Origin of the sequence: Vibrio sp. 3-2(1), from assembly GCF_963887575.1 — a bacterium.
GTDB lineage: Bacteria > Pseudomonadota > Gammaproteobacteria > Enterobacterales > Vibrionaceae > Vibrio > Vibrio anguillarum.
The window spans coordinates 115120-172790 of the sequence record NZ_CAWPGB010000063.1; the positions used below are offsets into that span (position 1 = coordinate 115120).

At 45.3% G+C, this 57671-nt stretch carries 55 protein-coding genes and 9 tRNA genes (2 of these 64 only partly in view); 50 read left to right on the plus strand and 14 right to left on the minus strand.

Annotated features, from left to right (window positions below; genetic code table 11):
- The 6 genes from AACQ79_RS16095 to AACQ79_RS16120 form a co-directional block, all read left to right on the plus strand.
- Positions 1-147 carry the 3' portion of a DUF4123 domain-containing protein gene (locus AACQ79_RS16095; protein WP_094163458.1) on the plus strand. 660 nt of this gene lie to the left of the window's left edge, so 147 of the gene's 807 nt are visible here — the last part of the coding sequence; its start codon lies off the left edge, out of view; the stop codon is at positions 145-147.
- Positions 137-3667 (plus strand): toxin VasX, encoded by a 3531-nt coding sequence (locus tag AACQ79_RS16100; RefSeq protein WP_170899389.1) that lies wholly within the window; start codon positions 137-139, stop codon positions 3665-3667. The genes AACQ79_RS16095 and AACQ79_RS16100 overlap by 11 nt, the downstream gene beginning before the upstream one ends.
- A gap of 37 nt (positions 3668-3704) precedes the next feature.
- Positions 3705-4640: a hypothetical protein gene (locus tag AACQ79_RS16105; RefSeq protein ID WP_094165400.1), complete on the plus strand. Its 936-nt coding sequence runs from the start codon at positions 3705-3707 to the stop codon at positions 4638-4640.
- Between the two features lie 211 nt (positions 4641-4851).
- Positions 4852-5136 carry a type VI secretion system PAAR protein gene (locus AACQ79_RS16110; RefSeq protein ID WP_064624360.1) on the plus strand — a complete coding sequence of 95 codons (285 nt, stop codon included), beginning with the start codon at positions 4852-4854 and terminating at the stop codon, positions 5134-5136.
- Between the two features lie 144 nt (positions 5137-5280).
- Positions 5281-5577, plus strand: a complete 297-nt coding sequence (locus AACQ79_RS16115; protein WP_094123655.1) for a Dabb family protein — start codon at positions 5281-5283, stop codon at positions 5575-5577.
- A 312-nt stretch (positions 5578-5889) separates the two neighbouring features.
- Entirely contained in the window at positions 5890-7593 is a 1704-nt protein-coding gene (locus tag AACQ79_RS16120; protein WP_094165404.1) for a S8 family peptidase, read from the plus strand.
- A gap of 234 nt (positions 7594-7827) precedes the next feature.
- On the opposite strand, the gene AACQ79_RS16125 is transcribed toward AACQ79_RS16120, so the two are convergent.
- From AACQ79_RS16125 to rpsU, 5 genes are all read right to left on the minus strand, one after another.
- Positions 7828-7903: transfer RNA gene (locus AACQ79_RS16125), tRNA-Ile, on the minus strand.
- A 143-nt stretch (positions 7904-8046) separates the two neighbouring features.
- Positions 8047-9903: an RNA polymerase sigma factor RpoD gene (gene rpoD / locus AACQ79_RS16130; RefSeq protein ID WP_013857727.1), complete on the minus strand. Its 1857-nt coding sequence runs from the start codon at positions 9901-9903 to the stop codon at positions 8047-8049.
- A 98-nt stretch (positions 9904-10001) separates the two neighbouring features.
- Positions 10002-11744, minus strand: a complete 1743-nt coding sequence (gene dnaG, locus AACQ79_RS16135; protein WP_170899390.1) for a DNA primase — start codon at positions 11742-11744, stop codon at positions 10002-10004.
- A 95-nt stretch (positions 11745-11839) separates the two neighbouring features.
- Positions 11840-12283 carry a GatB/YqeY domain-containing protein gene (locus AACQ79_RS16140; RefSeq protein ID WP_010318215.1) on the minus strand — a complete coding sequence of 148 codons (444 nt, stop codon included), beginning with the start codon at positions 12281-12283 and terminating at the stop codon, positions 11840-11842.
- 29 nt (positions 12284-12312) lie between these two features.
- Positions 12313-12528, minus strand: a complete 216-nt coding sequence (rpsU, locus tag AACQ79_RS16145) for a 30S ribosomal protein S21 (RefSeq protein ID WP_004396009.1) — start codon at positions 12526-12528, stop codon at positions 12313-12315.
- Positions 12529-12768: 240 nt separating this feature from the next.
- Between rpsU and tsaD the strand changes: the two genes are divergently transcribed.
- Together tsaD and AACQ79_RS16155 are read left to right on the plus strand one after the other, a co-directional pair.
- Complete coding sequence (gene tsaD / locus AACQ79_RS16150) at positions 12769-13785, plus strand: tRNA (adenosine(37)-N6)-threonylcarbamoyltransferase complex transferase subunit TsaD (protein ID WP_017046706.1); 1017 nt, start codon at positions 12769-12771, stop codon at positions 13783-13785.
- Between the two features lie 135 nt (positions 13786-13920).
- On the plus strand, positions 13921-14769 hold the full coding sequence (locus AACQ79_RS16155) for an alpha/beta fold hydrolase (RefSeq protein WP_094129980.1): 849 nt from the start codon (positions 13921-13923) through the stop codon (positions 14767-14769).
- Positions 14770-14879: 110 nt separating this feature from the next.
- Here the strand turns inward: AACQ79_RS16155 and plsY are convergent, their stop codons facing one another.
- Entirely contained in the window at positions 14880-15482 is a 603-nt protein-coding gene (gene plsY / locus AACQ79_RS16160) for a glycerol-3-phosphate 1-O-acyltransferase PlsY (RefSeq protein ID WP_017047525.1), read from the minus strand.
- Between the two features lie 187 nt (positions 15483-15669).
- Between plsY and folB the strand changes: the two genes are divergently transcribed.
- The 11 genes from folB (at position 15670) to rpoS (ending at position 23599) form a co-directional block, all read left to right on the plus strand.
- The gene (folB, locus tag AACQ79_RS16165; RefSeq protein WP_013857722.1) at positions 15670-16023 is read left to right on the plus strand and encodes a bifunctional dihydroneopterin aldolase/7,8-dihydroneopterin epimerase; all 354 of its coding nucleotides are present in this window, start codon (positions 15670-15672) and stop codon (positions 16021-16023) included.
- The gene (folK, locus tag AACQ79_RS16170; RefSeq protein ID WP_170899391.1) at positions 16020-16511 is read left to right on the plus strand and encodes a 2-amino-4-hydroxy-6-hydroxymethyldihydropteridine diphosphokinase; all 492 of its coding nucleotides are present in this window, start codon (positions 16020-16022) and stop codon (positions 16509-16511) included. Before folB ends, folK begins: the two co-directional genes overlap by 4 nt.
- 12 nt (positions 16512-16523) lie before the next feature.
- Positions 16524-17327, plus strand: coding sequence for an undecaprenyl-diphosphate phosphatase (locus AACQ79_RS16175; protein WP_017046711.1), 804 nt, complete (start codon positions 16524-16526; stop codon positions 17325-17327).
- Between the two features lie 129 nt (positions 17328-17456).
- Positions 17457-17738: a cell division protein FtsB gene (ftsB, locus tag AACQ79_RS16180; protein WP_026027578.1), complete on the plus strand. Its 282-nt coding sequence runs from the start codon at positions 17457-17459 to the stop codon at positions 17736-17738.
- Complete coding sequence (ispD, locus tag AACQ79_RS16185) at positions 17739-18470, plus strand: 2-C-methyl-D-erythritol 4-phosphate cytidylyltransferase (RefSeq protein WP_170899392.1); 732 nt, start codon at positions 17739-17741, stop codon at positions 18468-18470.
- Complete coding sequence (gene ispF, locus AACQ79_RS16190) at positions 18463-18948, plus strand: 2-C-methyl-D-erythritol 2,4-cyclodiphosphate synthase (RefSeq protein ID WP_013857718.1); 486 nt, start codon at positions 18463-18465, stop codon at positions 18946-18948. Before ispD ends, ispF begins: the two co-directional genes overlap by 8 nt.
- 210 nt (positions 18949-19158) lie before the next feature.
- Complete coding sequence (gene truD, locus AACQ79_RS16195; RefSeq protein WP_445285858.1) at positions 19159-20202, plus strand: tRNA pseudouridine(13) synthase TruD; 1044 nt, start codon at positions 19159-19161, stop codon at positions 20200-20202.
- A gap of 12 nt (positions 20203-20214) precedes the next feature.
- The gene (surE, locus tag AACQ79_RS16200; RefSeq protein WP_010320454.1) at positions 20215-20961 is read left to right on the plus strand and encodes a 5'/3'-nucleotidase SurE; all 747 of its coding nucleotides are present in this window, start codon (positions 20215-20217) and stop codon (positions 20959-20961) included.
- On the plus strand, positions 20961-21587 hold the full coding sequence (locus AACQ79_RS16205; protein WP_013857716.1) for a protein-L-isoaspartate(D-aspartate) O-methyltransferase: 627 nt from the start codon (positions 20961-20963) through the stop codon (positions 21585-21587). Before surE ends, AACQ79_RS16205 begins: the two co-directional genes overlap by 1 nt.
- A 5-nt stretch (positions 21588-21592) precedes the next feature.
- Positions 21593-22525 (plus strand): murein hydrolase activator NlpD, encoded by a 933-nt coding sequence (gene nlpD / locus AACQ79_RS16210; RefSeq protein WP_047688264.1) that lies wholly within the window; start codon positions 21593-21595, stop codon positions 22523-22525.
- 72 nt (positions 22526-22597) lie between these two features.
- On the plus strand, positions 22598-23599 hold the full coding sequence (gene rpoS, locus AACQ79_RS16215) for an RNA polymerase sigma factor RpoS (RefSeq protein ID WP_017046716.1): 1002 nt from the start codon (positions 22598-22600) through the stop codon (positions 23597-23599).
- 139 nt (positions 23600-23738) lie between these two features.
- On the opposite strand, the gene mutS is transcribed toward rpoS, so the two are convergent.
- Positions 23739-26327, minus strand: coding sequence for a DNA mismatch repair protein MutS (gene mutS / locus AACQ79_RS16220; protein ID WP_170899394.1), 2589 nt, complete (start codon positions 26325-26327; stop codon positions 23739-23741).
- 243 nt (positions 26328-26570) lie between these two features.
- Positions 26571-27461, minus strand: a complete 891-nt coding sequence (gene cysM, locus AACQ79_RS16225) for a cysteine synthase CysM (RefSeq protein WP_047688250.1) — start codon at positions 27459-27461, stop codon at positions 26571-26573.
- A gap of 212 nt (positions 27462-27673) precedes the next feature.
- Here cysM and cysP point away from each other — a divergent pair, with 212 nt between their 5' ends.
- The 26 genes from cysP (at position 27674) to luxS (ending at position 49699) form a co-directional block, all read left to right on the plus strand.
- Positions 27674-28675, plus strand: a complete 1002-nt coding sequence (gene cysP / locus AACQ79_RS16230; protein WP_170899395.1) for a thiosulfate ABC transporter substrate-binding protein CysP — start codon at positions 27674-27676, stop codon at positions 28673-28675.
- Between the two features lie 66 nt (positions 28676-28741).
- Complete coding sequence (cysT, locus tag AACQ79_RS16235; RefSeq protein WP_017046719.1) at positions 28742-29599, plus strand: sulfate/thiosulfate ABC transporter permease CysT; 858 nt, start codon at positions 28742-28744, stop codon at positions 29597-29599.
- A gap of 10 nt (positions 29600-29609) precedes the next feature.
- Positions 29610-30473: a sulfate ABC transporter permease subunit CysW gene (gene cysW, locus AACQ79_RS16240; protein WP_017047535.1), complete on the plus strand. Its 864-nt coding sequence runs from the start codon at positions 29610-29612 to the stop codon at positions 30471-30473.
- Positions 30470-31597 carry a sulfate/molybdate ABC transporter ATP-binding protein gene (locus AACQ79_RS16245; RefSeq protein WP_017043744.1) on the plus strand — a complete coding sequence of 376 codons (1128 nt, stop codon included), beginning with the start codon at positions 30470-30472 and terminating at the stop codon, positions 31595-31597. Before cysW ends, AACQ79_RS16245 begins: the two co-directional genes overlap by 4 nt.
- Before the next feature lie 113 nt (positions 31598-31710).
- Positions 31711-32202: a nicotinamide-nucleotide amidase gene (gene pncC, locus AACQ79_RS16250; RefSeq protein ID WP_013857707.1), complete on the plus strand. Its 492-nt coding sequence runs from the start codon at positions 31711-31713 to the stop codon at positions 32200-32202.
- Positions 32203-32335: 133 nt separating this feature from the next.
- Positions 32336-33382, plus strand: a complete 1047-nt coding sequence (recA, locus tag AACQ79_RS16255) for a recombinase RecA (RefSeq protein ID WP_010320444.1) — start codon at positions 32336-32338, stop codon at positions 33380-33382.
- A 35-nt stretch (positions 33383-33417) separates the two neighbouring features.
- Positions 33418-33921 (plus strand): recombination regulator RecX, encoded by a 504-nt coding sequence (gene recX / locus AACQ79_RS16260; RefSeq protein WP_081989676.1) that lies wholly within the window; start codon positions 33418-33420, stop codon positions 33919-33921.
- Positions 33922-34042: 121 nt separating this feature from the next.
- Entirely contained in the window at positions 34043-36625 is a 2583-nt protein-coding gene (gene alaS / locus AACQ79_RS16265) for an alanine--tRNA ligase (RefSeq protein ID WP_094131719.1), read from the plus strand.
- A gap of 205 nt (positions 36626-36830) precedes the next feature.
- On the plus strand, positions 36831-38018 hold the full coding sequence (locus tag AACQ79_RS16270; protein WP_013857703.1) for an aspartate kinase: 1188 nt from the start codon (positions 36831-36833) through the stop codon (positions 38016-38018).
- A gap of 92 nt (positions 38019-38110) precedes the next feature.
- The gene (csrA, locus tag AACQ79_RS16275; RefSeq protein WP_010320440.1) at positions 38111-38308 is read left to right on the plus strand and encodes a carbon storage regulator CsrA; all 198 of its coding nucleotides are present in this window, start codon (positions 38111-38113) and stop codon (positions 38306-38308) included.
- Between the two features lie 186 nt (positions 38309-38494).
- Positions 38495-38587, plus strand: a tRNA-Ser gene (locus AACQ79_RS16280).
- A 41-nt stretch (positions 38588-38628) separates the two neighbouring features.
- A tRNA-Arg gene (locus AACQ79_RS16285) sits at positions 38629-38705 on the plus strand.
- A gap of 31 nt (positions 38706-38736) precedes the next feature.
- A tRNA-Ser gene (locus AACQ79_RS16290) sits at positions 38737-38829 on the plus strand.
- Between the two features lie 66 nt (positions 38830-38895).
- A tRNA-Arg gene (locus AACQ79_RS16295) sits at positions 38896-38972 on the plus strand.
- A gap of 36 nt (positions 38973-39008) precedes the next feature.
- Positions 39009-39085, plus strand: a tRNA-Arg gene (locus tag AACQ79_RS16300).
- 66 nt (positions 39086-39151) lie between these two features.
- A tRNA-Arg gene (locus AACQ79_RS16305) sits at positions 39152-39228 on the plus strand.
- 36 nt (positions 39229-39264) lie between these two features.
- Positions 39265-39341, plus strand: a tRNA-Arg gene (locus AACQ79_RS16310).
- Between the two features lie 66 nt (positions 39342-39407).
- Positions 39408-39484: transfer RNA gene (locus tag AACQ79_RS16315), tRNA-Arg, on the plus strand.
- 372 nt (positions 39485-39856) lie between these two features.
- Complete coding sequence (locus AACQ79_RS16320; RefSeq protein ID WP_026027802.1) at positions 39857-40111, plus strand: oxaloacetate decarboxylase subunit gamma; 255 nt, start codon at positions 39857-39859, stop codon at positions 40109-40111.
- Between the two features lie 30 nt (positions 40112-40141).
- A complete protein-coding gene (gene oadA, locus AACQ79_RS16325) occupies positions 40142-41920 on the plus strand; it encodes a sodium-extruding oxaloacetate decarboxylase subunit alpha (protein WP_088720877.1) in 1779 nt (592 codons plus the stop codon).
- Between the two features lie 9 nt (positions 41921-41929).
- The gene (locus AACQ79_RS16330; RefSeq protein WP_013857700.1) at positions 41930-43060 is read left to right on the plus strand and encodes a sodium ion-translocating decarboxylase subunit beta; all 1131 of its coding nucleotides are present in this window, start codon (positions 41930-41932) and stop codon (positions 43058-43060) included.
- Between the two features lie 117 nt (positions 43061-43177).
- Complete coding sequence (locus AACQ79_RS16335; RefSeq protein ID WP_017045772.1) at positions 43178-44128, plus strand: NADP-dependent oxidoreductase; 951 nt, start codon at positions 43178-43180, stop codon at positions 44126-44128.
- Positions 44122-44583 carry a YqaA family protein gene (locus AACQ79_RS16340; RefSeq protein WP_170899396.1) on the plus strand — a complete coding sequence of 154 codons (462 nt, stop codon included), beginning with the start codon at positions 44122-44124 and terminating at the stop codon, positions 44581-44583. Before AACQ79_RS16335 ends, AACQ79_RS16340 begins: the two co-directional genes overlap by 7 nt.
- 9 nt (positions 44584-44592) lie before the next feature.
- Entirely contained in the window at positions 44593-47448 is a 2856-nt protein-coding gene (locus tag AACQ79_RS16345; RefSeq protein WP_170899397.1) for a M16 family metallopeptidase, read from the plus strand.
- 102 nt (positions 47449-47550) lie between these two features.
- On the plus strand, positions 47551-49116 hold the full coding sequence (gene gshA, locus AACQ79_RS16350) for a glutamate--cysteine ligase (protein ID WP_170899406.1): 1566 nt from the start codon (positions 47551-47553) through the stop codon (positions 49114-49116).
- Positions 49117-49180: 64 nt separating this feature from the next.
- Positions 49181-49699, plus strand: a complete 519-nt coding sequence (gene luxS / locus AACQ79_RS16355; RefSeq protein ID WP_010319518.1) for an S-ribosylhomocysteine lyase — start codon at positions 49181-49183, stop codon at positions 49697-49699.
- A gap of 83 nt (positions 49700-49782) precedes the next feature.
- Here the strand turns inward: luxS and AACQ79_RS16360 are convergent, their stop codons facing one another.
- Together AACQ79_RS16360 and AACQ79_RS16365 are read right to left on the minus strand one after the other, a co-directional pair.
- Positions 49783-51057: an HlyC/CorC family transporter gene (locus AACQ79_RS16360; protein ID WP_017046996.1), complete on the minus strand. Its 1275-nt coding sequence runs from the start codon at positions 51055-51057 to the stop codon at positions 49783-49785.
- Between the two features lie 83 nt (positions 51058-51140).
- The gene (locus tag AACQ79_RS16365; protein WP_026027563.1) at positions 51141-51935 is read right to left on the minus strand and encodes a cytochrome C assembly family protein; all 795 of its coding nucleotides are present in this window, start codon (positions 51933-51935) and stop codon (positions 51141-51143) included.
- A 305-nt stretch (positions 51936-52240) separates the two neighbouring features.
- On the opposite strand from AACQ79_RS16365, the gene ffh reads away from it, so the two are divergent.
- From ffh to rplS, 5 genes are all read left to right on the plus strand, one after another.
- Entirely contained in the window at positions 52241-53623 is a 1383-nt protein-coding gene (gene ffh, locus AACQ79_RS16370; protein ID WP_019281904.1) for a signal recognition particle protein, read from the plus strand.
- A 214-nt stretch (positions 53624-53837) separates the two neighbouring features.
- Positions 53838-54086, plus strand: coding sequence for a 30S ribosomal protein S16 (gene rpsP, locus AACQ79_RS16375; RefSeq protein ID WP_010319522.1), 249 nt, complete (start codon positions 53838-53840; stop codon positions 54084-54086).
- Between the two features lie 29 nt (positions 54087-54115).
- A complete protein-coding gene (gene rimM, locus AACQ79_RS16380; protein ID WP_013857691.1) occupies positions 54116-54670 on the plus strand; it encodes a ribosome maturation factor RimM in 555 nt (184 codons plus the stop codon).
- A 27-nt stretch (positions 54671-54697) separates the two neighbouring features.
- Positions 54698-55444 (plus strand): tRNA (guanosine(37)-N1)-methyltransferase TrmD, encoded by a 747-nt coding sequence (gene trmD, locus AACQ79_RS16385; protein ID WP_010319524.1) that lies wholly within the window; start codon positions 54698-54700, stop codon positions 55442-55444.
- 41 nt (positions 55445-55485) lie between these two features.
- Positions 55486-55839, plus strand: coding sequence for a 50S ribosomal protein L19 (gene rplS, locus AACQ79_RS16390; RefSeq protein WP_010319525.1), 354 nt, complete (start codon positions 55486-55488; stop codon positions 55837-55839).
- A 69-nt stretch (positions 55840-55908) separates the two neighbouring features.
- On the opposite strand, the gene yacG is transcribed toward rplS, so the two are convergent.
- From yacG to AACQ79_RS16410, 4 genes are all read right to left on the minus strand, one after another.
- Positions 55909-56106 (minus strand): DNA gyrase inhibitor YacG, encoded by a 198-nt coding sequence (gene yacG, locus AACQ79_RS16395; protein WP_010319526.1) that lies wholly within the window; start codon positions 56104-56106, stop codon positions 55909-55911.
- A gap of 89 nt (positions 56107-56195) precedes the next feature.
- Positions 56196-56936, minus strand: a complete 741-nt coding sequence (zapD, locus tag AACQ79_RS16400) for a cell division protein ZapD (protein ID WP_013857689.1) — start codon at positions 56934-56936, stop codon at positions 56196-56198.
- A 32-nt stretch (positions 56937-56968) separates the two neighbouring features.
- Positions 56969-57577 (minus strand): dephospho-CoA kinase, encoded by a 609-nt coding sequence (coaE, locus tag AACQ79_RS16405; RefSeq protein ID WP_064624393.1) that lies wholly within the window; start codon positions 57575-57577, stop codon positions 56969-56971.
- Positions 57568-57671: the final stretch of a prepilin peptidase gene (locus AACQ79_RS16410; protein WP_170899398.1), read on the minus strand. It continues 778 nt past the right edge of the window; the window shows 104 of its 882 coding nt (coding positions 779-882); its start codon lies off the right edge, out of view; the stop codon is at positions 57568-57570. The genes coaE and AACQ79_RS16410 overlap by 10 nt, the downstream gene beginning before the upstream one ends.

Here is a 57671-nt window from a genome sequence, read left to right on the forward strand (position 1 = left end):
ATTTCTTCTCGATTACGCCATTTAATACAGCGCTATGATGTTGCCCTCAATGATCTTAATTTTCATTCGAAATCGCATCAAACATCAGAAAATATCGTCGAACACATAGAATACTTAATGTCTAGGGAGAATGCATATGTCTACTAAGTTTGCTTCAAGTCCGAGCTGTGATGGTAAAAAGTTTTTCATTGAAGTAACGGGTATACAACATGGCTCTGAACAAGACTTTGAGTTTTATGACTTAACTGATATGTCACAGCAGGCTGCTCTAGAAGCGAAAAAGAGTATTGATCCTGAACTTGATGAAAGTACGGTATACAGTTGGGATTGGTGTGATGAGAGTGCCAATCGAAATGTTTGGCTGAAAATTGAAGCGGAAGGTGAACCAATCAAATTACCGCTTTTTCAAAATGTGGCAGACATACCAAGAAAGAAAGACGAGCAAGGTTATTTGGTACATGCAGTTTTACCTTTAACGCTTTTACCTACTTATCAATCATCGTTAACTTATAAAGAGAGAATTGCTCCTGTTCGAGCCGGTTTTATTTATATCTTTTACAACCATAAAGTATGGCGTGAAATTCAAATTAGCCCAGAAGATAGCGGTGATTACTCTCTTAAAGATGTCAATCTTTACCAATATCGTACTGGTAGAGATAAACCGTTTAAAGATGAAGCTCGAATCGCAACTGGTGTGGCACTAAAAGAGATTTGGATACCGGCTAAAGAGAATAACAAGGGGGCACGGATCCATCTTGCCTTTTCAGAAGTTCAGTGGAGTGCACAATATCTTAATTATCTTGAGGCGAATCAAAACGAGTTAGTTCAACGAACTGTTGCATTTCATCAGTTGAATGTGGATAGCAATGTCGATGTATTGAAAGCTAGCTTACTGCCGCCAATGCGAATAAGAGCACCAGAGTTGGAGTTGTTTCTTGCTGAGCCAATTAATCTCAACCGTGATCTCTCTGGGGAGTGGGTAACACGCACTTACCAAACCATTAAAGAGGAAATCTTATCCGCGAATGAAGACGGTGATAAGGCGGTACAGGTTTTTAAATATGCTCAACCTCATCGATATGAATATGCTATTAAGCAAGCCGCACTGATTGAGATTATCAACTCAGATCCAAATCAAGCTAAGTTGTGGACTATTGGTGACTCGAAAGATTTTTTAGAAGATGCAAAAAAGCGTCATCTGAGAGCAATTGTATTGGACGATCCTCTTTTTGACTTAAGACATCACGCTTTTCTTACTCAATCTGCTGTTGGGTATTTACAGCAAGTCTATATCGATATGAGTCAACAAAAGTACTATCGCACTGCAGAGCTAGTGCAAAAATTGGTGGTTCCAGCCAAGTTCGGACAACAAGAAAATCCTTACTATCAATATCGTAATGATATAGACAATTACTATGGAGGCGTTTTCCATAGAACATTACGTACCACTGAACGACAGTTTTGTTGCCAAGATGTAAAGGTATTGCAAGAGAAACTCCAATTGCAGGTGAACCAGAAGAGATTGGCTCAAGTGCTGCGTGATATCAGTTCAATGAACGATATTAACGCATCGGCTGCGCATGTGATTGTTGGCTATGCGCTGAGCGCTCTGAGCGTGAATATTGATAAATTGGATCAAATGTCAAACCCTGAAAGTGACGTTCGTTCACCTTATTTAGAAACCGCTAGACAAATCCTCTCTCCAAAAGATAACCATCCTTTGCACCGAATATTATTTCCAGAAGAAGGTACGATAAATTTGGAGCAAGCTAGCTATAGCGCACCACCGCCATTTAACTCGGGATCTGGATTTGCAACGCTTGAATCGTTAGCTTTGTGGTCCAAAGAGGACATGCTCATTCAAGATGAGCAGTTACAAGTGATGGATCTGGCTTTTATGTCACCTTCCAATAGCAACCAGGAAAAGGCTTTTAACCTTGAACGGCGTATTGCCAGTATAATGAATGATATTTTAAAGGGTTACTTTGATACGTTACTGAACCTAAGCCAAGATCTCACCAGTGAAGCGAAAGTGATCCAATTTAATGCCGCTTATGCCCCTGTACTCGGTTTAATGAAAGCCACTAATGCCAAAATGTGGGGAGATATCACTTATGTGCCCGTCAGTGGCGCTGAGCTTAAAGGTACGGTGGTTGGCGTGCATGGTCATGGGTTGAGTTATGGATTGAGCGCCGCTGATCGTGAGTTTGTTGACTCGAAGAAGAAGTCAGCCTTTGGTCGTTTGTATGATCGTTCGGGTAAATTGGTGGCATCGAGCAATAAAAATGCTTTTAGCTCCAGCGATCTGATTTCAGAAAGTCGAGGTTCAGTCGGGGCTAAATCACCACTTAAAGTGGTGGTGATCTCTCAAGAAAGTCGCATGGCGGCGGCCCTAAATCAAGCGAATACGCAAAGAGCGCTACGGGATATGAATCGTACGGATCTCAACGTCAGTAATGCTTATGAAAAATTCAGAATTCCCTACTTTATTGCGGTAGTGGAATTGATTAACCTGAAACAGAGTCAGCATCATTTTGAGAAAGCGCTTCAGCGTACAGATACTCTTTACTCTTCTGCTAACGCGCTAAGTGCAGCTCTGGATCTTGGTATCGCCATTACCCATGCTTCAAATCTGTATACACAAAATGCCTCTCGTTTGGCGATAGCTTCACATAATGCCGCGGTTGTTATGCCTAAGGCATGGGTTGATCGGTTTACTTTTCAAGATGGGGCAGTTCAACTAGTAAAAAAAGTGAGCTTTTTAGGGCTTACAACGCTTGTTGCTGGTTTTTTAACTGCGGGTATTGCTGGTTGGGATGCTATGCGCCGTTGGCAAGAAAATGATCTTGATGCCAGCGTTGCGATGGGGATGGTGGCGATAGGAACGTTAACCACCACGGTTGCAACGGGGTTTTTTACTACCAGCGCTCCGGTGTTATTTGGTATGGGACCGGTGGCATGGTTAGGGATTGGGTTGTCTGTTGCAGGTTTCGCGCTCTACATGTTTTGGAAAGATACTCCAATAGAGGCGTGGCTGAAAAATGGCCCGTTTGGTCAGTCACCCTCGGCGACTTACGCACATTTGCAAGACCCGACGACGGCGTTTGAGCGGTTTATTGGGTTGATTTTCAATCTATCGGTTAAAGCGTACCGCTTAGGCGCACAAACCGAATTCTCCGAAGCGTTTACTCAGCAGATGCAAGCATTAGGTGCTACCCATGTGATTTATGTCAACACCAATTTAGCGGCATTGCTCAGTGCTCAATCGGTCAGGGTTGAGTTTTACGCTCGGCAAGCGATTGAAAAAAAGACCACGACAAGTAGCCGAACGGGTTCAAGGGAAAGCAGTGAACTGATTAACCTAAGCTCGCACAATGTTACGGTTATCCATCAAGAGCAGCGTAATGAAGGTACTGCCTATTTTGTTAAATATGATTTAACCGTCCCCGAATACAGTACCGATTTTAGCCTACTGATGATGCGCTCTTATCAGTATCGCTACCAGTCTGTTTTTGTGCTCAGAACCAAGCTGCACGTTGAGCAGGCCAGCTTTCCGACATTAGCATTAGAAGAGCGTGATGATTCTCGCACTGTGAATGTGGTTCCAACGTTTGCTTTAGATAACAACAGTGATCAAGATTGGGCGCAAAATACCGTATTAGCGTAAAGCGTAGAATCGATTATCGACAAAATTAGGAATGATAATGGCTTATAACTCAGAGCAATTAACCCTCCAACCACCTAAAGAGGCGCAAGGTTTTTTATGGCGTGTCTTAACCAAAGGACAGGTATTTCCTTTTACTAAAGCCAATGAAACTATTTCATTGGCTCTAGCAAGAGAGACTGAGCCATCCGCTATGCAAAGATATAATCAAAATAATTTATTTTGGGATGAAAAAGATTTAAATAGTGAGGCATTGTCTGGTTGGTCACAATTCTATTTTATGATTGTTGGGATGGTAAAAGTTTCACTGATTATTGTCTTACCGCTTCTCTATCTGATCATGATTTCTGCCATGATATTTGGACCGTATGGATGGAAGGATTGGGCTGGCGATTTTGGCACTGTTACTTTGTATACAACACTTCCTTGTTTACTTATTTATGGCCATTTTAAATTGGTGAGTGCTGGGCACCTTTTTCTGGCGCCCTTTTTAAAAAGTAAGCGAGTCTATAGCCTTAATCGCCAAACCGGCATGGTGACACTGTTTAAAAAAGGCAATAAAGAGCGTTTTAGCCATCCGTTTATTGAGTTTGATTGCGTGCTGATGTCCGCCCCTAGTCCACAAGGGCACTTAAATTACAACCTGATGTTGGTGCATCGCTATCATGATTATTCGGTTGGAGTACCGATTGGCAACCTGATCGGCAGTAATGAGATGGTGGCAGAGTATTATCGGTTGTGGAATATGATTCAACGTTATATGGATATCAGCCAACCGATGCCTGATATTTTAGTGCTTGAGCCTGCACGTGAAAGAGACCCAACCACCGCCGCCTATGATAAGCAAACTGGGCGCAATCCGCGATGCTGGCGTGATATGAGTGATGAAGAATATCAGCAAACTCTGAAAAGAATCGCAGAGCAGCAAAAAAATCAGCCAGATACGGGGCCAAAGTTGGATATTTTTGCACATTGATGCATTGAATCTGGCGATGGCCAAGTAAGATCTAGTGAGTTATTTAGTATTTACTCTGCAGTATGGTCGGAATTGTAAGGCTGAGCTTGATTGATGAATGTGTTTGGGACTTACTTAAGATTGCCGTGTTAGTAGAGATTCATTCGCGCACTAGTTTCGTTTGAAATTAAGTTTAAAGTAGAAAAAGTCACCTTTATTAAGGAGCAAATCAATGGCAAATGGTGCATTAGTAGGAGATATCGGATCCGATCATGATGGTTTTCCTCCTACGCCGATCACCGCTGGGTCACCGACGGTAAAAATTGATGGTAAAGCGGTGGCAAGGCAGGGGGACCCGCTAGAGCCTCATGATAAGCCGCAAAACCCAAGCCACCCGCGAGCAATTAAAGGGGGCTCGGGTAGCGTTATGATTGATGGCAAGCCCGCCGCGCGAGTCGGCGATGCCGTTGACTGCGGTGGCGTAATTATTGGTGGTTCATCAGTCAATATTGGTTAAGGTTGTAGCCCATTTAATCAATAAAGCGGCGCTTCAAACCTTGAGTGCCGCTTTATTGTTTTAAGCACAGCAGCTTTAGCACCAGTGAGCCAGCGTTATCCCTCTTTATGAAAAGAAATTCTACAGACAGAAACGGAGCGAACAATGATCCGCCATATCTTATTAATCAAATTCAAACCACAAGCTCAGCCTGCCGACATTCAACAGCTCAAGTCGCTGTTTGAAGCCATGCCAGAGAAAATCGAGGGGGTCGCTGCCGTTGAGTGGGGCGTGAACGACAGCCCTGAAGGCAAAAACCAAGGTTATACCCACAGCGTTTTAATGACATTTAGCGATGAGCAAGGGCGCCAAAATTATCTACCTCATCCAGAGCATAACGCGCTAAAGGATGTCTTTCGTCCTTTGCTCGAAGAGATCATCGTTTTCGATTATTCGATTTAGTTACAAGCCAGTAAAATCTAGACGGTGTTTATCTCTACTCCATCGCTAGGATTCAAGCCTGAAAGTTGAGATGCCGTCTATCGAATCTCACTTGTTAATGATCGTCCTTATGCCGTTAAAGTATAGATTTATCAATATCTTGTGAGTTTCTATTCACCATTGTATCAATGGTGCTTAGATCAAATTTTCAGCACAAAGCATTCACAATAGTGAGATGGATGTATAGTTTTATTGTTGTTGTGAATGATTTTCATTGTATTGCGTTTTATCTTTTTGGTCGCTTTCTAAGCGCATTAAATAGGATGTAATAAAATGAATAAAGGATACAAATATTCTGCTCTTGCTGCAGCAATACTCGTTTCAGCATCGGTTTCGGCAAACGTCAGTGTGGAACCCACCCCAATTAATTCGCCTTTTATTAAAGATATAAAAGGTAATATTGTTGAAGACTATACTCCACAAGCTACCCAGCCTCGTTTGTTTTTCATGCGTATGATTGGGAGTTCTGAACAGCGTGGGGATTGGTTTAATCTCTCGGCTAACTATTCCTCTATCCAAGGGGTTGGATCGGATTATGTGTATGAATCCTTGATGCCCCCTCTTAAACCTCAGCCTGTTATCGTGGCGGTGTTAGATTCGGGCGTGGACATTGAACACGAAGATCTAAAGAACAAGTTATGGGTTAATGCGGGAGAAATCCCAAACAATGGCATTGATGATGATGGTAATGGCTATATTGATGATGTGTATGGTTGGAATTTCTTAGGCAACTCGCTTGGTATCAATGTGGATTACGATACATTAGAGCTGACGCGTGAGTACAAAAAATACCTGGATTTATTAGAAGGCAATGATTGGATACCTGAGCAAAAACGTGCTTACTACCAAGCAATAGAAACGGAATATCTAGCCGAGGTTCAGAGTAACCAAACCCTGCTCGCGCAGGTCACTGATGCTATTGAGCAAGCGAATCAATATAAATCGCAAATCTCAGCCCTGACTCAGCATAAAGATTTTACGGCCGAAGGTTTGCTCATTTTACTGTCACATCCGAACCCTGAAGTCGTCTCCGCAGCTCAAGCTTTGTTGGCACTATTCGACGATTGGTATTCGTTTGACTACCTCGAGTCAAGACGAAGCCGATACCAAGATGCGTTGGATTACCACTACAACCTTGAGTTTGATCCTCGTGCTGATATCGTTTTAGATGACATCAGCAACCCTTGGGAAAAGGGGTATGGAAATAATGATGTAAAAGGGCCTGATGCATCACACGGTACGCATGTGGCGGGAATTATTGCGGCAGAGCGTCGCAATGGTATCGGAATTGACGGCTTATCTGAAGATGTGAAAGTCATGTCGTTGCGTATGGTGCCCAATGGTGATGAGCGCGATAAAGACATTGCTAATGCTGTGCGTTATGCGGTGGATAATGGCGCAAAAATCATCAACATGAGTTTTGGTAAAAGCTATTCACCACGTAAATTTGTAGTTGATCACGCGTTTCGTTATGCGGCCAGCAAAGGTGTGTTAATCATCCATTCTGCAGGCAATAGCCAAAGTGATAATGATAGTAAACCAAGCTTCCCTAATCGTTTTGCCGATACTTACGAATCGTCACCTATTGCAACTTGGATAGACGTAGGTGCATCAGCGAAATACGCGAATGAAGATTTTGTCGCCAGTTTTAGTAATTATGGCCAAAAATCGGTTGATATCTTTGCACCCGGTTATCGCATTCTCTCTTCTACGCCAGGCAATAACTACGCCACTTATAGTGGTACGAGTATGGCTGCACCTGTAGTATCAGGCGTTGCCGCTATGGTGTGGTCACGCTATCCAGAGCTCTCCGCAGTAGAACTCAAAGCTCTATTACTTGATAGCGCCCGTCGTTATCCTGAGCTGTTAGTGAAAAAACCATCATCACCTGAAACGCTTGTTCCATTCAGTGTGCTATCGATCTCGGGTGGAATGGTTGATGCTGAAGCCGCTTTTGAAACAATCGCGAGTAAGTAGTGTCGCAGTCGGTAATGGATCAACTTTGGCTTGTTGTGCAAGCACCGGTCTATTTACCGATGGCTTAATTTAACAGTGAGCGTAATAAAAGGCGTAGCTGATATCATCCAGCTGCGCCTTTTTGTATTCAGAGAAGAGTGCGTGATCGGGGCTTACCTGACCCATTACCTGACCCAAAATCGTCAGGTACAAAAAAAGGTCAGTAAACACTACGCTTACTAACCTTCTAGAATTTGGTGGCCCCTCCCAGACTTGAACTGGGGACCAATCGATTATGAGTCGACTGCTCTAACCACTGAGCTAAGGGGCCAAATTAGGTGTGTGATTATAGGGGATGCAGTTATGAGTGTCTACCCGCAAAATAGAGTAAATGCGCTTAGTTTTTATCCACTTAAACCATGAGATACAAAAAAGGTGAGCTTGTGCTCACCTTTTAGATTGGATAGGTTGCGATTACTCGTCTAGGAAGCTGCGCAATGTTTCAGAGCGGCTTGGGTGACGCAGTTTACGCAGTGCTTTCGCTTCAATTTGGCGGATACGCTCACGCGTTACGTCAAACTGCTTACCAACTTCTTCTAGCGTATGGTCTGTATTCATGTCAATACCGAAACGCATACGCAGTACTTTCGCTTCACGAGGGGTTAGGCCAGCAAGAACGTCACGAGTCGCTGCTCTTAGGCTGGTGGCCGTAGCAGAATCAAGTGGTAGTTCAAGGGTTGTATCCTCGATAAAGTCACCAAGATGCGAATCTTCGTCGTCACCGATAGGTGTCTCCATAGAGATTGGCTCTTTAGCAATTTTCAGTACTTTACGAATTTTATCTTCTGGCATTTGCATGCGTTCTGCCAATTCTTCTGGCAGAGGCTCACGGCCCATCTCTTGCAGCATCTGACGTGAGATTCGATTCAGTTTGTTGATCGTTTCGATCATGTGCACTGGAATACGAATAGTACGTGCTTGGTCTGCAATTGAACGTGTGATAGCTTGGCGAATCCACCAAGTGGCGTAAGTTGAGAACTTATAACCACGGCGGTATTCAAACTTATCTACCGCTTTCATCAGGCCGATATTACCTTCTTGGATAAGATCCAAGAACTGCAGGCCACGGTTGGTGTATTTCTTCGCGATAGAAATAACCAGACGCAAGTTTGCTTCAACCATCTCTTTTTTCGCTCGACGAGCTTTCGCTTCACCGATAGACATGCGACGGCTGATGTCTTTAATGTTTTGTACATTCAAAGACGTTTCTTCTTCGATCATTTTCAATTTATGAATTGAACGACGAATGTCTTCTTCTTGCTGTCTGATTTTTTCTGCATAAGGTTTTTCTGAAGCGAGTACTTCATCTAACCATGCATCGCTTGATTCATTGCCAGTGAATAAGGCAATGAATGATTTCTTAGGCATTTTACCGTATTCGACCGCAGCTCTCATGATCAGACGTTCTTGAGTACGAACACGATCCATAGAGGTGCGAAGCTTGTTGACTAGGTAGTCAAATTGCTTTGGCGTGAGTCGGAATTCACGGAAAATATCCAGCATCAACTCGGTAGCTTGGGCGGCTTTATTGCTGTCATAGCCATGCTCATTTTTCGCGAGTTGAAGATTTTGATACTTGTTGCGTAGTTCGGTGAATTTTTCTAGCGCAAGCTCAGGGTCGATTCCTGCATCTTCTTCAGAGTCAGTATCTTCGCTGTCGTCATCGTCGTCATCATCGAGGTCGTCTTCATCAGCAAGGTCAGCACTAGCAAGCTCTGAACCGATATGGGTCGCTGTTGGGGCGTTCGTTGCATCTGAGTCAGGATCAACAAAACCTGAGATCAGGTCTGTTAAACGAAGTTCTTCAGCAAGAACTTTGTCAAATTGCTCTAAGATGTATGGAATGGTGCCTGGATATTCAGCCACTGCGCGTTGAACTTGGTTAATACCATCTTCAATACGCTTAGCGATATCAATTTCACCTTCGCGAGTCAGCAGTTCTACGGTACCCATTTCGCGCATATACATGCGCACAGGGTCGGTAGTACGACCAATTTCGCTTTCTACACTGGATAATGCAGCGGCTGCAGCTTCGGCAGCATCCTCATCGGTGATTGCGTTGTCATCATTTAGAGCAAGATCATCGGCATCAGGGGCAGTTTCTACCACCTTAATGCCCATGTCATTGATCATCTGAATGATATCTTCTACCTGCTCGGAATCTACGATTTCTGCTGGTAGGTGGTCATTTACTTCGGCGTAGGTCAGATAGCCTTGCTCTTTGCCTTTAATGACAAGTAGTTTTAGCTGTGACTGCGGATTTTGATCCATAGACGGTATCCAACTTCATATCTGGTGAAGGAATTAGTATGCGAAATGCAAACCACATATACTAACAAATTTATTCATTGCTGACTATTTAAACTGGGTTACGCTTTCAAGTCTTTCATTAAGTCTTGAAGCTCCCGTCTCTCTTCGGCTGATAAACCGACGCTTCTTTCTTTTGCCTGCAGGTTTTCAATTTGCTTTTCGATGCATTGAGCCAATATTTTGTCCAATGAATCTAAAAATAGTTCTTCTTGGTTGTCTTCAACAAGTGGAATTTCCCAACTTGCGAGGCGAGACAGAAGGGTCTCGTTTTTATTACCGCGCCAGTGTTCAAGCAATTGGCCTGTAGTAATATTGGGGTACGCTTGACAATTCTCAAGTACCTCAATTAATAAACTTAAACCGGGTATGGGCAAGGATTGAACGCTGGAAATATCAGGCACCATTTCAGCATAGCTTGGATTTTGAATAAGCAAAGCGATCACTTCACGCATCGGTGTGCGTTTGAGCTCTTTGTGTGGCTGTGAGCGGTGTTTGTCTGATTCTGGCAGTGATGGCTTTTTATAAATCCCAGTTTTTTGCCCTAATATTTTGAGCAATTGCGCTTGTAGAGATGTGTCTGGCACTTTATTAATCAGTGGTAATGTCAGCGCCTCAAGCGCTGCTTTCCCTTCGTTATTACCGACATCAACTTGTGACAGTAGGTTGGTAAATAGGTATTTGGATAAGGGTTCAGCATCTTGCACTAACTGTTCAAAGGCCGCTTTTCCATGGGTTCTGATGTAGCTATCTGGGTCTTCACCATCAGGTAAAAACAGAAATTTAAGAATATTGCCACTTTTGAGATAACTCAACGCATTTTCCAGTGCGCGCCACGCCGCTTCTCGTCCTGCTCGGTCACCATCATAGCAACAGACCACCGTATTGGTTTGGCGAAAAAGCAGTTGCAGGTGATCGCCAGTAGTTGAGGTTCCTAGCGAAGCAACCGAGTAGTCCACTCCATATTGCGCCAGAGCCACCACATCCATATAACCTTCAACAACTAATATTTGCGGGGGTTCACGATAGGCTTGCATGACATCGTATAGGCCATACAGCTCTTTACCTTTATGGAAAATGGGAGTTTCTGGTGAGTTCAGGTATTTTGGCGTTCCATCACCAGTAACGCGTCCACCAAAGCCGATCACTCGTCCGCGGCGGTCGCGAATGGGAAACATAATACGTCCACGAAAACGATCGTAGCGGTTGCCTTTGTCATTTTCGATCAACATGCCGCCAGTGACGAGCATCTCTTGGCTTTCTTGTTGCTGACCGAAGTTTTTGCGCACTAAATCCCATTCGTCAGCGATATAGCCAATACCAAATTTCTGCACGATTTCGCCAGAAAGACCGCGATCTTTTAGGTACTCGATGGCATGACGATTACCCGGAACTTTGAGTTGGTTGCGGTAAAACTGCGCAATGCTGCCCATTAAGTCATAAAGGGTGCGTTTTTCTTCACTATTGGCTTTAGGGGCTGATGAGAAATGGCCACTAGAGCGTTGCTCTCGGGGAACTTCTAGCCCCACAAAAGAAGCCAATTCTTCGATGGCCTCGACGAATTCAAGGCGTTCATATTCCATCATGAAGTCGATGGCGTTGCCATGCACGCCACAACCAAAGCAGTGATAGAACTGTTTTTCTTGGCTTACACTAAATGAGGGCGTTTTTTCATTATGGAATGGGCAGCAAGCACCGTAGTTCTTACCTTTTTTCTTAAGTTTCACACGTGCGTCTATGATGTCGACAATATCAAGTCGAGCAAGGAGATCATCAATAAAACTGCGAGGGATGTGTCCTGCCATAAAACCTAAAAGAAAAGATTAAAACGAATGATTAGATACAAACAAGCCGTGCGCTCCAGAGGATAGCACGGCTTGATGCAATTTGATGCGGGCATTTAAGCGAGTTTAGTTCGAACTAATCCGCTGACTTTACCCATATCTGCACGCCCTTGAATTTGCGGTTTCAAGACAGCCATCACTTTCCCCATGTCTTGCATGCCAGCAGCAGCGGACTGGGTGATCGCATCATCAATTAATGCGCTCACTTCATCATCGCTCAACGGCTGAGGCATAAATGCCTCAAGGATAGTGATTTCTGCTTGCTCTGCATCTGCGAGATCTTGACGATTGGCAGCTTCATATTGAGCGACAGAGTCGCGACGCTGTTTAACCATTTTTACCATCACAGCAAGAATATCGTCGTCGTTCAGAGTGATCTGCTCGTCGACTTCTCGTTGTTTGATCGCGGATAAGGCTAAACGAATAGTGCCAAGGCGTACTTTATCCTTGGCTTTCATCGCTAATTTTTGCTCTTCTTTGAGGATATCAATTAGAGCCATAACTCTCGTTCCTTAATGGAAAAAGGTTATTAGTACAGGCGAACGCGACGTGCGTTTTCGCGAGCTAGCTTCTTAGCGTGACGCTTTTGAGCTGCTGCTTTAGCGCGTTTGCGAACGGTAGTTGGTTTTTCATAGTGCTCACGACGACGCACTTCAGAAAGGATACCTGCTTTTTCGCAAGAGCGCTTGAAACGACGTAATGCAACATCGAACGGTTCGTTTTCACGTACTTTAACTATTGGCATATGCCTTTCACCTCAGGGGTTATTCGTTAACGCTGATATTTTGAGGCTTAAACCACAAGATTTCTTGTCTGTTTGCTCGGTTATCAGCTTGATCAAAAATGGTGCGGAATTTTAATCCGATCGCAATAGCTTTGTAAAGCACTTTGTCGATTATAGTCTGTACAAAATTTGTTTACGGAGCCAAGGCGGGGTAACATGGCGGCCATTTCCAATTGTTGATGAAAGCGTGCTGAGAAAATTATGCGCATTATTGGTATTGAAACCTCGTGTGACGAGACTGGCATCGCCATTTATGACGAAGAGAAAGGCTTACTTTCTCATCAATTGTACAGCCAAGTAAAACTGCACGCCGATTACGGCGGTGTGGTGCCGGAGCTTGCTTCTAGAGACCATGTTAAAAAGACCATTCCACTGATAAAAGCAGCGATGGCTGAAGCGAATTTGACGCCTGCGGATATTGATGGCGTGGCTTACACCGCAGGTCCTGGTTTAGTGGGTGCGCTGCTTGTTGGCGCGACGATTGGCCGTAGTTTGGCTTATGCGTGGAATGTGCCTGCGGTGCCTGTTCACCATATGGAAGGGCACCTTTTAGCTCCGATGCTTGAAGATAATCCGCCTCCGTTTCCGTTTGTGGCCGTACTGGTTTCCGGTGGTCATTCCATGATGGTAGAGGTGAAAGGGATTGGTGAATATAAGATCCTCGGAGAGTCTATTGATGATGCGGCCGGTGAGGCGTTTGATAAAACCGCGAAGCTGATGGGGCTTGATTATCCTGGGGGGCCATTGTTGGCTCGTTTGGCAGAAAAAGGAACGCCAGGGCGTTTTAAGTTTCCGCGTCCGATGACGGATCGACCAGGGTTAGACATGAGTTTCTCTGGTTTAAAAACATTTACAGCCAATACGATTGCAGCTAATGAGAATGATGATCAGACCCGAGCAGATATTGCGTATGCCTTTCAAGAGGCGGTGTGTGGCACTTTAGTGATTAAGTGCAAGCGAGCCCTTGAGCAAACTGGCATGAAACGTATTGTTATTGCCGGTGGCGTGAGTGCCAATAAACAGTTACGCGCAGAGCTTGGCGCACTGGCGAAAAAAATTGGTGGCGAAGTGTATTACCCACGTACTGAGTTTTGTACCGACAACGGTGCAATGATTGCTTATGCGGGTATGCAGCGTTTAAAAAATGGTGAAACAGTCGATTTAGCGGTGCAGGCAACACCTCGCTGGCCGATTGATCAACTTAAACCCATTATTTAGCGGGTGTCACAACGGTCTCTTTTTAGAGGCCGTTTTGTTCTTTGGTACTTCCGTTTCTGTGGCGTTCTGTATTGATTTTAATTAGCCATTGCTTACATTCTGCTCTGAGCTGTTATCGCTCATATCAATGCTACAATGCCAACCTACTTTACTAATATTGGATTCACAATGAAGACATTTGTTATTGATGATTGCCAGATGCGTTATTTGGATCAAGGGCAAGGTGAAGTGCTTGTTTTCGGTCACAGCTATCTGTGGGATAGCGCAATGTGGGCACCTCAGGTGGAAGCGTTGAGTCAACACTACCGCTGTATCGTGCCTGATTTATGGGCGCATGGTCAGTCAGATTTCGCACCGTCATCCATGAACACACTGAAAGATTATGCTCAGCATATTTTGGCTTTGATGGACCACTTATCGATTGAGCAGTTTTCTATCATTGGTCTTTCTGTAGGTGGAATGTGGGGGGCTGAGTTAGCCGTTCTTGCGCCTGCGCGCGTGAAATCATTAGTGATGATGGATACCTTTGTTGGTCTAGAGCCTGAAGTCAGCCATGCAAAATATTTTGCCATGCTCGATGCGATTGCGGCGATGCAGCAAGTGCCATCACCGATTGTTGATGCAGTTGTACCGATGTTTTTTGCAAAAGATGGCGAGCAGCAATCTCCGACATTAGTGGCTGGATTCAAGCAACATTTATCGGCGCTTACTGGTCAACAAGCGGTGGAAGTGGCTCGGTTGGGGAAAATGATCTTCGGTCGTCGTGACATGATTGAAGAGGTGGAGCAATTGAGGTTGCCAGTGCTGATTGCAGCTGGCGCTGAAGATATGCCTCGTCCGCCTCTTGAGGCTTACTTAATGAATGATGCCATTCACGGCAGTGAGTTAGAGGTTATTGCTAATGCTGGACATATCAGTAACTTAGAACAACCTGAATACGTTACCGCCATGTTGACCCGTTTCTTGAAAAAAGCGCTTAGCTAGTCTTCTCTAATTACCGGGTCATGCTTAATCAAAAAGGCTTCGTAAGAGGCCTTTTGCTTATTCGTCATTGACGTTATTTGCAAGCGGGTTTATCCATCATCCAAGCTAGCTCAAGAACCAAGCGTTTTTTTCTCACCCACTTTCGGCTCTGTGCCAGCCAATAACCGTTTAATATTTTGGTGATGACGAAACACGATAAGGCAGCACAGCATTGCTACCGGTAAGGTATATTGCGGTTTGATCAACCAAGTGTAGAACGGAGCGAGCAGCACGGTAACCAAAGCCGCTAAGGATGAATAGCGAAATAAAAATGCAACGCTGACCCAAGTCAATATGATAAGTGCGGTGAGATCTAAACCGATCGGTGCGATTGCTCCCAGTGCTGTTGCAACACCTTTTCCGCCTTTAAAATGAAAGAAAATAGGATACATATGGCCAAGGCAAGCGGCGATGGCGACTAGGCCTAACAAAATGGGGTCAATCCCCAAATAGTAGCTGCCCCATACGGGAATAGTACCTTTGAGCATGTCACACAGCAGTACCGCGATGGCGGCTTTTTTTCCACCAATGCGTAATACGTTAGTTGCACCGGGGTTATTTGAGCCCATATTGCGAGGATCGGGCAGGCGTAATAAACGGCAGATCAACACCGCACTTGAGATCGAACCCAGTAAATAGGCAGAAATGATCATTATCAGTGCGAGTGGTGTCATAAGTACCTCTGCAGTGGAAATACCCTAAAGCAAGTTCACAAGCCATTGTTAACCATGATGAAAAGCAAAAAAATGTTTTGGATTTCGCATCTCGACTCAGTTTGGGTATATGATATCGCGATTAGGCAAAATAGTACGATTTTTTACGTAATTAGGGTATCCGACCTCTAGAGGAAGAGACGCAAAAATGGACAAAGTCTTTATTGAACAGCTGACGGTAATTACGACCATTGGCGTGTATGATTGGGAACAAGAGATTAAGCAGAAGTTGGTGCTCGACATCGAAATGGCGCACGACAATCAACCCGCAGGTAAAAGTGATGATGTGAGCGATGCATTAGACTACGCACAAGTGAGTCAAGCGGTGATCGCACATATTGAAAATGGTCGCTTTTTATTGGTAGAGCGTGTTGCAGAAGAAGTAGCAGAGCTTCTGATGCAGCGTTTTTCCGTTCCTTGGGTTAAAATTCGCTTAGCAAAGCCCGGCGCGGTAGCACAGGCATCCAGTGTTGGCGTTATTATTGAGCGAGGCGATGCATGACTACGGTCTATGTTGGCGTCGGTTCTAATATTGAAAGACGCAAACATATCGAAGCGGCCATCGAGGAATTGTCGACCATCGGAAATCATCTACAGATCTCGACCATTTACGAATGTGCATCGGTTGGGTTCAATAGTGCGGCCTTTTATAATTTAGTCGTTGCGCTGGAAACAAGGCTTTCGTTGAGTGATTTCGTGGCGCAACTTCGAGCGATTGAATCTCGATGGGGGCGCGACCCGCAGGCGGAAAAATTTCAAGATCGCACCTTAGATCTCGATATCATCTTGTTTGGTGAAGACATTTCAGCGCAAGATCCTGAACTGCCACGCAGTGATATCTTTAAATATCCATTTGTCATACAACCACTTTACGATTTGTCACCGGAACGGATCGTTCCCAATGATGGTCGTAGTGTGCGTCAAATATGGCAACAGGCGATCAACTTAGAATCGCTCACCCCTGTCAAACTTTGGTTTGACATTAATTAATAAGAGTCAGTAATGAGTTATTTAGAAGCGTTTTTTTTGGCTTTGATTCAAGGCTTAACCGAATTTTTACCCATCTCCAGCTCCGCCCATTTGATTTTGCCTTCAGCTATTTTAGGCTGGGAGGATCAAGGTCTTGCCTTTGATGTGGCGGTGCATGTCGGCACATTAGCTGCCGTGGTTATCTATTTTAGGAAAGAAGTCGTGACTTTACTGCGCGCTTTTTTTGCCTCGATTTTTAAAGGCGAGCGCAGTAAAGAATCGAAACTGGCATGGATGATCGTACTAGCCACCATCCCTGCCTGTATTTTCGGCTTTTTTATGAAAGATATTGTTGAACTCTACCTACGCAGTGCTTGGGTGATAGCAACCACCACTATTATTTTTGGTCTATTACTGTGGTATGTCGATAAAAACGCTCCATTAGCGGATGATGAATACCAAGCCGATTGGAAAAAATCGCTGATGATTGGTTTGGCACAAGCAGTTGCGGTTATCCCCGGTACCTCTCGCTCAGGAGCGACCATCACTGCGGCGTTGTATCTTGGTTTTACTCGTGAAGCGGCCGCGCGTTTTTCTTTCTTGATGTCGATTCCCATCATTGTTTTGGCGGGTGGTTATTTAGGGTTAAAGCTGGTGACCAGTGGCGAACCTGTGCATTTTGGTTTCTTAATGACGGGTATCCTTACCTCCTTTATCAGTGCTTATATTTGTATCCATTTCTTCTTAAAACTGATTTCTAAAATGGGTATGACTCCGTTTGTCATTTACCGTTTAATTCTCGGTGGCGGCTTATTTGCGTTCCTAATGATGAGTTAAATAAAGGCTTGTGGTATAAATAGCCATCATTTTCGTGCTGTGTTAGAGCGTCACTTTTTTTAAACAGCACGCTTTGTTTATCGTTTACGTTCTCTTTCATAGTGAACGTTTTGAATGGTTATAGATGTGATGCGACTTTTTGCGGTGACATTGGCGTTATTATTCGGTTTATTACAGTACGATTTGTGGCTCGGTAAAAATGGCATTGCTGATTATCGAACCATTGTCGATGAAATTGACGTGCAGCAACAAGTAAACGAAAACCTAACGCTACGAAATTCGGAAATGTTCGTCGAAATTGATGATTTACGACAAGGATTGGACGCGATTGAAGAGCGAGCGCGTCATGAATTAGGAATGATAAAAGAAGGTGAAACTTTCTATCGATTGGTCGGTGAGGATAGTCAATAAATGCCGCACAGTACGCTTTCTCTTACCGCGATTGTACCGGCTGCTGGTGTTGGCAGCCGAATGCAAGCAGATCGTCCGAAACAGTATTTAACCATACACAACAAAACCGTTCTCGAACACACAATAGCGACGCTGCTCGCGCACCCTAATATTGATCGCGTTGTTGTCGCCGTCAGTGACGATGATCCTTACTATTTTGCTCTGCCATTAGCCACTAACCCCAATGTTATTCGCGTCAGCGGTGGTCAAGAGCGAGCCGACTCGGTGCTCTCGGCGCTGCAATATGTTTTAGCTAATTCCCTAGGTGAATGGGTTCTCGTGCATGATGCAGCGCGGCCTTGTCTTACTTTTGCAGATATTGACCGATTGATTAAGACGGCTAAAGAGCATCCGGTAGGTGCGATTTTAGCTGCACCCGTTCGAGACACAATGAAGCGTGCTGATGGCGAAAGCAACATTGATCATACCGTTGATCGCGTCGCATTATGGCATGCACTCACCCCCCAGATGTTTAGAGCCAAGCCGCTTTTTGAGGCTTTGTCGGACGCGTTAGATCAGCAAGTCATCATCACCGATGAAGCATCCGCAATGGAGTGGCAAGGGTTACATCCAGCGTTGGTCGCTGGGCGGGCGGATAATCTCAAAATTACGCAACCCGAAGATCTCGCTTTAGCTGAGTTTTATTTAGGTCGTACTTCTTCACTAGCCGCAATAGGAAATAACCATGATTAGAATTGGCCACGGTTTTGATGTTCATAAATTTGGCGGTGAAGGCCCAGTCATCATTGGGGGAATTGCCGTTCCTTATGAGCAAGGCTTAATTGCTCATTCCGATGGTGATGTCGCCTTGCATGCTTTAAGTGATGCGCTGCTTGGCGCGATTGCCGCAGGTGATATTGGCCGCCATTTCCCCGATACCGATGATAAATGGAAAGGGGCAGATAGCCGTGAATTATTGAAAGATGTCTATCGCCGTGTGAAAGCGCAAGGCTACCGTTTAGGAAATGCCGACGTCACCATTATCGCGCAAGCGCCGAAGATGGCGCCGTATATTGAAGCGATGTGCGCTGCCATTGCGCAAGATCTTGAAACGACGCTAGATAATATTAACGTCAAAGCAACCACAACCGAACGCCTTGGTTTCACTGGGCGCAAAGAGGGTATTGCTTGCGAAGCGGTTGTCTTATTGATCAAATGTACTACAGATTAAATGCTCGGTTGATCAAAGCATAATATCGCCTTAATAAAAAACGACCCAAATTGAAGAGGTAATGGCAATTCACGTGCCTCTCCTTCTATGTAAAAACACGTTATTGATGGACTACCGCCAACGAATGGCACGCTCAGTAACGCGCAATAGCGGCTCATGCGTCGCTGTTTTTATTATTACCGCCAACTCGCGTCAGCGACGGATGAAAACATGTCAGATATATTATCTTCATTGGCTTACCTCTGTGGTAAACCAGCCGCTAAAGCCAAAATAAAAGCCAAGCCAGAGCACTTTAAAGTGATTGAAGACTTAGGATTCGAACTGGCAGGAAGTGGTGAACACTTAATGGTTCATATTCGTAAAACTGGTGAGAATACCAGTTTTGTGGTCAATGAATTGGCCAAAGCATGCGGTGTGAAATCAAAAGATGTGAGTTGGGCTGGTCTGAAAGATCGTCATGCGGTTACGCAGCAGTGGCTCAGTGTACATTTACCAAAAGGTGAGACGCCAGATTTCACCGAGTTTTTGGCTCAATATCCGAGCATCGAAATTCTGGAAACTACGCGTCACAATAAAAAGTTGCGCCCCGGAGATTTAGTCGGCAATCATTTTGAAATCACGCTTTCTGAAGTCACCGACACCGCCGAAGTAGTGACGCGATTAGAGCACATCGCCACGCACGGTATGCCTAATTATTTTGGTAGCCAACGTTTTGGCAATCACGGCAATAACCTCAGTGAAGCGCGTCGCTGGGGAAAAGAGAACGTGCGTTCACGTAACCAAAATCAGCGCAGTTTGTATCTTTCGGCGGCCCGTTCGTGGATTTTCAACCAAATTGTCTCTGCCCGTATCGAGCAAGATAAGTTACACCAATTTATCGAAGGAGATATCGCACTTGAGGGAGAGAAAACGACCTTAGCCACCTTGGTGAATCTTACCGATCTCAATAACAAGCTGGCATTGAATGAAGTGCAAATAAGTGCTGCTTTGGCGGGCGATAACGCACTACCGACGCAAGGCGAGGCTTTAGATTTAGAACAAGTTCACCTTGATGCTGAACCTGACTTGATGGCACTGATCCGCAGCAATCGTATGCGTCATGAGCGCCGGGCGGTGATGCTTAAGCCTCAGAATCTTTCTTGGACAGTTGAACAAGACAATGTGACGTTACGTTTTGATTTAGATGCAGGAAGTTTTGCTACCTCAGTCATTCGCGAATTGGTTGAAGAGATAGCGGTTGAACGCGAGTTCTAAGGAAAAAACTCGATGAAGATTTTATTAAGCAATGATGATGGTGTATACGCGCAAGGTTTAAATACCCTAGCACGCGCGCTGGCTGATCTCGCCGAGATCGTGATTGTCGCGCCGGATCGTAATCGGTCAGGAGCCTCCAATTCGCTGACATTAGAGCAGCCGCTTCGTGTGGATCTCATTGCACCCAATACCTATTCAGTGCAAGGCACACCAACCGATTGTGTGCATTTTGCACTCAATGAACTGCTCAAAGATGATCTGCCTGATTTGGTGCTGACAGGCATCAATCATGGTGCGAATTTGGGCGATGACGTGCTCTATTCGGGCACGGTTGCGGCGGCGATGGAAGGGCACTTTCTTGGGGTGCAAGCGATCGCGTTTTCATTGGTCGGGACGGCTAATTTTACTACGGCAGCGCAGATAGCACGCCAGTTGGTCGAACAGCATCTCAATGCCCCGATCCCAACCAATCGATTATTGAATGTGAACGTACCAGATCGTCCATTTGAGGAGTTAGCGGGTATTCAAGTGACGCGTTTAGGTGCTCGCCATCACGCAGAAAGTATGATTAAGCAGAAAGATCCTCGTGGGCATGATATTTATTGGTTAGGTCCTCCGGGTAAAGAGCAAGATGCAGGGCAAGGGACTGATTTCTATGCGATTGAGCATGGCTATGTCTCCTTGACGCCGTTGCAAGTTGATCTCACGGCTCATGAGTCACTGCCAAGTATGGATAACTGGTTGAAGGAAAAAGGGTAATGGCCAATCCACATGCCGACAGATTAATTGAATTTCTGATCGCGAATGGTATCCAAGATCAAACCGTTTTGGATGCCATTCATTGTTTGCCAAGAGAAAGCTTTGTTTCTCAGGCGATGATGCATCAAGCCTATGACAACAATGCCTTGCCGATAGGCCAAGGACAAACGATTTCACAACCTTACATTGTGGCAAAAATGACGCAGCTTTTAGAACTTGAGCCGCAGAGTAAGGTCTTAGAAATTGGCACAGGATCGGGTTATCAAACCGCTGTGCTTGCCCAGTTGGTTGAGCACGTGTATTCGATTGAACGGATCAAGTCATTACAGTGGGACGCGAAGCGTCGTTTAAAGCAACTTGATATTTATAACGTCTCCACTAAGCATGGTGATGGCTGGTTGGGCTGGGATGCTAAAGCTCCTTTTGATGCGATCATTGTTACGGCAGCGGCCGAATTTGTCCCAAATGCGCTGCTTGATCAGCTTGCGGAAGGTGGCCGTTTAGTGATCCCTGTCGGCAGTAGTGAGCAACAGTTATTGAAAATAGTTCGCCAAGGTGATGATTTTATTTCTAACACCATTGAGATGGTGCGTTTTGTTCCTTTAGTTGCCGGTGATTTAGCTTAGTGATGATGAGTAACCTAAGAAACAGAGTAATAATGGTGCTAATTAGTAGCGTCCTTATCGGATGTGCTGCTCATACTCCTGCACCCGTTTCTGGGCTCAATAAAGACTATAATGCCATTCCTCGTGGTAGTTATCGCGGCAGTTTTTACGAAGTGCAAAAAGGCGATACGCTCTATTTTATATCTTATGTCACAGATAAAAATGTAAACGACTTGATCCGTTTCAATAATTTAAAAAAACCTTACACCATTCATCCCGGTCAAAAACTCAAATTATGGATCCCCAATTACACGCCTCCTGCTTACGGTGGTAGTGGTGTAACAGAAGTCATTGTGGCTGCAACCCCTTCGAGCACAATGGCTGGCTTAGTTTCCCCCCCAATGGTTGTAGACGGAGTGAGTAAAAACTCTAATCAAAATAGTGGATCTAATGCCGCAAGTTCTTCGACCAAAGTCGCAAAGAAAGATCCTCCTAAGGTAGTTGAACAATCGAAATCAAAAGAGTATGTTGATTCAAAAGGTAAGCAAAATGTTAATGCTAATGTAACCTTTGCTAAACCAAAAGATGATAAAGTTTCAAAATGGTTATGGCCGACACAAGGGAGAATAATTAAAAACTTTTCAGCAGGCGATCAAGGAAATAAAGGGATCGATATCGCAGGACAGCGTGGTCAATCCATTTTATCAACTGCTGCAGGAACCGTTGTCTATTCGGGAAATGCATTAAGAGGTTACGGCAATCTTGTGATTGTTAAACATAACGATAACTACCTCAGTGCTTATGCTCATAACGATCGGTTACTGGTAAAAGAAGGACAAAGTGTTAAAGCTGGCCAAAAAATAGCAACCATGGGCAGCTCAGGAACCAGCAGTGTTCGTTTACACTTTGAAATTCGTTATCAAGGTAAGTCGGTGAATCCAAAACGCTACTTACCGTAAACATACTTGAAAGAGTCATGTAGCGACATTAGAAAGTAGTAATGTCTTGCTAGCTCGCCAGGGGGAGGCGCTATGAGTATCAGCAATGCAGTAACGAAAGTCGAAGAGTTTGAAGACCAAGAGATCATGGATTCGATTGAGGTTGATGAAGAACTCACCACCACTAAAAGCCAAAGCGATGACGATGTTCAAATCGAAGATGCCAAAGAAGGATTTGATGCGTCAACAAAAAGCTTAGATGCAACACAGATGTATCTTAGCGAGATTGGTTTTTCTCCATTATTAACAGCTCAAGAAGAAGTACTTTATGCTCGTCGTTCACTGAGAGGCGATGAAGCTGCTCGTAAACGCATGATCGAAAGTAACTTACGTTTGGTCGTTAAAATTTCTCGCCGTTATGGTAATCGTGGCTTAGCTTTACTCGATCTAATTGAAGAGGGTAATTTAGGCTTGATCCGCGCGGTAGAAAAATTTGATCCAGAACGTGGCTTTAGATTCTCAACCTATGCTACTTGGTGGATCCGTCAAACCATTGAACGTGCATTAATGAACCAAACGCGCACTATCCGTTTGCCAATTCATGTCGTTAAAGAGTTGAATATCTACCTTCGCACGGCTCGCGAGCTGTCGCAGAAGTTAGATCACGAACCTACCGCAGAAGAAATTGCGTTCCAACTGGATAAGCCAGTAGAAGATGTCAGTAAAATGCTACGTCTGAACGAGCGTATCAGTTCTGTTGATACACCGATTGGCGGCGATGGTGACAAAGCACTACTCGATATCATCCCAGATACGAACAACTCTGATCCTGAAATTTCTACGCAAGATGATGATATCCGTGAATCACTACTGAATTGGTTAGATGAACTGAACCCAAAACAAAAAGAGGTACTTGCACGCCGTTTTGGACTATTAGGTTATGAACCGTCCACCTTAGAAGAAGTCGGGCGCGAAATTAACTTAACCCGTGAACGAGTTCGTCAAATTCAAGTGGAAGGTCTACGTCGTTTGAGAGAGATCTTGGTTAAACAAGGCTTGAACATGGAAGCGCTGTTTAATGTTGAATACGACTAAAGGTTGGTTCAACAAGACCTTGATTCATAAAACCATTCATTCATTCATTCATAAGCCGTTGATTTATAAAACTATTACATGAAATCACAAAAGGCACCGACTTAAAATCGATGCCTTTTTTATTTTTAATATCAGATTGTTACATTAGCTTCTTCAAGCGATAAAGTGCTTCTAACGCTTGGCGAGGCGTTAGATCGTCAGGATCAATAGCTGCTAATGCCTGTTCGACTTCGCTTGGGTCTGGGATCAAACTGAGTTGATTAGCAATATCTACAGTTGAGCTTTTACTGCTATTAGGTTGTTGCTGGCTTAGTAATTCAAGCTGCGACAGTTTAGCGCGCGCGTTTTTGATCACTGTTTTAGGCACGCCAGCAAGACCTGCCACTGCTAGGCCGTAAGATTTACTTGCCGCTCCTTCTTGAACCGCATGCATAAAGGCAATGCTATCGCCATGTTCCACGGCATCTAAATGCACGTTGGCTAAGTGAGGTAGCTGGTTTGGCAGCTCGGTCAGTTCAAAATAATGAGTGGCAAATAGCGTTAGCGCGCCAATTTGGCTTGCGAGCCATTGTGCACTTGCCCAAGCCAATGATAACCCATCATAGGTACTGGTGCCGCGGCCAATTTCATCCATCAATACCAAGCTATTTTGTGTCGCATTATGCAAAATGTTGGCAGTTTCGGTCATTTCAACCATGAAAGTAGAGCGACCAGAGGCGAGATCGTCCGATGCACCAATGCGGGTGAAGATGCGGTCAATCGAACCGATGTGTGCTGCTTCTGCTGGCACATAGCAACCGATATGCGCTAATAAAGTAATCAATGCAGTTTGGCGCATGTAGGTCGATTTACCGCCCATGTTAGGCCCGGTAATGATCAACATTTTTCGTTGCGGATTGAGCTCAATTGGGTTGGCAATGAAGGGTTCATTCATCACTTGCTCAACGACAGGGTGACGGCCAGCTTGGATATGGATCGCTGGCTCTTTACTCAAGGTCGGGCGACAGTAATCTAAGCTTTCAGCGCGCTCGGCAAGGTTTTGCAACACATCGAGCTGCGATAGCGAAGATGCAAGGTTTTGCATCTGCTCTAAATGAGGCAACAATAAGTCAAATAACTCTTCCCAAAGCTGCTTTTCCACTGCCAGTGCTTTTGATTTCGAGTTGAGCACTTTATCTTCATGCGCTTTTAGCTCGGCAATAATATAACGCTCGGCATTTTTCAGCGTTTGGCGGCGCACATAGTGGGGAGGAACAAGGTGACTCTGGCCACGGCTGACTTGAATGTAGAAACCGTGAATCGCGTTGTAGCCGACTTTTAGCGTATCAATGCCGTGATGTTCGCGCTCTTCAGCTTCTAATTTATTCAAGTATTCGGTTGCGCCGTTGGCTAAATCACGCCATTCATCCAGTTCGGCGCTGTAGCCATCGGCAATCACGCCACCATCACGAATCACAACTGGTGGGTTGTCTTTGATTGCTCGCTCAAGCAGTGTGCACAGCTCATCCAATGGCTGTACATGATGAGTTAACTGAACTAAGTGGGGTTGCGATAAGGGTTGCAGTATTTCACTGAGCTGCGGCAATTGCTGCATCGCATGTCGCAGGCGTGCTAAGTCTCTTGGGCGAGCGGAACGCAATGCCAAACGAGCAAGAATACGTTCAATATCGCCAATCTGTTTCAGCACAGGTTGTAATTCACTAAACAGAGCAAGCTGTTTCAACTCGCCGATCGCATCAAGGCGTTGATTCAGCGTATCAATACAGCGCATCGGTTGGTGTAACCAGCGTTTGAGCATGCGGCTGCCCATTGGGGTGGCGCAATGATCGAGCACTTCCGCTAAGGTGTTATCAAAGCCACCGGACAAGTTCTGCGTGATCTCTAAATTACGGCGCGTGGCGGCATCTAAGATCACCGAGTGATCTTGGCGATCAAACGTCAGTGAACGAATATGAGGCAGTGCAGTGCGCTGCGTATCTTTCACGTATTGAATCAAGCAGCCAGCGGCGCATAAGCCCAGTTTAGCCTGTTCTACGCCAAAACCGACCAAATCACGCGTACCAAATTGTTGGTTCAACTGCTGTTTTGCTGTCTCTAACTCAAATTCCCAAATAGGGCGGCGACGGTTTCCTTTGCGATTGCCCATTAAAGTGACTGGCGTGAAATCTTCAGGGAAGAGCAGTTCGCGCGGTGCGGTGCGTTGCAGTTCGGCGGCCATCGCCTCTTCGGTTTCTGGCTCACTCAGTTGGAAGCGCCCTGAAGTGATGTCTAAGGTTGCGTAGCCAAAGCGACCATCGTGGTGGTAGATGGCGGCAATTAAGTTATCGACTCGCTCAGAGAGCAAGGCTTCATCCGTGACCGTACCGGGCGTGACAATCCGCACCACTTTACGCTCAACGGGGCCTTTGCTGGTGGCAGGATCGCCAATTTGTTCACAAATCGCGACGGATTCGCCCTGCTGTACCAATTTCGCTAAGTAACCTTCCACAGCGTGATAGGGAACGCCCGCCATTGGAATAGGTTCACCCGCAGAAGCACCGCGTTTGGTGAGTGATATTTCCAGCAATTGCGATGCGCGTTTAGCGTCATCGTAAAACAGCTCGTAGAAATCGCCCATCCGATAAAAGAGCAGAATATCGGGGTTTTCGGCTTTCAATTGCAGATATTGCCGCATCATCGGGGTGTGCTGTGGTGAAGACTCGGCGGAAGATGCGCTGGATTTGCTCATGTTATTCGTCACTCGATTATCAATGGCTGACTGTGAAAATGACCACTGTACAGGAATGGCAGCGGCCTTAGCTCTGACATGAGTTAGAAAGAATCGTCAGAACATGCATTTAAATAGTTGGAGAGGATAACAAACTTCGCTATTGCTGAGCAATCAAGGGATGCTGATGTGGAAGCAAAGCCAAGGGCTAAAAAGTGATGAGCGCGTTCAGCACTGATTAGCCCGTTGGGTTGGAGATTTGATCTAAGAAAAAAGACCGGATGAGAGATAACGATCGCCTCGATCGCAAATGATGGCGACGACCACCGCTCCTGGATTTTGTTGCGCGATTTGTAACGCAGCGAAAACGGCGCCTCCAGAGCTGACGCCAGCGCAAATGCCTTCTTGGGTTGCCAAAGCACGAGCCGTATTGATGGCATCTTGCTCTTCGATATCGAGTACCACATCAACACGTGATGATTCAAAAATACCGGGTAAATAAGCTTGAGGCCAGCGGCGAATGCCCGGAATTGCACTGCCTTCTGCTGGTTGTAAACCGACAATGCTTATCTCTGGATTTTGCGTTTTTAGATAGCGAGAAGTGCCCATGATGGTGCCCGTTGTGCCCATACTTGAGACAAAGTGGGTGATTTCCCCGTGGCTTTGTTGCCAAATTTCTGGGCCAGTAGAATCAAAATGAGCTTGCGGGTTGTCGGGGTTATTGAATTGATCGAGCACTTTTCCTTTGCCTTCACTTTGCATTTTTAATGCTAAATCGCGCGCTCCTTCCATGCCTTGCTCTTTGCTGACTAAAATGAGCTCACAACCATACGCTTTCATCGCGTCTTTACGCTCTTGGGTAGCATTATCTGGCATGATTAAAATCATTTTGTAGCCCTTGATGGCGGCCGCCATTGCCAGCGCAATACCCGTGTTGCCGCTGGTCGCTTCAATGATGGTATCGCCCGGCTGGATCTCTTGGCGACGCTCTGCTTGCACTATCATATTGAGCGCTGGGCGATCTTTGACTGAACCTGCTGGGTTATTGCCTTCTAGCTTGACCAATACGGTGCTTGAGGTGTGAGCCGCCAGTCGCTGCAAGCGAACTAAAGGCGTTTGCCCGACATATGCTTCAATCGTTGGGAAGTCCGCCATCATGTTGTCCTTAATTTTTTAGTCGGAAGAGTAAGATGACGTATCCACCTTACCGAACACTACTATAAAGTCGTGCTGGTAATTGGCATACAATTTATTGCTAGAGTTTATTCCAAAAAGTTCTAGTTATCCTCTTTGTTATAATTCATTTTCCTCATACTCTAATTGCCAAGGACGCCATTTTGGCCGTAGTGATTAGGGAGTAGCAATATATGAAGTTCATCAAGTCAGCCTTAGCCAGCTTATTAGCCGTAGGATCGTTGAATGTTTCGGCCGCGGATCAAACCATTCTCAACTCATCGTACGACATCGCTCGCGAGCTGTTTGCTTCTTATAACCCAGTGTTTGAAAAACACTGGCAACAAAAGACAGGCCAAACAGTGGAGATCAAACAGTCGCACGGTGGGTCATCTGCGCAAGCTCGCTCAATTTTGCAGGGGTTAGCCGCCGATGTAGTGACATTCAATCAGGTAACGGATGTTCAGGTGCTGCACGATCGCGGCAAGCTTATCGATGCTAATTGGCAAGAAAAATTGCCCAATGCAAGCTCACCTTACTACTCCACGACCGCATTTTTAGTGCGCAAGGGAAATCCAAAAAATATTCAAGATTGGGGCGATCTCGCCAAAGCTGATGTGGCTTCTGTATTCCCCAATCCTAAAACCTCAGGTAATGCACGTTATACCTATTTGGCCGCGGTCGGTTATGCACAAAAGACTTTTGGCAAAGAGAACCAAGCCGAGCAGAATCAATTCCTCAAACAATTTTTAGCTAATGTCGCGGTATTTGATACTGGTGGCCGTGGTGCGACTACTTCGTTTGTTGAACGTGGCATTGGCGATGTGCTGATTACGTTTGAATCTGAAGTGAACAATATTCGTCAGCAGTATGGCGTGGATGAATATCAAGTAGTGGTGCCTAAGACCTCTATCTTGGCCGAGTTTCCCGTGGCCGTGGTGGAAAAAAATGCCAAGCGTAAAGGCACGCTTGAGGTAGCCAACGAATATCTCGCTTATCTGTACAGTGAAGAAGCGCAACGTTTGCTGGCTGGGTTTAATTACCGCGTTCATGATGAAAAAGTGAACGCAGAATTTGCTGATCGCTTCCCTGAAGTTGAATTGCTAACAGTTGAGAGCATTGCTGGCGGGTGGGAAAATGCCATGAAACTTCATTTTGCCAATGGCGCGAAGCTTGACCAACTTCAACGTCGTTAATTCGTCATCGCCACCTGCGCTGAGTGTGGGTGGTTTTCTTACGCATCCGTTTTTTTTCGAGGGTTTATGAGCCATTCCTTCACCGCTTCTTTATCTCGCCCACGCCATAAAAGGGTGCTACCCGGATTTGGTATTAGCCTCGGTACTTCGCTGTTTTTTGTCAGCTTAGTGCTGCTATTGCCCGCCAGTGGTTTGATTATGCAGACGAGCCAAATGTCGCTCACCGAGTATTGGCAGGTGGTGGCGGACCCTCGTGTACTGGCCAGTTACAAAGTAACGGTGGGCGCGGCACTCATCGCCTCATTGTTTAATGGCTTGCTAGGATTATTGCTCGCTTGGGTGCTGGTTCGTTATGATTTTTATGGCAAACGTATTCTTGATGCTTTAGTCGATTTACCGTTTGCTTTGCCTACCGCCGTTGCAGGCATCACGTTGGCGACGCTTTACTCATCCAATGGCTGGGTGGGCAGCGTACTTGGCGAGCTTGGAATTAAAGTGGCTTATACCCCCTTGGGGATTGTTGTCGCGATGGCGTTTACCAGTATTCCGTTTGTGGTGCGCACGGTACAACCCGTCTTGGAAGAGATATCCAAAGAAGAGGAAGAAGCGGGAATGACGTTAGGCGCATCAGACAGCGCCGTATTTTGGAAAGTGATCATGCCTTCGATTCGTCCAGCACTATTGGTTGGTATCGCACTCTCATTTACGCGTAGCTTGGGCGAGTTTGGTGCAGTGATTTTCATTGCGGGCAATATGCCTTATGTCAGTGAAATTACCTCATTAATGATTTTTGTACGCTTACAAGAATTTGATTTTCCGGCGGCGAGTGCCATTGCCTCGGTAGTATTGATGGCATCGTTATCGCTGCTACTACTGATCAATCTATGGCAGGGCGCATACCTGCGTCGAATTCATGGACGTTAAGGAACCGATGATGAAAGCACATCAACCGTTACGAGTCGGTGAAGCACCTTGGGTGAAGTGGAGTTTGATTAGCTTTGCGCTGTTTTGGGTTGCATTGTTGCTGATTATCCCGCTAGTGAGCATTTTCAAACAAGCCTTTGCCAGTGGTTTATCGACTTATATTAGTCATTTAATTGAACCCGATACGCGTCATGCCATTGGTTTAACACTGCTAGTTGCGCTACTCACGGTGCCAATTAACTTAGTGTTCGGCGTGTTATTAGCTTGGGCAGTGACTCGTTTTGAATTTCCGGGTAGAAAAATATTAACCACTTTAATTGATATTCCGTTTGCCGTATCACCGGTTGTTGCAGGCCTTCTGTATTTACTGCTTTACGGCAGCAGCGGCTGGTTAGGCGAGTGGTTGTTTGAGCGCGATCTGCAAGTGATGTTTGCTTGGCCGGGAATTTTATTGGTCACGGTTTTTGTGACTTGCCCGTTTGTCGCGCGTGAGCTGATCCCGCTGATGCAGCAGCAAGGCCGCTCGGATGAAGAGGCAGCGGTTATTTTGGGTGCATCTTGGTGGCAACTGTTTCGTCGCGTCACCTTACCGAATATTAAATGGGCACTGATTTACGGTGTCATCCTAACCAATGCGCGTGCCATTGGTGAATTTGGCGCAGTAGCGGTTGTGTCTGGCAATATTCGTGGTGAAACCAATACCTTACCGCTACATGTGCAGCTACTGTATGAAGATTATCAATCGGAAGCGGCGTTTGCTAGCGCCTCACTATTGGCTTTCATTGCATTATTAACCTTAGTTTTTAAAGCTTATGTTGAATGGCGTCAACACAACAATCAGACAAAAACGAACAGAGAGCAAGAGACGGTATGAGTATACGTTTAGACAACATTTCCAAACAATTTGGTCAATTTCAAGCGCTCTCTCCGCTCTCGTTACAGATTGATGATGGCGAGATGATTGGCTTACTTGGTCCTTCAGGCTCAGGCAAAACCACTTTGTTGCGCATTATTGCCGGCCTTGAAGGTGCTGATAGTGGAACCATTCATTTTAGAGATCGCGATGTGACTCATGTCCACGTCCGCGAGCGCCGAGTTGGCTTTGTGTTCCAAAACTACGCACTTTTTCGTCATATGACGGTGGCCGACAATGTCGCGTTTGGTTTGCAAGTGATGGATCGCCGTCATAGACCAGCGGCGGCGGAGATCACCAAAAGAGTCAAACAGCTATTGGATATTGTACAACTTGGCCATTTAGCTGAGCGCTATCCTGAACAACTGTCCGGCGGGCAAAAGCAGCGCATCGCCTTGGCTCGCGCCCTTGCAACAAAGCCGGAAGTGCTACTGCTGGATGAGCCTTTTGGCGCACTGGATGCCAAAGTGCGTAAAGAATTGCGCCGCTGGTTGCGCAGCTTGCATGAAGAGCTCGGTTTTACGAGCGTATTTGTCACCCACGATCAAGATGAAGCACTTGAGCTCTCTGATCGCGTGGTCGTGATGAGCAATGGCCGCATCGAACAGATCGACTCGCCAGTGCAGCTTTATGCTCAACCGAACAGTCGCTTCGTCTTTGACTTTTTTGGCAATGTGAATGTATTCCAAGCCAACTGGAATAACGAGCAGTGGGTCAATGGCCAATCGTTTATCTTACCGCCGAAAGATCACGCGATTAATCAATCAGGAAAGTTGTATGTGCGCAGCCATGAGTTGAGCCTATCGAACAAACAAAATAGCCAAGCTTCATTGCCTTTTGAAGTGGTCTCTGTCAATCCTGTTGGCGCGGAAGTGCGAGTGGAACTCGCGCCAGTCGGCTGGGAGAGTGAGCAATTATGGGAAGCAAAATTAACCCATAGAGCATTGAGTGAACAACCGCTCACACGAGGCGACAAAACCTTTGCTACACCACAAGTGGGCTACTTTTTTGGTGGGGAGAGCAGCACTCCGCACACCATTCGTTGGCCATTCTTAGACGCAGATAGTTTAATGTTTGAGATCTAAATACAACGGACGAACGATTCAGAATGGGCACGCTTGCGTGCCCATTCTGTTTTCTGGAGATTCAATCTGCTATAAAGGTTCAAGCAAGATAACGTGGCTTTGGAGAGGGCGTAATGAAAGCGATTTTTGCATTAAGTGAACAATTAGGTCAGCAATTGTTAGCACAAAAAGAGATCCTCACCAGTGCTGAATCATGCACTGGCGGTGGTGTGGCATTTGCACTTACCGAGGTTGCAGGAAGTTCGGCTTGGTTTGAACGATCATTTGTGACCTACAGTAATCTCGCTAAACAAGAGATGCTCGGTGTCAAAGCACAGACACTGGTGGATTTTGGCGCGGTTTCCGAACCCGTGGTGCGTGAAATGGTACAAGGAGCACTTTTGCATTCCCAAGCCACTATTGGTGTAGCGATCAGTGGTATTGCTGGTCCTGACGGCGGTAGCGCAGAAAAACCAGTGGGAACCGTGTGCTTTGCATGGGCTTCTAAGCAGGGCTGGGAACGTGCTGAGACGCTTTGTTTTAAAGGCGATCGCGCACAGGTGCGCAAGCAGGCGATTACTCATGCATTACAAGTGGTGAGTCACTTTTTATCGCAGCCAAATTGAACCTAGTCGAAATTTTTTCGACACAGCTATAGACACTGTATGAATCAACAGTATAATTAACCCCAATTGGCGACTAAAGAGTCGATAAAAAATTTAACGAGCCGCTACCCACAGCGACAGTTTGGAGAAAGTAATGGACGAAAATAAGCAGAAGGCGCTAGCCGCAGCACTGGGTCAAATTGAAAAGCAATTTGGTAAAGGTTCGATCATGCGCCTTGGTGACAACCGTACAATGGATGTTGAAACCATTTCTACCGGTTCACTTTCTTTGGATATTGCATTGGGTGCTGGCGGTTTACCAATGGGACGTATCGTTGAAGTCTACGGCCCTGAATCATCAGGAAAAACAACGTTAACGCTGGAATTGATCGCAGCAGCACAACGAGTGGGTAAAACCTGTGCTTTTATCGATGCAGAACATGCCCTTGACCCAATTTATGCTAAAAAACTGGGTGTAAACATCGATGAGCTGTTGGTTTCACAACCTGATACGGGTGAACAAGCGCTTGAAATTTGTGATGCCTTGGCCCGTTCTGGTGCCATTGATGTTATCGTCATTGACTCTGTGGCTGCACTGACACCAAAAGCTGAAATTGAAGGTGAAATGGGCGATAGCCACATGGGCTTGCAAGCACGTATGCTTTCTCAAGCGATGCGTAAGTTAACGGGTAACCTAAAACAGTCCAACTGCATGTGCATCTTCATTAACCAGATCCGTATGAAAATTGGTGTGATGTTTGGTAACCCTGAAACCACAACAGGTGGTAATGCCCTTAAATTCTACGCTTCAGTTCGTTTAGATATTCGTCGTACAGGCTCTATTAAAGAGGGTGACGAAGTCGTGGGTAACGAAACGCGTATTAAAGTGGTTAAGAACAAAATCGCGGCTCCCTTTAAACAAGCGGATACTCAAATTCTTTACGGACAAGGTTTTAACCGTGAAGGTGAATTGGTTGATCTTGGCGTGAAACATAAATTGGTTGAGAAAGCGGGTGCTTGGTATAGCTATAACGGTGATAAAATTGGTCAAGGTAAAGCAAACGCCTGTAAATTCTTGAGAGAGAATCCAGCTGCAGCTATGGCTCTTGATACTAAGTTACGTGAAATGCTGCTCAATCCAGCCGAGTTAATTGTTGAAGAACCTATTTTGAGCGAAATGCCTCAAGAAGAAGAGTTGTAATATTCTCCACGTTTATATTTCAACAAAGCCCTGCAATGCAGGGCTTTGTTTTATCCATGACTAATAGGGACAGTATGTATTCCTCTAAATTCAAATCGACGTTATCGTGCAAAGAGTGCGCATTGCAATTACTGAGCCGACGAGATCACAGCGAGCATGAGCTACAGCAAAAGCTCATGAGTAAAGGGTATGATTCGGAAATTATCGTTCAAACAATGAGTTACTGCCTTGAGAACCATTATTTGGATGAACTGCGCTATGCCGCAAGTCAAATAAGACAACATGTCACTAAAGGTCATGGTGAGCGGCGTATTCGACAAGAGCTGAGCCAAAAAAGAGTCAGTAGCGATGATATTGAAACCGCTTTATATCAAGAGCCTCAAGATTGGTTTGAATTGGCAAAAGCAGTGGCTGAAAAAAAATTCAGAGAACCTGCGGAAAAAGGTTCAAAAGAACATGCCAAACAAGTGCGTTTTTTGCAGTATCGAGGCTTTAGCTTCGAGCAAATTAGCTACGCTTTATCATCATCGGAAGCTTAACTCTTCGTCTGATCTGCAATTTATTTCCTGCCATGCCTTTTCTATAAGAAAACTAGTCGAACTCTTGTCCATGCTTTACAATAACGCAAAATTCTAACTTGAGTATTTCAGGAAGAGCTGCATGTTTATGAGCACTGATGAGGTTCGCCGCGCGTTCCTCTCGTTCTTTGAAAGTAAAGGACACCAAATTGTTGATAGTTCATCATTAGTCCCCGCTAATGACCCAACCCTGTTGTTCACAAATGCAGGAATGAACCAATTTAAAGATTGTTTTCTTGGTTTAGAAAAGCGTGCTTATACACGTGCAACAACGGCGCAACGTTGTGTGCGAGCTGGTGGTAAGCATAACGATCTGGAAAACGTTGGTTTTACCGCTCGTCACCATACCTTTTTTGAAATGTTGGGTAACTTCAGCTTTGGTGATTACTTCAAAGAAGACGCTATTGCATACGCGTGGGAGTTTCTTACTGTAACACTCAAGTTGCCCGCTGATCGTCTACTGGTTACCGTGTATGAAACCGATGATGAAGCATTTGATATCTGGAATAAAAAAGTAGGCATTCCGGCTGAGCGCATTATTCGCATTGGCGATAAACCGGGTGGTAAAGCTTATGAGTCAGACAACTTCTGGCAAATGGGTGATACGGGTCCGTGTGGTCCTTGTACTGAAATTTTCTATGATCATGGCGATCATATCTGGGGTGGTCCTCCAGGTTCGGCAGAGGAAGATGGCGATCGTTTCATTGAAATTTGGAACAACGTCTTCATGCAGTTTAACCGTCATGCCGATGGCACGATGGAGCCACTTCCAAAACCTTCCGTTGATACCGGTATGGGTATTGAACGTATTTCTGCGATCATGCAGGGTGTTCACTCAAACTATGAAATTGATGTGTTTCAAGCCTTGATTAAAGCCGCCGCTGATGTAACGGGTTATGACGATCTTTCCAATCAATCGCTACGCGTTGTTGCTGATCACATCCGTTCTTGTGCTTTCTTGATTGTGGATGGTGTGATGCCATCGAATGAAGGCCGTGGCTATGTACTGCGTCGGATTATTCGTCGAGCGGTGCGTCATGGTAATAAATTGGGCGCACAAGGTGCCTTCTTCCACAAACTGGTTGGCCCATTAGCACAAGTGATGGGAACGGCTGGTGAAGAACTGAAAAAGCAGCAAGCGCTTGTAGAAAAAGTGCTGCGCATTGAAGAAGAGAACTTCGGTCGCACTCTTGAACGCGGTATGGCGATCCTCAATGATGCACTCGATAATTTAGAGGGTAGCGTACTGGATGGTGAAACTGTCTTTAAACTTTACGATACCTACGGTTTTCCGGCTGATTTAACTAATGATGTTGCCCGTGAACGTGAGCTGACCATTGACGAACAAGGTTTCGAAAAAGCGATGGAAGAGCAGCGTCAACGAGCGCGTGAAGCGGGCCAATTTGGCACTGACTACAATGCAATCATTAAAGTTGATACCAATACCGCTTTCTGTGGCTACAGCGCGACACAAGGCGAGAGCCGCATTGCCGCTATGTTTGTTGACGGCAATGAAGTTGACACTCTATCTGCGGGTGATAAAGCGATTTTGATCTTGGGTGAAACACCTTTCTACGCTGAATCCGGTGGTCAATGTGGTGATGCAGGTGTTATTCAAACGGCCACGGGCTTGTTTAAAGTTGAAGATACACAAAAACTCGGCAACGCCATTGCTCATCACGGTGAACTCATCGAGGGCGTACTCGCCAAAGGCGATGAAGCGAAAGCCATTGTTGATGCTAAGCGCCGCGCTGCAATTTCACTGAACCACTCCGCCACACATTTGTTGCATGCTGCACTTCGCCAAGTATTAGGTACGCACGTGGCGCAAAAAGGCTCATTGGTAAAAGCGGAAAGCTTGCGTTTTGACTTCTCTCATTTAGAAGCAATGACGCCCGTAGAGCTAAAAGAAGTGGAACGTCTAGTGAACGCGCAAATTCGCCGTAACCACACGATTGAAACCAATATTATGGACATCGAAGCGGCAAAAGCCAAAGGTGCTATGGCACTGTTTGGTGAAAAATACGACGATGAAGTTCGTGTATTGTCGATGGGTGATTTCTCAACCGAACTGTGTGGTGGTATTCACGCAAGTAACACCGGTGACATCGGCCTATTCAAAATAGTTTCTGAAGGCGGTATTGCTGCTGGCATTCGTCGTATTGAAGCGGTGACGGGTGAAGGCGCGCTGGATCTATTGGATCAACAGCAGGCTCAATATGAAGTCAAAGTGGCTGAAATGGCGGCTAAAGCGAAATCTTTGGAAAAAGAGTTGCAGCAGTTAAAAGATAAGCTTGCAGCGAAAGAAAGTGCCAATCTGATCAGCAATGTAAAAGAAATTGCGGGTGTGAAAGTACTAGTTGCTCAACTTAATGGCGCCGATAACAAAGCGCTGCGTGGTATGGTTGATGAGCTAAAAAATCAGTTAGGCAGTGGCATTATCATGCTGGGTAATGTGGCTGATGATAAAGTGGGTTTGATTGCGGGTGTGACCAAAGATCTTACCGCCAAAGTTAAAGCAGGGGAGCTGGTAAATATGGTTGCCTTGCAAGTAGGTGGTAAAGGTGGCGGTCGTCCGGATATGGCTCAAGCGGGAGGTACGGATGTTAATGCCTTGCCTAGCGCTTTAGCTTCCGTAGATGCTTGGATTGCTGAGCATCTATAAACCGTTGTAATAAGTCACGCTCAATCACTGTTTTTTGATTGGGCGTAATTTTATTTACCAAACCAAGTGGTCTAATTGGCGCAATAGGATACGAGCCAGTTATCTGCTTGGTTTTGTTTTTGTAACTACTGAATCGATACTCAACATAGTGCTCTGCTTTCGATTTGGTCCTAATGAGACTTTGGTCTTGGGAAGGTGAAGATAGGTGAAAAAGCCCCTTATCGTGCAAAAGTTTGGCGGAACCTCGGTGGGTTCAATAGAACGAATCCATACCGTCGCTGAACACATCATTAAGGCGAAGAATGATGGTAATCAAGTTGTTGTAGTTGTTTCTGCAATGTCAGGAGAAACCAATCGACTGTTGGGCTTAGCACAACAAATCGATAGTGTACCAACTGCAAGGGAACTTGATGTTTTGCTCTCTGCTGGTGAGCAAGTGTCTATGGCGCTATTAGCGATGACACTCAATAAATTAGGCTATTCAGCTCGCTCACTAACCGGAGCTCAAGCGAACATTGTGACCGATAATCAACACAATGACGCGACGATTAAAATGATTGATACTCGAACGATTACCGAGTTGCTGGCACAAGATCATATTGTGGTGGTAGCGGGTTTTCAGGGTGTGAATGAGAATGGGGATATCACCACTTTAGGACGTGGAGGTTCTGACACTAGCGCTGTGACGCTAGCGGGAGCTCTTAAAGCCGATGAGTGTCAAATATTCACTGATGTGGATGGCGTTTACACATGTGATCCACGTGTGGTTGCAACAGCTCAAAAATTAGAGATCGTTGATTTCCCGTCAATGGAAGAAATGGCACGTAAAGGCGCTAAAGTTCTGCATTTACCTTGTGTGCAATATGCGTGGGAAAATGAAGTTCCTTTACGCGTATTGTCTACTTTTGATGTAAACGCAGGCAGTCTAATCAAAGGTGAGCAGTGTCATAAAGCAGTATGTGGCATTGCGATTCAACGCGACATGGCGCTTATTACTGTGCAACATGATCATTTCCCGAGTTTAGCCAAGCAGTGCCAAATGCTCGGTGTGGAAGTGTGGAGTGTGATCGAAGAGGCAGAATGGACAGGTGTCATTATAAAACGAGACGCTTGTGCTAAATTAGCTCTGGTTTTCAATGACAAAATCCGTAATAGTGAACCCGTTAGTTTATTGACCACGGTAGGTTTACTAGCTCAGGAATTAGTTGAACGCTCATGTGAATTACTTGCAGAACAAGGGATCGAAGTGAGTTCCCTTTCGGTTGATAAACAATCGTTAATGCTAGTTATGCAGCCACAACATGTTGATAAGGCAGCCAATATTTTACATGAGGCCTATATAACGTCAGATGAGCTATTAGCTTTTCACCTAAAACATGTCTCTTTAGGGTGAGAGCGCACTAATAGATAGTTTACGAAAATATAACTTTTAGTGGATAATAGCGCAGTTGCAATATAATACAGAGATTACTCAAGGAGCAAAGAATGCTAATTTTGACTCGCCGTGTTGGCGAAACACTAATGATCGGTGATGAAGTGACAGTAACAGTTCTTGGTGTAAAAGGTAACCAAGTGCGTATCGGTGTGAATGCACCGAAAGAGGTTTCTGTCCACCGTGAAGAAATCTACATGCGCATTCAAGCTGAAAAAGGTAATGGTAGTGTTGCACCTAGCAACTACTAATTATCACAAGGAAGGCTAGCGAATTTTGCTGGCCTTTTTTATGCTTTGAAGTCACTGATATGACAGAAAAGTTTAATTTCACAGCGCTTTGATTAAATAGCCAACGGTTGATTTGATTTTTGTCGCTTTTACCAAGAAAGTGTTTGACATATTTTTGGTAAAAAGTAATATGTGCCTCCGCAAGACGGTGAGGTGGCCGAGAGGCCGAAGGCGCTCCCCTGCTAAGGGAGTATACGGTTTATAGCCGTATCGAGGGTTCGAATCCCTCCCTCACCGCCATTCTTGCTTATTTGGTTTAGCATCCAAATAAAGAACAATGTGCGTCCTTAGCTCAGCTGGATAGAGTACCTGGCTACGAACCAGGCGGTCGGAGGTTCGAATCCTCCAGGACGCGCCATATTCTTTCGTAAGATTGAATGTGAAAATGCGGTGAGGTGGCCGAGAGGCCGAAGGCGCTCCCCTGCTAAGGGAGTATACGGTTTATAGCCGTATCGAGGGTTCGAATCCCTCCCTCACCGCCATTTATTGACCATGAGTCAATTTTTTTGTTCAGAAATAAAATTTTTGTGATGTAATTCACATCTTGCGCGCTCATAGCTCAGCTGGATAGAGTACCTGGCTACGAACCAGGCGGTCGGAGGTTCGAATCCTCCTGAGCGCGCCACTTATTTAAAGTTAGTGATACTGTCATTAACTCTGCGCGTCCTTAGCTCAGCTGGATAGAGTACCTGGCTACGAACCAGGCGGTCGGAGGTTCGAATCCTCCAGGACGCGCCACTTATTCAAAGGGTCATTGACCCTGATATTGTTAACGATCATCGCTGATTAATATCAAAACTTTGCGCGCTCATAGCTCAGCTGGATAGAGTACCTGGCTACGAACCAGGCGGTCGGAGGTTCGAATCCTCCTGAGCGCGCCACTTATTTAAAGTTAGTGATACTGTCATTAACTCTGCGCGTCCTTAGCTCAGCTGGATAGAGTACCTGGCTACGAACCAGGCGGTCGGAGGTTCGAATCCTCCAGGACGCGCCACTTATTCAAAGGGTCATTGATCCTGATACTGTTAGCGATTATCGCTGATTAATATCAAAGCTTTGCGCGCTCATAGCTCAGCTGGATAGAGTACCTGGCTACGAACCAGGCGGTCGGAGGTTCGAATCCTCCTGAGCGCGCCATTTATTAAGAAGCCTCGCATTTTGCGGGGCTTTTTTATGTTGGTTTTTTGTTGCTATTTTGTTAAATTGAAAATGGCAACTATTTGTTTTATCTTGTTAATCTGCAATGTTTTAACTCCCTCTCAGTATCTGCATCATTTTTTGATTAACGTAGCCGTATTGGCTAGTTAAATGCCCTTCTTAATAGAGAAAATTCAGAGTTTTGTGATTTGTGTGAGTAATTGTTCGCCGATTTTGTGTGTTATCTACAAGAGTCCCTTAAACAAAATTGACAATTATTAACCAATCGAGATAATCCTAGTCCACTTGCCAAGATCGCATTTGTAAAAATGCGTAGCAATTGTTGTCAGGATGACACAGAAAGGAAGCAACATGACTACTATTGGAAGCCTATTAGTTGACGCCGCCACCCTTATGATTACGGGGATGGCTGTAGTCTTTATTTTTCTAACTATTCTCGTTTATCTCGTTCGGTTAATGTCAACCTTGGTACCGGAAGAAGTACCACAACCGATCGCAGCGCCGATTCCACATCGAAAAGTTCAACCAAACCCTTCAGCTGTGAGCCCGCAAATTGTGGCGGCAATTTCTGCAGCAGTGCATCAGCACCGCGCATTAGCTAAATAGCATAGAAAGGATGAAAAGGAGTTTATGAGCATGTCTAAACCACTAGCTATTACGGATGTGGTCCTTCGTGATGCCCATCAGTCACTATTTGCCACGCGCATGCGTATCGAAGACATGCTGCCTATTGCAGCAGAGCTCGATAAGATCGGTTATTGGTCACTGGAAACTTGGGGAGGAGCAACGTTTGATGCTTGTATCCGTTTTCTCGGTGAAGATCCATGGGAGCGTTTACGTTCGCTTAAGCAAGCGATGCCCAATACCCCAATGCAAATGTTGCTACGCGGCCAGAATTTACTAGGCTATCGCCACTATGCTGACGATGTTGTTGAAAAGTTTGTCGAACGAGCTCACGCGAATGGTATGGATGTTTTCCGTATTTTTGATGCGATGAATGATGTTCGCAATTTTGAAAAAGCGGTTAAAGCGACAATTGATGTTGGCGCACACGCGCAGGGTACACTGTCGTACACTACTAGCCCTGTTCATAATTCAGATACTTGGGTTGATCTTGCCAAGCGGTTGGAAGATCTCGGCTGCCACTCTTTGTGTATTAAAGATATGTCTGGGTTGCTCAAGCCGTATGAAGCTGAAGATCTGATCACCCGTATTAAATCCTCTTGTGCCGTACCTTTAGCGCTGCACAGCCATGCAACGACTGGTCTTTCAGCGGCAACAGCCGTTAAAGCGGTAGAAGCTGGTATCGATATTTTGGATACCGCTATCTCGTCAATGAGCCAAACTTACGGGCACACACCAACCGAAACAGTGGTCGCTATGCTTGAAGGAACCGAGCGTGATACGGGTCTGAGCCTGACACAGCTTGAACCGATTGCCACTTATTTTCGTGAAGTGCGTAAGAAATACGCTAAATGGGAAGGGCAGTTAAAAGGTGTCGATTCTCGTATTCTTATTGCGCAGGTTCCTGGTGGTATGTTGACTAATATGGAAGGTCAACTAAAAGAACAAGGAGCGGCCGATCGCCTTGATGAGGTTCTTGAAGAGATCCCTCGTGTGCGAAAAGATTTAGGTTTCATTCCCCTTGTGACTCCAACATCTCAAATCGTGGGAACACAAGCGGTGATCAACGTCCTTACTGGCGAGCGCTATAAGAGCATCACGAAAGAAACTGCAGGGGTATTAAAAGGTGAATACGGTGCAACGCCTGCGCCAGTGAATGCTGAGTTGCAAGCCAAGGTGTTGGGTAATCTTACGCCGATCACTTGCCGTCCAGCCGATTTGTTGGATGCAGAAATGGCCGTGTTGACCACTGAATTGCTTGAAAAGGCAAAAGCAGAGGGAATTTCATTAGCTACAGATACGGTGGATGATGTTCTGACTTACGCATTGTTCCCACAAGTCGGTTTGAAGTTCTTGAAAAATCGTCACAATCCGGATGCATTTGAGCCTGCGCCAACCTTGGAGTCAGCCAAACCTACACCTGCTACCGTTGTGACAAAAGGTGGTATTGAAACCTACAGTGTTAAAGTGGATGGGCAAATTTACACGGTTGAAGTGGGGCCTCAAGGCCAGCTTAGCTCGATTTCTGCCAGCCAGTCTCAAGCAGCACAGTCACCAAGCGTGCCAGCAAGTAACAATGCAGAAGCCGTTCCTTCACCACTCGCTGGCAACATTTTTAAAGTGAATGTTCAAGCTGGTTCTGAGGTGTTAGAAGGGGATGTGTTAGTGATTCTGGAAGCGATGAAGATGGAAACCGAGATCCGTGCGGCACGTGGCGGTATTGTTCAAGATCTTCATGTCAAAGAGGGTGATGCTGTGACTGTTGGTGCACCATTGCTGAGCTTAGCGTAAGGGAGAACCATGGACGGATTACTGACCTTATGGTCTGAAACAGGGATCGCTAATTTTCAGTTAGGCCAAATCTGCATGATTTTGGTCGGTTGTTTACTGCTGTTTTTGGCTATTCGCAAAGGCTTTGAGCCACTGCTGTTATTGCCGATCGGCTTTGGTGCGATTTTAGCGAATATTCCGAATGCGGGTTTTACCGAACCCGGCGGTCTGCTTTATTACGTTTATCATGTTGGTATTGAGACGGGCGTTTTTCCACTGCTGATTTTTATGGGCGTGGGCGCGATGACCGATTTCGGGGCGTTGATTGCAAACCCTAAAACGTTATGGTTAGGTGCGGCCGCTCAGTTTGGTATTTTCGCCACCCTGTTTGGTGCGATATTACTCAACTATGTACCGGGTATGGAATTTACCATGGCCGATGCTGCGTCCATCGCCATCATTGGTGGAGCCGATGGCCCAACCGCTATTTTCCTTGCCAGTAAATTATCGCCGGATTTATTAGGTGCAATCGCTGTGGCGGCTTATAGCTATATGGCATTAGTTCCTATCATTCAGCCACCGATTATGAAGGCACTTACAACACCTGAAGAGCGAAAAATCAAAATGGCTCAGCTACGCCACGTTGGGAAGACAGAAAAAATACTGTTTCCTTTGGCGGTGCTATTGATGACGATTCTATTTTTACCGTCAGCAACGCCATTAGTGGGTATGTTCTGTCTAGGTAATTTAATGCGTGAATCGGGTGTGGTTGAGCGTCTATCCAAGACAGCGCAAAATGAACTGATCAACATCGTTACTATCTTCTTAGGCTTAGGCGTTGGTTCTAAACTGCAGGCTGATAAGTTTTTGAACTTGGAAACATTAGGTATTTTGGCGCTCGGTGCTATTGCTTTCAGTATTGGTACGGCTGGTGGTGTGTTGATGGCGAAAGTGCTTAATAAATTCTCGAAAGAGGATATTAACCCTCTTATTGGCGCTGCTGGTGTGTCTGCGGTACCGATGGCGGCGCGAGTAGTGAACAAAGTGGGGCTTGAAGCTAATCCACAGAACTTCTTACTGATGCACGCCATGGGGCCAAATGTAGCAGGTGTGCTGGGCTCTGCTGTTGCAGCAGGCGTTTTGCTTGCTCTTGTTGGCTAAGCCTAGACGAGCCGATGGTTATTTTGCGAGCTAAAGATTAACTAGAAGCAATAAAATGGTATATATTCAAAGGGATGCTGAGGCATCCCTTTCTTTTTATCAATAGGGAAGTTTGACATGGATAATAAACAGATCGCAATTACTGAGTTTGGTGGACCAGAGGTGCTCGTTATTCAAACCAGTGACGTTCCTCAACCTAAGGCTGGCGAAGTGTTAGTGAAAGTGGCTTTTGCTGGTGTAAACCCTATTGATGTAAAAACTCGGGCGGGTCTGGGGTGGGCTGCAGCGCAAAACAAAGATAAGCTGCCATGGGTGCCAGGTTACGATATTTCTGGACAAGTTGTTGAGGTGGGGGAAGATAATCGCCGCTTTCAAATTGGAGATAATGTGGCGGGCTTTGTTGGGTTTCCGTTGCGTGGTGGCGGCTACAGCCAATATCTGTGTGTGGCAGAAAGCGAACTCAGCCTTGTTCCTGATGCTGTGACCTTAGAAGCCGCAGCTGTGCTGCCACTGGCAGGGCAAACGGCGGCGCAAGCCCTAAATAAAGCGCAAGTGAAAGAGGGGGATCGCGTATTGATCCTCGCGGGCGCTGGTGGTGTCGGGCACTTAGCGGTACAAATTGCTTTAGCAGCAAAAGCCGAAGTGTATACCACGTGCAGCGAACAAAATTTGGATTATTTAGCGACTCTTGGTGCTCATGCGATTAATTACAATTTTGCTCCTGCTTCACAGCGTTTAGAAGAAGTGGATGTGCTGATTGATTTAGTCGGTGGTGATGCGGCTCTCGACGCTTTGAAATGCTTGAAAGATCATGCGCGTGTCGTTACTGTTCCGACTCTAAGTGCTGAGCTTATTTGTGAAAAAGCAAAATTACTTGGTTTTGAAGCCACAGGCATGTTAGTTGATCCTAATCCTGAACAGCTTGATACCATGCTTTATATGGTCAGCGTTGGCTTATTGAAAACGGAAATTCAAGCTGTTTATCCGATGGCGGAAGTGGCTGCGGCTCATCAACAGATTGAAACAGGCCATACTCGAGGCAAAGTTCTTCTTGATATGAAATGTTAGACATTTTTAGCACCTATTTGGAACCGCTCTCGTATTGGTTTGCTGGCTCTGCTCTGTGGGTGCTTTTTTTTAGTGGTTTTCTCAGTGCTACCTTATTACCGGGAAGCTCAGAAGCGAGTTTATTCGCCACATTAAGCCTGAATCAATTTCCCGTATTTTGGGTTATCGCCGTTGCAAGCGCTGGCAATACCCTCGGCGGTCTGACCAACTATTGGCTCGGTATCTGGTTGCCTAATCGAACTGAAAGCGAAAAGCACGGTCATAAAGCGTTAGCTTGGCTCAATAAATATGGTTATTGGGCTCTCTTATTTAGTTGGTTACCTGTGGTGGGCGATGTGCTTTGTTTGGCCGCAGGTTGGCTACGCATGAAATTTTTACCTACTTTTGTCATGATTTTGATCGGCAAAGCACTGCGTTACATCATGCTTGCCGCTGTATTCTATGGTTTTTTCTAAGGAGCTGTTATGAGAAAAATTTGGCTAGGTGCCCTTTCTCTTATTGCCATTTACGGCTGTTCATCAACGGTCGCACCTATCGCTTTTTTTTCATCATTACCGAAAGGGGTTACGCTGATTGAGCAAGTGGATGCTCAACCGGGAAAAGTGATGATCCCTTATGCAAAATATCAGCTCGATAATGGCCTTACTGTCGTGCTCTCACCGGATCACTCAGATCCTTTAGTGCATGTCGATGTCACTTATCATGTGGGTTCGGCACGTGAAGAGGTTGGAAAATCAGGGTTTGCTCATTTCTTTGAACACATGATGTTTCAAGGAACGGAGCACGTTGGCGATCAAGAACATTTTCGTTTGATCACCGAAGCGGGAGGAACCATGAATGGGAGTACTAACCGTGACCGTACTAATTATTACCAAACCGTGCCTTCAAATCAGCTAGAAAAAGTGTTGTGGCTCGAATCTGATCGGATGGGATTTTTGCTCAACGCGGTTTCTCAACGTAAATTTGAGATCCAACGTGACACAGTAAAAAACGAACGCGCACAAAACTACGACAACCGCCCCTATGGCTTGATGTGGGAAAAAATGGCGGAGGCGATGTATGCCGAAGGACACCCTTATTCATGGCAAACTATTGGTTATGTCGAAGATCTTGACCGAGTGGACGTCAACGATCTTAAAGCGTTTTTCTTACGTTGGTATGGGCCGAATAATGCAGTGCTGACCATTGGTGGTGATATTGATGTTCAGCAAACACTTGAATGGGTTAATCAATATTTTGGCACCATACTGGCAGGCCCAGCCGTTGATAACGCACCTAAACAGCCGGCCCAGTTGGCGCAAGATCGTTTCATTACCTTGGAAGATCGCATTCAGCAACCCATGGTTGTGGTGGGCTGGCCGACAGAATATCGCGGTGCTCAAAGTCAAGCCTCGTTAGATGCGCTTGCCAAAGTGTTAGGCAGCGGTACCAATAGTTATCTCTACCAAGCGTTGGTCAAAACTCAAAAAGCCGTCAATGCGGGTGCATTCCAAGATTGCGCCGAATTGGCTTGTACCTTCTATGTTTATGCTATGGCCCCTTCGGGTGAAAAGGCTCAGCTTGCTCCTTTGTATCGAGAGTTAATGCAAACGCTCAGTCAGTTTGAGCAGCAAGGGGTAGATCAGAGTCGACTTGATCAAATTACCGGTATGGCGGAAGCGAATGCGGTCTTTGCGCTGCAAAGCGTATCTGGAAAAGTGACGCAGCTTGCGTCCAACGAAACGTTTTATGGGCAGCCTGATCGCCTAGAGCAGCAATTAGCTCAGATTCATGCGGTCACCCCAGAGTCAATTCAACAGGCTTATCAGCGCTTCATTGCTCATCAACATAAGGTTACCTTAAGTGTTGTGCCTAAACATAAAGCCGATCTTGCCGTTCAAAAAGCTAATTTCGTACCCCCTAAAAGAGTGCTACCTGAGCATCAAACGATAACCGAAGATCAATTGGCTTATCGCCAGGTTGAAGATCAATTTGATCGCTCAATCATGCCTTCTGTGGCAAAAGGTGTGAAAGCACAAATGCCGACACTGTATGAACTCTATTTTGATAACGGTATTGAGTTATTAGCCACACAAACCAGCGAAACGCCGACCGTGCTAATTAATATCAATTTACCAGCAGGAGAGCGACATGCCGCGCGTGGCAAAGAAGGGTTAGCTAATTTAACCGCGGCGCTACTTGAAGAAGGCTCAACTCGACGCTCAGTAGAAGCGATTCAAGCTCAACTCGACACGTTAGGTTCGACTATCAGTGTTACTGCCAATGAGTATTCGACCAGTATTATGGTCTCTAGTTTGAAGAAGAATGTTGCAGCAACATTGGATGTGGTTGAAGAAGTTTTATTTCATCCTGCTTTCAAAGAGAGTGATTTTACACGGCTGAAGCAGCAGATGCTGGAAGGGTTGGTTTATCAGCATCAAACACCAGGATGGCTTGCTTCACAAGCTACTCGTCAAGTACTGTTTGGCAACTCTATTTTTGCGCGTTCAAGTGAAGGCACTGAGCAATCACTAAACGATTTAACATTAGAAGATGTAAAACGCTTTTATGCGAAACATTACACGCCACATGGTACGCAAATCGTTGTCGTTGGCGATATTTCCAAAAAAGAGGTCGCTAAACAGTTAACCTTTTTAGGGCAGTGGCGCGGTGAAGCTTCTCCTTTGTTACGTCCCCAAGTAGTGAACCCACTGACAGAGCGGAAGATATATCTGGTTGATAAGCCTGATGCGCCGCAGAGCATCGTCCGTTTTGTGCGAAAAGGGTTGCCTTTCGATGCCACTGGCGAGCTTTTTCTCAGCCAACTGGCTAACTTCAATTTAGCGGGTAACTTTAACAGCCGCATTAATCAGAATTTGCGTGAAGATAAAGGCTACACCTATGGCGCTGGGAGTTATTTCGCGAGCAATCGAGAAGTGGGCGCTATCGTTTTCAATGCTCAAGTGCGTGCTGATGCCACTGTAGCTTCAATCGTTGAAATAGAAAAAGAGATGGCAACATTCAGTCAAAGTGGCTTAACCGACCAAGAGCTAAAATTTATGCGCCTTGCTGTCGGCCAACAAGATGCACTGACGTATGAAACACCATCACAAAAAGCGCAGTTGCTTAGTAATATTTTGACCTATAGTTTGGATGAAGATTACCTACAGCAACGAAATGAACTGGTAGAAAACGTAAAAAAATCAACGCTCAATAAACTCGCCGCTAAATGGTTTGCACCACAAGAGTATCAAATTATCGTGGTGGGTGATGCGAAAACGTTGAAGCCACAACTTGAAAAATTAGATATTCCCGTAGAAGAGCTTGAAATCATCCGCTAGAGTACACATTTATAGGGGGCAGATTGTTTGCCTCCATTCTACTCTCTTGCTGAGTTAGAGCCGCTTTCATTCGGATCATTCACCTATAAGCGAATCATTATTTTGACTAATTTTGCCGCACGACTTGAACAAGTCACTAAAAAATCAGAAGTGTTTAAGCAGTTTGGCCGAGGCGTTGAGCGTGAAACGTTACGCTATACCCCAGAAGGCTCGTTAGCTCTGACTCCTCATCCAGAAGCACTCGGCAGCGCATTAACCAACCGTTGGATCACCACTGATTTTGCGGAGTCATTGCTTGAATTTATTACACCAGTCTCTCATGACGTGCCGACTTTACTCTCACAACTGGCGGATATTCACCATTTTGCTCAAACCAAATTGGGTGACGAAAAGATGTGGCCGCTTTCTATGCCTTGTTATGTTGGCAGCGAAGATGATATCGAACTGGCGCAATATGGTTCATCGAATACGGGTAAAATGAAAACCCTTTATCGAGAAGGCTTAAAGCGTCGTTACGGCAGCTTAATGCAGATCATTTCTGGCGTGCATTTCAATTTTTCATTTCCAGAATCATTTTGGGATGCCTTGCATGGCGAGCAAACTGAATCCCAGCGTACTGAGACAAAATCGGAAGCCTATTTTGGTGTGATTCGTAATTACTACCGTTTTGGCTGGCTTATTCCCTATTTCTTTGGCGCATCACCTGCGTTATGTTCATCGTTTGTGCGCGGACGTGAAAGCCATCTGCCATTTGAAAATATTGGTAAAACGCTTTATTTGCCTCATTCTACCTCGTTGCGTCTCAGTGATTTAGGTTATACCAATAGCGCGCAAAGTGGCTTGCAAATTGGTTTTAATAGCTTGGATCAATATCTAGAAGGGTTGAATCAGGCGATCCGCACTCCATCAAAAGAGTTTGCAGAACTAGGCGTGTATGTCGATGGTGAACATCGTCAGCTCAACAGCAATGTTTTGCAGATAGAAAACGAACTCTATGCACCGATCCGTCCTAAGCGTGTGGCCAAAAATGACGAAAAGCCGTCACAAGCGTTAGAGAGAGGCGGAGTCGAATACATCGAAGTGCGTTCGTTAGACGTAAACCCGTTTAGCCCGATTGGTATTACTGAAGATCAAGTGCGTTTTCTCGATCTGTTCCTCACTTGGACAGCTCTTTCAGATTCAGATCCGATGGACAATTGTGAGCTGGCATGTTGGCGAGATAACTGGAACAAAGTGATTTTAGAAGGTCGTAAACCAGGTTTAGAGTTACAAATTGGCTGTCGCGGTGAGAAACTGACGCTGCAAGCGTGGGCGCATAATGTATTCGATGACTTACGCAAAATAGCGCAAGTAATGGATAGCGCTTGTGGTGGCAACGCATACCAAGCCGTATGCGAGAAACTAAGCTCGTGGATTGATAATCCAGAATTAACCTTTTCCGCTCAACTACTTGAACAGACTAAACAGTTTGGCGGGCTCGGTAAGGTAGGTTGTGCATTAGGAGCCGAATACCGACAAGCCAACCTGGCACATCACTATCAAACTTATTCTGAGTCTGTGATGGAAGAGGAAGTGCTGCGTTCTCGAGCCGCTCAGCAACAGATAGAACAACACGATACTCAAAGTTTTGAAGAATTTCTTGAAAGCTATTTTTCGTACCTAAAATGATCTCTCGATCATAATCTAACATTGATAGGCAGAGCATCGCTCTTTGCCAAATAAGGAGAAAGCAATGCCATTACTCGACAGTTTTACTGTAGATCACACTCGTATGCATGCGCCTGCGGTACGTGTGGCAAAAAATATGCAGACGCCTAAAGGGGATACAATCACCGTATTTGATCTCCGTTTTACTGCTCCAAACAAAGATATTCTTTCAGAAAAAGGGATCCACACTTTAGAACATTTATATGCTGGCTTTATGCGCGCGCACTTAAATGGTCATGATGTAGAAATCATCGACATCTCACCTATGGGCTGCCGCACAGGTTTTTACATGAGTTTGATTGGCGCGCCAACAGAAGCGCAAGTGGCGCAAGCGTGGTTAGCGGCGATGCATGATGTGCTAAAAGTAGAGAGCCAAGATCAGATCCCTGAACTAAACGAATACCAATGTGGTACAGCCTCAATGCACTCGTTAACAGAAGCTAAAGAGATTGCTCAAGCGATTATCACAGCAGGTATTGCGGTGAATAAAAATGATGAGCTTGCTTTACCTGAGTCGATGCTCAAAGAGCTGAAAGTGGATTAAAGATCGCCAGATCTGGCCCTTTAAAAACAAAAAGCTTGGCAGTGACCAAGCTTTTTTTCTTTCTTTTATGCAGTGACTGGCGATTAATGTTTTTTGGTTTTGCGTGGAAAGACTTTAACCTGCTTAATGCGGTTTTCTTCTACATCCACAATCTCCATCGCATGGCCAGAGACTTTGACACTTAAATGGCTACTTGGAATATCTTCAAGGTGCTCCAAAAGTAAACCGTTTAAGGTTCTTGGGCCCGTTGTTGGCAGTTTCCACTTCAGCCCTTTGTTAATGTCACGGATATTTGCGCTGCCATCAATCAAGAAGCTGCCATCACTTTGTGGGGTAATTTCATCGGCTAAGCTTGGTGCCATCGAGGTGGTGAATTCCCCCACAATCTCTTCGAGAATATCTTCAACAGTGATCAAGCCATTGATATCACCGTATTCATCAACGATCAGGCCAATCCGCTCTTTGTTGCGTTGGAATTTAAGTAATTGTACGTTGAGCGGTGTGCCTTCCGGGATGAAGTAGACTTCATCAGCGGCACGTAAAATCATCTCTTTATTGAACTCTTTTTTTTCCAACATCAAACGAGAAGCATCACGAAGGCGCAATATGCCCACCGCTTCATCAATTTTGTCTCGGTAAAGCACCACGCGTCCGTGTGGCGAGTGAGTTAACTGACGCACGATAGATTTCCAATCATCGTTAATATTGATACCAGTAATTTCGTTACGTGGGATCATGATGTCGTTCACCGTAACATGTTCGAGATCGAGAATGGAAAGCAGCATATCTTGGTGGCGACGAGGAATAAGACCACCCGCTTCGTTGACGACGGTTCTCAACTCTTCAGAGCTTAGATGATCCTCCGCCCCATGCTTGGCCTTAAGGCCTAGTAAGCGGATGAAACCATTGGTGATGAAGTTAATGAACATCACCAATGGTGACAATATCTTCATTAAGAAGGTCAGTAAGATGCTGCTGGCGTAAGAGACGCGTTCAGGGTAAAGCGCTGCTAATGTTTTTGGCGTCACTTCAGCAAAAACCAGAACGACCAACGTCAGCGCACCAGTGGCAATGGCCACTCCTAGATCCCCATAAAGGCGCATACCAATAATAGTGGCAATTGCAGAAGCTAAAATATTGACTAGGTTGTTGCCAATGAGGATCAAACCAATGAGGCGATCTGGACGATCAAGCAGTTTTTCAACACGCTTTGCACCTTTGTGGCCGGTATTGGCCAAGTGCTTTAAGCGGTAGCGGTTCAAAGACATCATGCCGGTTTCTGAACCTGAAAAATAAGCCGAAATTACGATGAGACCCGCGAGTAGTGCAAACAATATACCCGTTGAAATGTCGTCCAAAACGTGGTTTTTCCTTATAAATAGTGTGATTAAGTAATGATCTAATTAAATGAATGTGTCAATACGCTATCAAACGTGTTGAGTTAGCTCAAAATGATTTCTTTTACAAAACGGCTACCAAAGTAGGCCAGTGTGAGTAAGGTTGCACCAGCGACAGCAAACCAAGTCACTTTTCTACCGCGCCAACCTTTTCGGTAATGTCCCCACAACAATACAGAATAGACAACCCAAGCAATGAAAGACAAAATGCCTTTATGCGCTTTGCCTTGAGCAAACATATCACCGACAAAATCAAAACCAGTAATCAAGGTACCAGTAAGTAATACGTTACCTATCAAGATGATTTTAAACAGTTGCCTTTCTACCATCAGTAGTGGTGGCAAATTGGGGTTGATGGTTAGCATCTTCTTTTTCTTTAGCTTGTAGTCCAGCCAAGCCAATTGCAAAGCGTAGAGTGCGCCAATCGAAAGGGTTGAATACGAAAATAGTGCTAGAGAAATATGCAACAACAGTGGCGGATTGTTTTCTAAGTGAGTCATGAACATGCTGGGAAGAAATGAGGCGGCGCTGACGTTGATCGCGGCGAAGCTATACACCACCGGCAACAGAAACCACAATCGCGTTTTTAACATCGCAATGCTCATCACCAGTGAGATGATAAAGCTTATCAATGATGCCACATTGAGCATACTGAGGTTTTGCCCATTAGCGTTGAAGATTAAATCACTCAGTAACCACGCATGAAAAGCCAGCGCCAGTGCTGAACTGAACAATACTGTCTGCGCACGAATCCCAGTTTGATTAACTAAGCCTGGAATAATGGTCGCTATGGATAAAAAATACAAAATAGTGGCGACTATTGCGATTAAGTTTTCCATACTTCTTACAAAATGGTGGCTGAATTGGCGAATTATACCTTGCATCACGATAATGAGCTACGTTGGATACCGATTGATTTGACATATACCCACCTTAGTTGAGGTCATGGTGCAAATAATTAACAGGGTGAAGGCTTTTATTCGATAAATCGCAGAGATAACTCTTTTTGACCCCCCTGTTTTGGGGACCCAATGTTACGTTTACGGGTTTAAGTCGCTTATCGCGAAGCGTCAATGGGTATGACTATTAGATTGGCTAAGGTATACTGACCCCAATTAATCGCCGAACTAGCGAAGAGACAACGATGTTTGAAAATTTAACGGATCGACTATCCAAGACGCTGAAAAATATCAGCGGCAAAGGCCGTCTCACCGAAGACAATATTAAAGAAACCCTACGCGAAGTGCGCATGGCGCTGCTTGAAGCGGACGTTGCACTGCCTGTAGTGCGTGATTTTGTCGCGCGCGTTAAAGAGGGCGCAGTGGGTGTTGAGGTGTCTAAATCGCTGACACCGGGACAAGAGTTCATCAAGATTGTTCAAGCGCAGCTTGAAGCGGTAATGGGCGAATCAAACGAAGCGCTGAACCTTGCCGCCCAGCCGCCAGCAGTGATTTTAATGGCGGGTTTACAAGGCGCGGGTAAAACCACCAGTGTTGGTAAGCTTGCTAAGCTGCTTAAAGAACGCGATAAAAAGAAAGTACTGGTGGTTTCGGCTGACGTTTATCGCCCAGCGGCGATAAAACAGCTTGAAACGCTAGCTAACGATCTGGACGTTGAATTTTTTCCTTCTTCAGCCGACCAAAAACCGATTGATATCGCCAATGCGGCCATTGACCATGCGAAGAAGAAATTCTTCGATGTGCTGATTGTCGACACAGCAGGCCGTCTTGCTATTGATGAACTGATGATGGCAGAGATCCAAGATCTGCATGCGGCGATTAATCCGATTGAAACATTGTTCGTTGTGGATGCCATGACGGGGCAAGATGCCGCGAACACCGCAAAAGCCTTTGGTGATGCGCTGCCGTTAACGGGGGTTATCTTAACCAAAGTTGATGGTGATGCTCGAGGTGGTGCCGCACTTTCCGTTCGTCATATCACCGGTAAACCGATTAAATTCTTAGGGGTCGGTGAAAAAACTGACGCGCTCGAGCCTTTCCATCCTGATCGTATTGCATCACGCATATTGGGAATGGGCGATGTTCTCTCATTAATTGAAGATCTACAACGTAATGTTGATCACGAGCAAGCAGAACGCCTAGCTAAAAAATTCAAGGAAAAGAAAGGATTTGATTTAGAAGATTTCCGCGAACAGCTCGGGCAAATGCAGAATATGGGCGGCATGATGGGCATGCTCGATAAACTGCCTGGCATGGCAAACCTACCTGCCAACGTGAAAGATAAGGTCGATGATAAGATGTTCAAGCAGATGGAAGCGATCATCTGTTCGATGACCATGCACGAGCGTCAGCACCCAGACATGATAAAAGGTTCACGTAAAAAACGTATCGCGACAGGTTCTGGCACCCAAGTACAAGATGTTAACCGCTTACTGAAACAGTTCACCCAAATGCAGAAAATGATGAAAAAAATGCAGAAAGGGGGCATGAAAGGCATGATGCGTAATATGCAAGGCATGATGGGCGGAATGGGTGGCATGGGCGGCGGCGGTTTCTTTGGTCGTTAACCTAACTCATTGCGATGCTTAAAATTTACTAAAGCGTGATGTCCATCACTGCAAAAGCATAATGCTTCTGCTGGTGAAAAAATAGCTAAACCCCTTGCAAAGCCTCGGAATAAGAGTAAAATTCCGAGGCTTTATTTTGGCACGAGACCCCAGACTGTTTTTCGTAAATGGTTTTTGGGGTTAATTTTATTATTGAGAAAGCAAAGAGGACGACATGGTAACCATTCGTTTGGCACGTCACGGCGCTAAAAAGCGTCCATTTTATCAAATCGTAGTTGCGGATAGCCGTAACGCAGTAACTGGCCGTTTCATCGAGAAAGTAGGTTTCTTTAATCCTACGGCTACTGGCCAAGAAGAAGGCCTACGTGTTGATCTAGATCGCGTTAACCATTGGGTTGGTCAAGGCGCATCTCTATCTGATCGCGTAGCTAAGCTAGTAAAAGACGCTCAAAAAGCGGCTTAATTCTTACTTTTATAGAAGAACATTAGCTTATGTCGATGAAAGGTAAAGAAACAATGAGCAAAGAAAACGAAAAGATTGTTATGGGCAAGTTTGGTGCTACCTATGGCATTCGTGGCTGGCTCAAAGTTTTTTCCTACACAGACGAAGCTGAAAGTATTTTTGATTACAGCCCTTGGTTTATTAACCAAAAAGGCCAGTGGATCGAGTACAAAGTAGAGAGTTGGAAGCGCCATGGTAAGAGTATGGTGGTAAAACTTGAAGGTTTAGATGTTCGAGAAGACGCACATCTACTCACCAACTTTGAAATTGCTATTGATCCCGCATCATTACCAGAATTGTCAGCAGATGAATTCTACTGGCGTGAATTGTTCGGTATGCAAGTTATTACCACTAAGGGATATAACCTTGGTGAGGTCACTGACCTATTAGAAACTGGCTCCAACGATGTTCTGGTTGTGAAAGCGAATTTGAAAGATGCTTTTGGCCAAAAGGAACGGTTGGTACCGTACCTTGAAGAGCAAGTGATCAAGAATGTTGATCGCGAAGCTCGACGGATCGAAGTTGACTGGGATCCGGCATTCTAACTCTAAAATTTCAGAGCGAGAGAACACATGTGGGTTGGCGTTATAAGCCTATTTCCTGAAATGTTCCGTTCTGTTACTGATTTTGGAGTAACAGGTCAAGCGGTTAAAAAAGGTTTGCTGTCTATTGAAGCTTGGAATCCTCGAGATTTCACTCATGACAAACATCGCACCGTCGATGACAGACCTTACGGTGGTGGTCCTGGAATGCTCATGATGGTTCAGCCTTTGCGCGATGCCATTCATGCAGCAAAACAAGCCGCACCGGGAAAGACGAAAGTCATTTACCTTTCTCCTCAAGGTCGAAAACTCGACCAAAAAGGAGTCGAAGAGCTGGCGACGAATGAGAACCTAGTTCTTATTTGCGGACGCTATGAAGGGGTAGATGAGCGTATCATCCAATCAGAAGTTGACGAAGAATGGTCGATTGGTGATTTTGTGATGACAGGCGGCGAACTGCCAGCCATGACGTTGATTGATTCTGTCTCTCGGTTTGTTCCGGGAGTATTAGGAGATTTCGCATCAGCAGAAGAGGATTCTTTTGCAAATGGCTTGCTAGATTGCCCGCACTATACGCGTCCTGAAGTGTTAGATGGAAAAGAAGTACCTGCGGTACTGAAATCCGGTAATCACGAGGATATTCGTCGCTGGCGGCTGAAACAGTCGTTGGGCCGAACTTGGCATAGAAGGCCAGAGCTCCTGGAAAACCTAGCTCTGACTGACGAACAGGAACTATTACTGGTTGAGTTCATTAAAGAAACTCAAATACATCAGTAACCTATTTAATTTAGTATCAGTTTATTCTAGGAATTTTTAAAATGAGTAACATCATCAAGGCTCTTGAAGAAGAGCAAATGAAACAAGGCCTACCTAAATTCGCACCAGGTGACACTGTTGTTGTTCAAGTTAAGGTAAAAGAAGGTGATCGTGAGCGTCTACAGGCTTTTGAAGGCGTTGTAATCGCAATCCGTAACCGTGGCCTACACTCTGCATTCACTGTTCGTAAGATCTCTAACGGTGAAGGTGTTGAGCGTACGTTCCAAACTCACTCTCCAGTGGTTGATAGCATTGAAGTTAAACGCCGCGGTGCAGTACGTCGTGCCAAACTGTACTACCTACGTGAGCGTTCTGGTAAGTCAGCTCGTATCAAAGAGAAACTTGCTAAGAAGTAATGCTATAAACTAGCGTTCTCATAGTAATAAACAGGGGTCGAGTAATCGACCCCTGTTTTTATATGTGCGCTAATATTGATCTTCTGACCAACCATCACTGTCTGACATATCCGGTGCTCCGGGAATACTTTTTTCCTCATCGGCCCACTCGCCAAAATCGATCATCTGACACTGTTTGGAACAAAAAGGACGATAAGGGCTCTGTTCTCCCCATTCGACATCGGCTTTGCACTGCGGGCATTTTACAATGGTAATTTTCTTTGACATAACGGACTTCAAGTAACGATGGATAGGCGTAAGTGTATTACCTAACGCAATGGAAAGTAAGAGTCAGTCGGGAATTGAAGCGGAATTGATTAACAGCAGACGGCGAGATCAAACTCGATATCGCGCCCTGTTGCTTGGCCTGATTGGAATTCGATAAACTTAATCGCGAAGCGATTTTTATGGCCAGAGATCATGGGGTATACCCCATACTCAAGTGGGATCGACAAGCGCAAGATATTAGCGTCTTCGGCATCGCTTTGATAAAAACCTAATCGTGCTAGGCGTGCTTTAAAATGGCCCGTTTCGCGGGTTAACTTCAACCAAAGTTGCAACGCATCTGATAACGGTCGCAGCGTTTCCATCCATTGGTGCGCATCTTGGGTCTTCTTTTCTATCGGAATGTGTAGCCAGTAGTGCAGCGCTGGTAGGTCGAAACAGCATGACCCGCCCGGCAAATTAAAACGTTGGCGAATCGTGCTTAAGAAACGATCTTCTTTGAGTGATTGACCAAAGCGTTCAGCGCTCATTAAATTACGATGGACCTCGTCGATCTCTTCAAGGAGCGATAGCAACATTTCTTGATCAACACCATCCACATTGAGCCAGCTACGGTAGTTCAAACGCTGTTTTTCAATATCTTTAGCCAACTCGCTTTTGAGTTGGATCTGTTCGAAGATTTCGAGTAAATCAAACAATGAACGAAAGAAGAGTTGGTGTTGAATACCGTCACGAAACTGAGCAGAATGCATCAACTGGTTAAGCAGCGCTTCGACTCTTAAATAGATACGAGTTTTTTCGTTCAGTGGGTGTTCAAACTTATGCGTGGTCATCTAGCTAGCCTTAGGTCCGGTCTGGGTTATTCTTACAGACTTAGGCTGCATATGGCTAGATACTTTTTGTGTAATTCTGTGATTTGAGGCAAAAGTTTTTGGTTTTCTGCGCTATTTTTAATCACATCGTCAGCGTATTGCAATCTTTGCTCACGGCTCGCTTGAGCGGCTAAGATCGAACGGACTTGTTGCTCTGATACCTTGTCTCTTGCCATAGTGCGAGCGATTTGGGTTTTTAGATCAACATCAACCACTAAGATGCGATCGACTAAGGTTTGTAGGTTATTTTCTATCAATAATGGCACAACCAATAAAGCATAAGGCGAGGTGGTTTTTGCTAAATCAGCAATCATTTTTGCACGGATCATTGGGTGAAGAAGCTGATTAAGCCAAGCCTTTTCTTGCTCATCAGCAAAGATCTTTTCTCTTAACGCGGTGCGATCCAATTGTCCATCGGGCTTTAATATGGCAAGGCCAAAGTGCGCGCAAATCGCCGTTAATCCTTCACTACCTGGTTCGACGACTTCTCGAGCGATGATGTCAGCATCCACGACATCAATCGAGAAATGCTGCTGAAATAAATGAGCAACGGTGCTTTTTCCGCTGGCAATCCCGCCGGTTAAACCCACCACTAACCCCATGACGATAACCCCATAATTGAACCTAAATACCAACTCATAATATCGTTACCCCACAACAAGGTTAGCCAGCCAGCAATGGCGAGATAGGGGCCAA

Coding starts and splice junctions, on each gene's coding strand:
- AACQ79_RS16100 (WP_170899389.1), top strand. CDS start 137: ATGTCTACTAAGTTTGCTTCAAGTCCGAGCTGTGATGGTAAAAAGTTT.
- AACQ79_RS16105 (WP_094165400.1), top strand. CDS start 3,705: ATGGCTTATAACTCAGAGCAATTAACCCTCCAACCACCTAAAGAGGCG.
- AACQ79_RS16110 (WP_064624360.1), top strand. CDS start 4,852: ATGGCAAATGGTGCATTAGTAGGAGATATCGGATCCGATCATGATGGT.
- AACQ79_RS16115 (WP_094123655.1), top strand. CDS start 5,281: ATGATCCGCCATATCTTATTAATCAAATTCAAACCACAAGCTCAGCCT.
- AACQ79_RS16120 (WP_094165404.1), top strand. CDS start 5,890: ATGAATAAAGGATACAAATATTCTGCTCTTGCTGCAGCAATACTCGTT.
- rpoD (WP_013857727.1), bottom strand. CDS start 9,903: ATGGATCAAAATCCGCAGTCACAGCTAAAACTACTTGTCATTAAAGGC.
- dnaG (WP_170899390.1), bottom strand. CDS start 11,744: ATGGCAGGACACATCCCTCGCAGTTTTATTGATGATCTCCTTGCTCGA.
- AACQ79_RS16140 (WP_010318215.1), bottom strand. CDS start 12,283: ATGGCTCTAATTGATATCCTCAAAGAAGAGCAAAAATTAGCGATGAAA.
- rpsU (WP_004396009.1), bottom strand. CDS start 12,528: ATGCCAATAGTTAAAGTACGTGAAAACGAACCGTTCGATGTTGCATTA.
- tsaD (WP_017046706.1), top strand. CDS start 12,769: ATGCGCATTATTGGTATTGAAACCTCGTGTGACGAGACTGGCATCGCC.
- AACQ79_RS16155 (WP_094129980.1), top strand. CDS start 13,921: ATGCCAACCTACTTTACTAATATTGGATTCACAATGAAGACATTTGTT.
- plsY (WP_017047525.1), bottom strand. CDS start 15,482: ATGACACCACTCGCACTGATAATGATCATTTCTGCCTATTTACTGGGT.
- folB (WP_013857722.1), top strand. CDS start 15,670: ATGGACAAAGTCTTTATTGAACAGCTGACGGTAATTACGACCATTGGC.
- folK (WP_170899391.1), top strand. CDS start 16,020: ATGACTACGGTCTATGTTGGCGTCGGTTCTAATATTGAAAGACGCAAA.
- AACQ79_RS16175 (WP_017046711.1), top strand. CDS start 16,524: ATGAGTTATTTAGAAGCGTTTTTTTTGGCTTTGATTCAAGGCTTAACC.
- ftsB (WP_026027578.1), top strand. CDS start 17,457: ATGCGACTTTTTGCGGTGACATTGGCGTTATTATTCGGTTTATTACAG.
- ispD (WP_170899392.1), top strand. CDS start 17,739: ATGCCGCACAGTACGCTTTCTCTTACCGCGATTGTACCGGCTGCTGGT.
- ispF (WP_013857718.1), top strand. CDS start 18,463: ATGATTAGAATTGGCCACGGTTTTGATGTTCATAAATTTGGCGGTGAA.
- truD (WP_445285858.1), top strand. CDS start 19,159: ATGTCAGATATATTATCTTCATTGGCTTACCTCTGTGGTAAACCAGCC.
- surE (WP_010320454.1), top strand. CDS start 20,215: ATGAAGATTTTATTAAGCAATGATGATGGTGTATACGCGCAAGGTTTA.
- AACQ79_RS16205 (WP_013857716.1), top strand. CDS start 20,961: ATGGCCAATCCACATGCCGACAGATTAATTGAATTTCTGATCGCGAAT.
- nlpD (WP_047688264.1), top strand. CDS start 21,593: ATGAGTAACCTAAGAAACAGAGTAATAATGGTGCTAATTAGTAGCGTC.
- rpoS (WP_017046716.1), top strand. CDS start 22,598: ATGAGTATCAGCAATGCAGTAACGAAAGTCGAAGAGTTTGAAGACCAA.
- mutS (WP_170899394.1), bottom strand. CDS start 26,327: ATGAGCAAATCCAGCGCATCTTCCGCCGAGTCTTCACCACAGCACACC.
- cysM (WP_047688250.1), bottom strand. CDS start 27,461: ATGGCGGACTTCCCAACGATTGAAGCATATGTCGGGCAAACGCCTTTA.
- cysP (WP_170899395.1), top strand. CDS start 27,674: ATGAAGTTCATCAAGTCAGCCTTAGCCAGCTTATTAGCCGTAGGATCG.
- cysT (WP_017046719.1), top strand. CDS start 28,742: ATGAGCCATTCCTTCACCGCTTCTTTATCTCGCCCACGCCATAAAAGG.
- cysW (WP_017047535.1), top strand. CDS start 29,610: ATGAAAGCACATCAACCGTTACGAGTCGGTGAAGCACCTTGGGTGAAG.
- AACQ79_RS16245 (WP_017043744.1), top strand. CDS start 30,470: ATGAGTATACGTTTAGACAACATTTCCAAACAATTTGGTCAATTTCAA.
- pncC (WP_013857707.1), top strand. CDS start 31,711: ATGAAAGCGATTTTTGCATTAAGTGAACAATTAGGTCAGCAATTGTTA.
- recA (WP_010320444.1), top strand. CDS start 32,336: ATGGACGAAAATAAGCAGAAGGCGCTAGCCGCAGCACTGGGTCAAATT.
- recX (WP_081989676.1), top strand. CDS start 33,418: ATGCAGGGCTTTGTTTTATCCATGACTAATAGGGACAGTATGTATTCC.
- alaS (WP_094131719.1), top strand. CDS start 34,043: ATGTTTATGAGCACTGATGAGGTTCGCCGCGCGTTCCTCTCGTTCTTT.
- csrA (WP_010320440.1), top strand. CDS start 38,111: ATGCTAATTTTGACTCGCCGTGTTGGCGAAACACTAATGATCGGTGAT.
- AACQ79_RS16320 (WP_026027802.1), top strand. CDS start 39,857: ATGACTACTATTGGAAGCCTATTAGTTGACGCCGCCACCCTTATGATT.
- oadA (WP_088720877.1), top strand. CDS start 40,142: ATGTCTAAACCACTAGCTATTACGGATGTGGTCCTTCGTGATGCCCAT.
- AACQ79_RS16330 (WP_013857700.1), top strand. CDS start 41,930: ATGGACGGATTACTGACCTTATGGTCTGAAACAGGGATCGCTAATTTT.
- AACQ79_RS16335 (WP_017045772.1), top strand. CDS start 43,178: ATGGATAATAAACAGATCGCAATTACTGAGTTTGGTGGACCAGAGGTG.
- AACQ79_RS16340 (WP_170899396.1), top strand. CDS start 44,122: ATGTTAGACATTTTTAGCACCTATTTGGAACCGCTCTCGTATTGGTTT.
- AACQ79_RS16345 (WP_170899397.1), top strand. CDS start 44,593: ATGAGAAAAATTTGGCTAGGTGCCCTTTCTCTTATTGCCATTTACGGC.
- luxS (WP_010319518.1), top strand. CDS start 49,181: ATGCCATTACTCGACAGTTTTACTGTAGATCACACTCGTATGCATGCG.
- AACQ79_RS16365 (WP_026027563.1), bottom strand. CDS start 51,935: ATGGAAAACTTAATCGCAATAGTCGCCACTATTTTGTATTTTTTATCC.
- ffh (WP_019281904.1), top strand. CDS start 52,241: ATGTTTGAAAATTTAACGGATCGACTATCCAAGACGCTGAAAAATATC.
- rpsP (WP_010319522.1), top strand. CDS start 53,838: ATGGTAACCATTCGTTTGGCACGTCACGGCGCTAAAAAGCGTCCATTT.
- rimM (WP_013857691.1), top strand. CDS start 54,116: ATGTCGATGAAAGGTAAAGAAACAATGAGCAAAGAAAACGAAAAGATT.
- trmD (WP_010319524.1), top strand. CDS start 54,698: ATGTGGGTTGGCGTTATAAGCCTATTTCCTGAAATGTTCCGTTCTGTT.
- rplS (WP_010319525.1), top strand. CDS start 55,486: ATGAGTAACATCATCAAGGCTCTTGAAGAAGAGCAAATGAAACAAGGC.
- yacG (WP_010319526.1), bottom strand. CDS start 56,106: ATGTCAAAGAAAATTACCATTGTAAAATGCCCGCAGTGCAAAGCCGAT.
- zapD (WP_013857689.1), bottom strand. CDS start 56,936: ATGACCACGCATAAGTTTGAACACCCACTGAACGAAAAAACTCGTATC.
- coaE (WP_064624393.1), bottom strand. CDS start 57,577: ATGGGGTTAGTGGTGGGTTTAACCGGCGGGATTGCCAGCGGAAAAAGC.